Below are 57,671 nucleotides of genomic sequence, written 5' to 3'. Positions count from 1 at the left end.
TTCGGGATCATGAGCCGGCGATCGTCGGCACGCAGGAGACGCACGCCCATATGCTCGAAGAGCTGCAGCTGTCCGAGTACGCCTGGGTCGGCGAAGGACGCCGCGGGGGCAACGAGGACGAGCACTGCGCGATCCTGTACAAGAAGGATCAACTGACGCCGGTCGACCACGGCACCTTCTGGCTGTCGGAACAGCCCGAAGCGCCGGCCAGCATGAGCTGGGACACCTCGCTGCCGCGCATATGCACATGGGCGCACATGCGGCTTTCGGCGGACGGGACCGAGTTCATCCTATTCAATACGCATCTGGACCATAGGGGTCCGCTGGCGAGGGAAATGGGAATCAAGCTGATATGGAACCGCATCCGCGAGATGCGCGAACGGAAACGGCTGCCCGTCGTTCTCATGGGCGATCTTAACTCGACTCCGGACGAGATCGCGGTGCGCATCCTGCGCGGGGAAGTGCCTGCCGCCGACGGCTTCGTGGACATGCGGGATGCGTACGCGGCGATAGACGGTCCGGTAGGCGCGTCCGCCAATATGAATTTTACCGGAGGTCCGGACGGCGAAACGATCGATTATATTTTCGTTACGCCGGATATCGCCGTGCTCTCCGCCGAGATCGACCGGCGACGAATCGACGGCAAGTTTCCATCGGATCATTATCCGGTGACGGCGCGGCTGCGGTTCCTTGCCGGCGGTACGGATTAAGGAGGAACGTCCGACTCCGGCCGTTGTTGCCGGAAGGGAGTCGGAAGAGGTTCTTTCAAACAGAGACCCAAGTCCATGGGCGGACTTGGGTCTCTGTTTGTATGGGCTGTTTTATGGGAATCGAATCGTACGGACGCGGCGCGGCTTTATGGTTTTTGGGTCGAATTGCGAATGATCAGTTTGGTGGATAGCTGCATTTTTTTGTATACGCGGGGGTGATCTTTATGGATGTCGAACAGAAGCTTGGCGCCTTCGTAGCCTAATACGTCGAAATTTTGTTTGACGGTGCTTAGCGCGACTTTGGCGAATTTCGAGCTTTCGAAATCATCGAAGCCCATGACGGACAGTTGCTCCGGAATGTTGATGCCTTGCGACGTTAGCTGCTCGATCACCTCGAGGGCGCGTCTGTCGTTTACGCAAAAGAGGGCCGTGAGCGCTCCCTTTTTGATTTGGCCGATCAGCTTGGCGTAGTCCAACTCCTGCGCGAAGAACAAGATGTCGTCGCCCGGAACAAGGGACGCGTCCGTCAAGGCTTGACGGTAGCCGTCGTAGCGGTCGACCTCGGTGCTCAAGTGAAAGTCGTAGGCGGCGAATCCGATGTTCCGATGGCCTTGGTCAAGCATATAGGTTACCGCTTCGTAGGCGCCGTCATGGTTGTTGCACGTAATGCAGTCTACCGGATAGCCGGAAGGGATGCGATCGAGCATGACGAAAGGGATCGATTTCTTTCTGATTTCGCTCAGATACGCCTTGGCCGCATTGGGATCGGCGGAATAAATAAGCAGTCCGCGGGTCTCGGATTGAATCAGCTTCAATATGAGTTCGCGCTCCCGTTCAAAATCATTATCCACGAATTCGATAATGAGCTTGCACTCCCGTTGGCTTAGGAAGGACTGAACGCCTTTTATAATCTGCATGTATGAACTGTCGTAATTCTGATTGCCGGACATGATAAAGGTGACGTAACTGGACCCTTTATCGATGGCTGCATCGACGGGGGCGGTCCGATCGGAAACAAAGCTGCCTTTCCCCCTGACGCGATAAATGATTCCCTCGTTCACCAACTCCGTCAAAGCTTTGCGAACCGTAATGGAGCTGACGTCAAGCAATTTGGAAAACTCCGCTTCGCTCGGGATCCGGTCATGATCGCCGAGCTCGTTGTTCTCGATTTGCAGCAATACATAATCCTTGACCAGTTGGTACTTCGGCAACGTCGTGTTGTCTTTGCTCATCGATAGCCCACCTCTAATGTATATTTGCTTCATTATAGCTTAACTCGAATATGAAGTATACAAATCGATATTATATAGTATACTAACTTAACTCTGAAGTATAAGGATATTGAGAAGAAAAACAGTATTGACGCATGAAATAGTATGTGTTAATTTTACCATATCATAATAACTTTGGGAGTTGGTGTATAGCGAGCGAACAGTTCATACAGCGCGGCAGCGCGTAATCTCAGGTGCGGACCATTGGTCGGCTATATTTTTGGTCTGCAATGAAAGCGTTTTATTAGGGATTAAATGCAGGTGAAGGGGTGTTTTTCTTGCTATCGACCAGTAAAAGGCTGCTTCCGAAGATGTGGAAACAACGGTATCTCTATCTGATGGTGCTGCCCGGGTTTCTATCGGTTCTCATCTTTTGTTACTTTCCGATGTATGGGATTACGATTGCCTTCAAGGATTATAATGTGTCAAAAGGTATACTAGGTAGCCCGTGGGTAGGGCTCGAATACTTCGAAACCTTCTTTCATGACCCGATGGCCTTCAGGGTGCTGAAGAACACGCTGCTGCTCGGTCTCTACACGTTGATCTGGTCGTTCCCGGCCCCGATCATACTCGCTTTGCTGCTGAACGAGCTGAGAAGCAAGTCGTTCAAGAAGATCGTCCAGACCGTTTCGTACTTTCCCCACTTTATCTCGGTCGTCATTCTTGCCGGCATGCTGAAGGATTTCACCGCCCGGGACGGTCTCTTCAATAAGATCATCGGTTTCTTCGGCGGAAGCCCGAAAATGTTTTTGCTCGATCCCGATTATTTCCGGACGATCTTCATCTCGTCGGGGATCTGGCAGGGGGTCGGCTTCGGAACGATCATCTACCTGGCCGCGCTCAGCGGAATCGACCCTACGCTTTACGACGTTGCCGAGGTCGACGGCGCCAGCAGGTGGAAGAAGGTCCTGCATATCACGTGGCCCTCGCTGAGGCCGACGACCGTCATCCTGCTCATCTTCTCCTTGGGCGGCGTGCTCGGAACGGATTTTCAGAAAATCATCCTGCTGTACTCGCCCGAGACGTACGAAGTCGCCGACGTTATCGGTTCCTACGTATACCGGCAAGGGATATTGGGAGCGAGATACGAGTACACCACGGCAATCGGGTTGTTCATGTCGGTGATCTCCTTCATCATCCTGTACGTCTCGAACATGATCAGCCGCAAAGTTTCGGATACGAGTTTGTTCTAAGGGGGGGAGAAGCTTGATCAAAGTAAGCGCAGGTTCCAGAGTCTTCGATGCTTTCAATATCCTGATGATGGTCGTGATCCTCGTCGTCGTGCTCTATCCCATCTTGAACATCATCGCGGTTTCCATGAGCGGCGCCCGGTTCATTTCTTCCGGAAACGTGTCCGTTTGGCCGAAAGGGTTTACCTTGCAGGCGTACGCCAATGTATTTCAGGACCCGCTGATTTACAGGGGGTATGTGAATTCCGTCTTCTACGCGGTAGGTTCTACCGGCATCATGCTGGTCTTCACCTCCTTGATGGCCTACCCGCTCACCGTGCCTGGTTTTATCGGGAAAAAGTTTATTACGATCTTCCTCATGATTACGATGTTCTTCGGCGGGGGCTTGATTCCGACGTATCTGCTGATGCGCAGCCTGCATTTGCTGGACACGGCCTGGGTGATGATCCTTCCGGCCGCGATCGGCGCCTACAACGTGTTTCTGTTCAGAACGTTCTTCTTGAGCATTCCGGCCGAGCTGAAGGAATCCGCGGTGATCGACGGCGCGAACGACTTCGTGGTGCTGTACAGAATCGTGCTGCCGCTATCCAAAGCGCTGCTCGCGACCTTCGCCTTGTTCGGCTTGGTCGGAAGCTGGAACAGCTGGTTCGATGCGTTGATCTACCTGAGGGACCAGGATAAGTATCCGTTGCAAATGATCTTAAGAAACTATTTGTTCACGCTCGATACCAGCGCCATCCAAGGAAGAGTAGGGGCGGGCAACGTGGCGATCAATGCATCCGGCACCGCGCTCGATCCCAAGGCGATCCGAATGAGCGTCATCATCATCACGATGTTCCCGATCATGGCCATCTATCCGTTTTTCCAGAAGTATTTTACCAAGGGCGTCATGATCGGGGCGATCAAGGGCTGACCGATCGATTCATGCAACCATAATCAATGGGAGGGATTGAGATGAACAAAAAAGCAAGTATGCTCGGCCTGCTTGCGGTATCCATGTTCGCGTTCGCGGCATCGGGCTGCAATGACGATGCGAATCAGGCTTCCGGAAGCAACGCCAAGGACACCGCCGGCGGTACGCTGTCATTCTCCGTAACGCTGCCTACGAGCGGGGTGGACAACGAGAACAGCATGATCGGCAAAGAGTGGAAGAAACAGATGGAAGCGAAGATGGGCAAGAAAATCGACATTAAATATAATTACATCCCCTCGTCCGAGTACGACGAAAAGGTCAAACTCATGATCGCAAGCGACGATATGACGGATTTCTTCGTGACGCCGTTGTTCTACGACACGTCCGATATGGCGAATCAAGGCCAGATCCTCGAGCTGAGCCAATACGAGAAAGACATGCCCAACTACATGAACTACCTCGCCAAAGTGAAGAACGGCATGACGCGCGTCACGAACGCCGACGGCAAGATGTACTATTTCAAAGAAACGTCGACGCCGAGATTTCCGGAAGACAAAGGCATGCTGATTCAAAACGCGTCCGCTTACCGCTACGACGTCTTCAAGGCGAACAATATCAAAGTACCCCAGACGCTGGACGAATTCTACGACGCGGCCAAAAAGCTGAAGGAGCTCTACCCCGATAAATATCCCGTCGATACGCGATGGAACAGCTTGCGCTCGCTCTTCGCCGCCAATCACGTGAAGGACGATATCTACTGGGACGGCAGCAAATACGTATACGGCGTGTTGGGCGAAGGCTACAAAGACGCGCTGGAATTCGCCAACAAGCTGTACGCGGAGAAGCTGCTCGATCCCGAGTATACGATCGATACGGACGACACGCTTCAGAAGAAGGCGCTGAACGGCGATACCTTCATGTGGCTCACCCAGTGGTTCACGTCGCCTGGCGATTACACCCGCATCGCGAACGACGGTAAAATATTCGCGGTGTCCTTATATCCGGACAATTCCGACTACGGCAAGGCGTGGCAAGAGGTTGCCAACGGCAACACCCCGGATTTGGGCTGGGCGACCTTCTGCATCAACGCCAAAACCAAAAATCCCGAGGAGTTGGTCAAATTCGTCGATCTGCAATATTCGGACGAGATCACGCGGCTGCTGACGTGGGGAATCGAAGGGACCACCTATACGACCGGAGCGGACGGCAATCCCACTTTCGTGGAGGCCTTCAAGACGGCTTCGGATCCATGGGCGGAAGGCGACAAGTACGGCATCCGGGCAAGCAAGAAGTATTCGCCCGGCTTGCAGGTGTCCAACGACGCCAAAGCTTTCGTAGACTTTGCGGCCATGGACTATACGGTATTCAACGATAAGTACGAAGAAACGCCGATCGAGAAATCGCCGTACCTCAGAGGGTTGTCCATGCCGAGCAACGAGTACGTGCCGACCTGGTACAGCGAGCCGGCGATCCAATTCACGACGGACGAGAGCCAGCAAATCTCCGAGATCATGAACCCGATCAAGACGTTCGTCACCGAAGAGCAGGCCAAGTTCGTTTCCGGCAAAGCAACCTTCGAGGATTGGCCGAAATTCATCGATCAAGTCAAAAAGATGGGCGATGTCGATAAAGTAATTCAAATCTACAATGACGCCGCGGAGCGGGCGACAGCCAAGTAAGCGACGCCCTCATCGCATCTCGGAATCGACAGGGATATTGAAATCATGACGCATGGGAGGCTGTTTTCGGATGAAACTGCGTTTCTGGAAATTATCGTGCTTAACGGCGGTATTGTTGATGGCGATGGCCGTGCTGCCGGTCGTCTCTTCGGCTGAAGATCTTGGCGGCAAGGGGTATTCCAATCATCGCGAGCCGTTCATGATCAAGGTGGTGGATTCGCTGACGGGGCGCGGCATTCCGCTCGTGGAGCTGCGGACGACGAACAACATTTCCTATTATACGGACAGCGCCGGGGTGGTCGCTTTCGACGAGCCCGGGCTCATGGATCAAAGCGTGTTCTTTCATATGAAGAGCGACGGGTACGAAGTTCCCGCGGATTTCTTCGGCTATCACGGCCAAGCGGTAACGGTCTCGCCCGGAGGCAGCGCGACGCTGCAGATGAACCGGATCAATATCGCGGAACGGCTCTATCGCGAGACGGGGCAGGGCATCTACCGGGACAGCCTGCTGCTGGGCCTCGACACGCCGATCAAGGAGCCGGTCGCGAACGGGCTGGTCATGGGCCAGGATTCCGTGCAGACGATCAAGTACAAGAACAAGCTGTACTGGTTCTGGGGAGATACGGACAGGCCGGCTTATCCGCTCGGCAATTTCCGCACGACCGGCGCGACCTCGAAGCTGCCCGGGAACGGCGGGCTGGATCCCGACGTCGGCGTGGACCTGAAGTACTTCACCCAGCCGGACGGCTTCGTGAAGAGCATGGTGCCGCCGCTGCCGGACGGCGCGAACATGGCTTGGATCTTCGGCTTGATGACGGCGAAGGATGCCTTGGGCAAGGAACGCCTGCTCGCGGGCTACAGCACCTTGAACCCGGAGCTGGTCGCCCGCGGCATTCTGGTCTTTAACGATACGACGGAGCAATTCGAGCCGCTCGTGCAGTTCCCGTCCAAAGACGATTGGCGCCATCCGGGCGGGCAAGCGACCTATTACGAAGAAGAAGGCAAAGGCTACTGGCTGTTCACCGAGCATCGCATTCCGAATCTGCGCGTGGCCGCGGACTATAATGCCATCATCGATCCGAATCAATACGAGGCTTTCACCTGCCTGACGCCGGGAACGGCCTACGACGGCGCGAACAGCTCCCTGGAGCGGGATGCTAGCGGCAAGCCGGTATGGGGATGGAAGAAGAATACGCCGCCGGTCTCGCAGGATCAGGAGAAAGCGTTGATTCAGCTGGGATTGATTACGGCCGCCGATACGCATTATTTCCAGCTGAAGGGCGCGGACGACGGCGAAGAGGTCCAGCTCGCGCAGTCCTCCGTCGCGTGGAATCCGTACCGCCAGCGCTATGTCATGATCGGGCAGCAATTGTTCGGCAAGACGTCGGTGCTCGGCGAGATCTGGTACGCGGAAGCGCCGTCGCCGCAAGGACCTTGGACCACGGCGAAGAAGATCATCACGCATGACAACTACACGTTCTATAATCCGGCGCAGCATCCGCTCTTCAGCAAGGACGGCGGACGAATCATCTACTTCGAGGCCACCTACACCAACACGTATACGGATCATGTCGCGACGCCGCGCTATAACTATAACCAGGTCATGTATAAGCTGGATCTGGACGATCCGAAGCTCGGGTTGACGCCGGTACCTTCGACAGGAGCAACGAACGGTTAACGGTTGAGTCGCCGGGCGCATAAGCGAGCCGTCTGCCGTACGTTCAATTGCTATTGTCTACTAATTGCGGGAAGCCTTGCTCGGCAAGGCTTCTTTTCCCTTTTCGTCAACCGGACAGCGACGGAGACGAGGCTTTTGGCTTCCATAATCATGCCGAGCGTTTATAATAGGAGTAGCCGTATAAGAGAGGAAGTTGATCCGATATGAAGTTTGACGATTACCGTTACGAACGACCCGATGTCGATGCTTTCAAACTGGCATTTGCCGCGCAGTTGGGGAAATTGAATGACTCCGCGACGTTGGAGGAGCAGAAGGCGGCCGTCACCGCCATCAATAAGCTGCGCAGCGAATTCGATACGATGCAGACCCTGGTCAGCATCCGCCATTCCGTCGATACGACCGATGCGTTCTATAAAGCCGAACAGGATTTCATGGACGAGACCGGACCCGTCGTGCAGGAATACATAACGGATTTTTACAAAGCGCTCGTTCATTCCAAGTTCAGGTCCGAGTTCGAGCAGGAATGGGGTTCGCAGCTGCTTCGGCTTGCCGAGATCTCGCTTCGCACGTTCAGCCCGGAGATCATCGAGGATTTGCAACTGGAGAACAAGCTGTCTACGGAATATTCCCAGCTCATCGCTTCCGCCAAGATCCCGTTCGAAGGCGAAGAGCGCACCCTGCCGCAGCTTACGCCGTTCGAGCTGTCCACCGACCGCGGCATGCGCAAGCGCGCGTCCGAAGCCAGATATAACTTCATGTCCGGGCACGAGTCCGACTTCGACCGGATCTACGACGAGCTCGTCAAGGTTCGCGTCCGCATCGCGAAGACGCTGGGTTACGACAGCTTCGTCGAGCTCGGCTATGACCGCATGATGAGAACGGATTACAATGCCGGCATGGTGGCCAATTTCCGCAAGCAAGTGTTGGAGCATATCGTCCCCGCGGCGCAGAAGCTGAAGCAACGGCAAGCAAGCCGGCTCGGACTGGAACGCTTAAACTATTACGACGAGAACTTTAACTTCGAGTCCGGCAACGCGACGCCGAAAGGCGACCCGGATTGGATCGTCGCGAACGGCGCGAGGATGTACAAGGAGCTTTCGCCCGAATCGGACGCGTTTTTCGCGTTCATGCAGGATAACGGGCTCATGGACCTGGTCAGCAAGAAAGGCAAGCAAGGCGGCGGCTACTGCACCTTCATCAGCGATTACAAAGCGCCGTTTATTTTCTCGAATTTCAACGGAACCTCCGGCGATATCGACGTGCTGACCCATGAAGTGGGGCATGCCTTTCAGGTTTTCGAGAGCCGTAACCTGGACGTGCCGGAATACGCGTTCCCGACCTACGAGGCGTGCGAGATCCACTCGATGAGCATGGAGTTCATCTGCTGGCCGTGGATGGAGCTGTTCTTCGAGGAGGACGCGGCCAAGTACCGGTTCAACCATCTGGCGGACAGCCTGCAGTTCATTCCTTACGGCGTCGCGGTCGACGAATTCCAGCATTACGTCTACGACAACCCGGCGGCGACCCCGGCCGAGCGCAAGCAAGCATGGCGGGAGATCGAGCGCAAGTATTTGCCGCACCGCAGCTATGACGGCAACGCGTACCTGGAACAAGGGGGCTTCTGGCAAAAGCAATCGCATATCTTCCGTTCGCCGTTCTATTATATCGACTATACGTTGGCCCAGATCTGCGCCTTCCAGTTCTGGAAACGTTCGAACGAGGATTTCAAATCCGCGTGGAGCGATTACTTGCGGCTTTGCCAAGCGGGCGGAAGCATGTCCTTCCTGCAGCTGGTCGAGCTTGCCGGTCTGACCTCGCCGTTCGAGGACGGCTGCATCGGCTCCGTCATCGGAGAGATCGAAGACTGGCTGAACGGGATCGACGATAAAGCGCTGTAAGCAAGACGCGTCAAGCGTACGCCAAGGGGAACGCTGCCGCCCTTCAGGAGTTGACATCAATCGATGAACGTGGAGAATCACCTTATCATCTGGAACCATGCCGCGCTGAAAATCATCGACGTGCAGCGGATCAAGCTGGCGGTTGGCGAGCATGGGCATGCGGCGCGATTATCGTCGAGCACGCTGCTGTACGCGATACAAGGTCGTGCCCGGCTCTTGCTGGACGGGGCCGAGTATCGGGCGGAGCCCGGATTCGTCTGTCACGCCGGCAAAGGCGCCGAATTGGCCATCGCGGATATCGCCGAGCCCGTAGAGTATTACGCGATTCAATATAAAGCCTCGCTGCCGATGCCGTGCAGCCGGGAGCTGCTTCAATTGCTGGCCAGCACGGAGCCGTTCGAGGCCCGGTACGGGTTCGCGGCAAGTCAAGCTGCCCCCCTGCTCATGGCGTTGTCGCGCTTGGAGCAGGAATGGGGCCGGCCGGGCGCGATGGCGAAGCTGCAGGCGAAATCGCTGTTTTACCAGTTCGTCTGCGAGCTGATGGGACAGCTGCAGGAACGGCGATCGGCGCAGGCTTCGCCTGACGCGGTGCTGCAGGCCGCCAGCTATATGGATGAGCACTATGCCGAACCGATCACGGCGGACACGCTGGCGGCGTTGCTGAATTGCAGCCCCCGGACCTTGCAGCGCATGTTCAACAAACGGCTGGAGCTTGGTCCGATCGACTACCTGATGCAGATTCGCATCGACAAGGCGAAGGAGCTGCTATGCCGTACGAACGCGGGACTCAAGGATATCGCGGAAGCGGTCGGTTATGCGGACAGCTATTATTTCAGCCGCTTATTCAAGCGGTACACGGGCGTTTCTCCGAGCATGTTCCGGGAATCGATGCAACATGCCAGGGGAGGCGAACGGGAGCCGAAGGCTGCAGCCGCGCATAATCCCGATACCTCCGGCGACAAGACGGCGTCGTCAGATCCATTGGATGCCGCAAACCGCCGTTCGTCGCGGTCGATCATTCACCTGCGAGGCGAGCTGCTGCTCCGGCGGCCGCCCGAGCGAATCGCCGTGCTGGACCCGCAGTTTATGGACCATATGCTGGCGCTGGGCGAGCAGCCGGCCGGCAGCGTCACGGTAACCGGGGATTACGGCTTCTTTCCCGAGAATCTGATCGGCAGGCCCCGAAGGGTTCAACCGCTCGGAACGTTGGATGAACCCGATCTTGCAGCACTGCGCGCTTTAGCGCCCGATCTGATCGTTTGCACCGAATTCCAGCTAGACCTGTACGGAAGCCTTGCGCAAATCGCGCCGACCGTCATGCTCGAGCGGAACCGCGATTGGCGAGAGACGTTGCGTATCTTCGGACGGATGATGGGCAAGAAGCCGGAGGCGGAACGGGTTATCCGGGCGTACAAGCACAAGACCATCGGGCTGAAATCGGCATTGGCAGCCAAGCTGCAGGGGCAGTCGGTAACGATGATCCGGCCGCGCGACAATATCATTCGCCTGCATACGTGCGCGCATCGGACGGCCGCGATTCTGTACCGCGATCTGGGGCTGCATCCGCCGAAACTGGCTGTGGACCGCAAAAGGAGCAGCGCCAGCCTCTCGTTGGAAGGGCTGCCGGAGTTGGACGCGGACCATTGCTTCTTATTGACCGATCCCGAATGCAAAGCCTGGTCGGACGAGATCCAGACTACGGCGACATGGCAAAGCCTGCGCGCCGTGCAGCAGCAGCAGGTTTACCATGCCCAAGCGAGCATATGGATTGCTTATTACGGCCCGATCGCGATGAATTCGGTGGTCGATCAAGTGGCCGAGGTTTTCTTGGACGCGAGATGACCTGATCTATCGCGGCGTGCCGAGAATGACCGGCGCTCCGATGCTTCGCTAGCGTGTTATCCTTAAAACCGTTGTTTCCGGGTTCACCGACCCGGGCAACGGTTTTTTTTTGGTGTCGCCATTATCCATGAAGATTGGCGCAGGTATCCATTGAAGATCGCGGAGGGAGTCGTTATAGTAATGTAAGTGACAATGAGATTCATTCTCAATAAAGAAAGCGGAGGGATTTTACATATGTATCCGAAAGTCAGATTCGTTTGGACCTTTAGCCTGCTAGTGTGCGTAGTCATGTTGCTCGGGGCATGCGCGGCCAACTCGAACAAGGTCGGGACGAACAACGCCGGGGCGGGAACGGCGAATGAAACGCAAGCCGCAAACGAAACGTCCGCCAACGAAGCGTCCGCCAACGGCACTACCGCAACCGCGGCGGATCCCGCGCAAGAAGCGGAACCGGTCACCGTCAAGCATCTAAAGGGCGAGATGACGCTCGATCGCGTACCGGAGAAAATCGTCGTGCTGGACGTGCAGTACGCGGATCAAATGCTGGCGCTGGGCGTTCAGCCGGCGGGCAGCGTAATCGCCGAGACCGACAACGGGCTTCCTCCGTATTTGGGCGATAAGATGGGCAATATCCCCTTGCTCGGCACGTACGTCGAACCGAATCTGGAAGGCATTCTCGCCGTTAAGCCGGATCTCATCGTCGCGACGGAATTCCATAGCGAGATCTACGATGAATTGCTCAAGATCGCGCCGACGATCATGCTGGAGCGCAACGAGGACTGGCGGACCGTATTGGTGAAGTTCGGGCAAATCCTGCATAAGCCGCAAGAGGCGCGGCAGCTGGTAGACGGGTATAAGCAAAAAGTCGGCGATCTAAAAGCGGCCTTGGCCGACAAAATGAAGGGGCAGTCGGTCGCGTTGGTCCGGCCGCGGGACGAAATGATTCGTCTCCAAACGACCTCCCATCGAACCTCGCGGATTCTGTACGACGATCTGGGTCTGACTCCGCCCAAGCTGGCCGTCAACGACAAGGACACGAGCACGATGATCTCGCTTGAAGCGATGCCGGAGCTGGGGGCCGATCATCTGTTTCTGCTCCAGGACGATACGAATTTGAAGCTGACGGCGGAGTTGCAGAACACTGCGATCTGGAAAAATCTGAACGCGGTCAAGGCCAGTCGCGTGTATGCGGAAAACACGGCGCAGTGGATCGGCTATTACGGTCCGGTCGCGATCAATTTGATCGTCGACCAAATCGCCGGCGCGCTCCAATGAACCCGTTCGAGCGGCGGGACTTAGGGAGAGGAGAGGGGCAATGAACAAGCAGTCAGGGCTTGCGCAGGAGGAATGGGGATACTTGAACCGGCATTTCGGCCTGCGGGAGTATGCTTCGCCCCGCCCGGTACCTCCCATGAGCGCCTCGGACTTGCTCGATGCGGAGACATGCGCGAATTATCTGGACAGGCTGACCGTGCTTCTGCAGTCCCCTTCGAGGATGACCACGGCTTCCCAGTTCGTGAAAAGGTATGCCTTCGTAGCCGTGGTTCCGCTGCTGTACGCCATGACCGCGTACGACAAAGGACTGGATTCATCGGCCGGTAACTGTTTTCTCGAAGCTTCGGCGGATCACGCTTGGCTGGGGCATGTCAGTCTAGCCGACAGCAATGCCGCAGTTCCCGAAGCGAGCGACAGGGGGGCATGGCGCGATACCGTGCTGTCGGCGCTATTTGCCGGGCATGCGGGGAAGTTAATCGCGGTCATGTCCGGCGTGGCCGGCGTGCCCAAAGCGATCTTATGGGAAAACGTCGCGGTTCGCGTGTTCTCGCTGTACGAGAAACGAATCGGGATAACGGGCGAAGAGCCGGTGCCATCCCGCGGCCGGGCGGACCTTCAGTATCTGACTCGGGAGGCGCCCGGCGCGTTGTTCGGCGAGAAACACAATCCGTTCAGCCGCTTCTACGGCGAGCCGGATTGCTCCTCCAATACGCCAGCCAGGATGCGCAAAACCTGCTGCTTCTATTACGAGGTTTCGAGCGTGGAAGAGTATTGCGCCAATTGCCCGAAGGCAAGAACCCGAGGCGTTCGCGAATGATTATCCGATAACCGCATAAGACAGGTAAACCAGCGCCGTCCGGCTTCCGGGCGGCGCTTTGCAAGCTGCGGGATTTTGAAAATAGCCATTCAGATCGGACTGCGTGCAACAAACCGGCCTATGATTCGTCTAATTGTTGGAAGGACAGGTAACTACAGGAGGGTGCCCGATGAATCGGACCGGACACTCCCCGATAAAGGCATGCCCTCGATAGACACTAGACCGGACGACGAATTAAAAGGAGGCCGTTAGGATGAAGAAGCTGACCTGCGCGTTCGCCCTGCTCGGGACGATCGCGTTCGGATCGACCGCCGCCGCCGCGGGGAATATCGGCATTACGTGGATGGGAAAGCCCGTCCAGACGGATGCCCCGCCGATTGCCGACAAGGGCCGGGTGCTTGTCCCGCTGCGCGCCGTATCGGAGGCGCTCGGCGCCGACGTCGACTGGAACCAACAGACCCGCACCGTCACCGTCGACAAGTGGACGGAGCATGTGACGCTGACGCTGGGACAGCAAGTCGCCGTCATCGAATACGAGGGGGGATCCAAGGAAACGGTTCGGCTGGACGTGCCGGTCAAAGCCGTCCATAATCGGATCTACGTGCCGCTGCGATTCGTGTCCGAGCGCTTCGGCTATCGGATCGAATGGTCCGACGGGACGGTGTCCATCAAATCGCCGATGAGCGATAAGGAGCGCAAGGCGCTCTATGCCGGGGACCTTGCGACAGCCCGAAAGATCGCGCTCAAGACGAGGTCTGCCGGCGCTCGTTACGAGAAACCGCCGCTGCCGGAAGACCATCCGACGCAAAACTACAACAACGAGTTCATCTTTCCCGAAGGCGAGGCGCTGCGATTCATCTATGTTTCCGGCGGCGAAACGGCCACCTTGTTCGAATTCAAGGATGATTTCCCCGTGGCGACGTGGCAAGCGCGTCTCGACCCGTACGCCGGGGACTCGTTCGCTCAGCTGCTGAACGGCCGGTTCACGGACGCGACGGGCCCGATGCCCGATATCGGCGACTCTTTCTACTACTACGATACCGGCTTCTCGGGTCCTACGAGCTGGGAAGACAGCGGCCGCGTCGAAGCGGACGGCAAAATAGCGGTAACGGCAAGCATCCAGAAGGATGCCGCGGATGTCATCCATACGACCGGCACGATTGCGTACGCGCTGCCGAAGGAAGTCCGCCAGGAAACCGTGGAAGTGCCGCGGCTTTGAGGAATTGATCCCAGTCGAAGTCGAACATTACTTTTGAAAAGCCGCATCGATAGCAGCCAACGGTATACGCCCGGACAAGACCCGATTATAATAAGAATGACATGTTCGGCAGGACTATCGCTTGGAAATGGGGTTACGGGCGTGCATACCATATTAATTGTCGATGACGAACCGATTGAACGAAACGGAATAAAATCGCTTATTAAAAGATTTCAATTTGCTTTGACGATCATAGAGGCAGACAATGGCGAACGCGCGCTGGATATTATCAAGCGCAGCCCGATCGATATTTTATTTACGGATATTAAAATGCCTTTCATGGGCGGTCTGGAACTGGCTGAACAAGCAAAGATAGCCAATCCGGCCTTGGAAGTCGTGATTTACAGCGCTTATGGCGAATTTGATTATGCTCGCAAAGCCATAGAGCTAAGAGCGGTCAATTATTTGTTGAAGCCGATCGTTATCGATCACTTCAGCAGTACGATGTCCGATATCATCGAGCTGCTTGCTTGCAGAAAAGCAGAGCAGGAACAGATGGAAAAGATGCTGGAAGGGTACAAAATCGGGGTAGCGCATGTGAAGGAACAGATGCTCCTTGATCTTCTTAGCGGTTCATTCCGGGAGCAGCATACGGACAACGGTAAACAGACAATGATAGACGAGAGCTACACTAACAAATCTTTTTTACTCTTTTTGGTGGATTATAAACGAAAGTTTTTTGATGCCTCTTACGATAAGTTCGTGGATACGCTCGGGCAAACCGGCATCGGTGAATTTGATTGCATGAATCTAAATGAATTTCAGAGCGGGATCCTCATACGCTATGATTCGTCGTCGGATATTCCGCAGCCGGAGGAGATTGCCCAGAAACTATTGGAGCTGTTATGGGAGCGCTTCCAGGAGCAAGTCATCATTGTTCACAGCGGGATTATCGAGGATGTTAAGCATATACCCGCTGCCTATAACCAGATGGAACAAATGCTGGATTATAAGTTTTTTATCGATACCAATGCCGTGTTATCCGCCATGAATCAGGCTCCCGGGCTTGCGCACAACGGAAATCAGGTGCAGCCTATTCTCGATACGCTGTACAAGCAAATCGAAATGGGCGATTATTACGGAATAGAACGGGTGCTTCCCATGCTGTGGAGCCATCTGGAAAACAACCAAAGTCTGTCCGTCCTTTATTGCAAATATATTGGCTCTGAAATCGTGAAGAAGATGTTTGCGAATTCGGATTCGCCAGAACATTTCAGTCCCATGATCGAACCCGTGTTCAGCTCCGGCGATTTGCAAGATCTGAAGGATTTGATCGATACGGTAGTAGGGAGGTTCAAAGATAAGCAGGACGACAGAGAACGCTCAGGGGACACTCACAGGGTCATCCGCTCCATCATGGAGATTATCGAGTCCGAGTATATGCACGATATCAGTTTGGAATATATTGCCGAGAAAGTGTATTTAACGCCCAGCTATCTGAGTTATCTGATTAAGAAACAAACGGGTCAGAGCTTAATCAAGCAACTGACGTTATTCAGATTGGAGAAAGCAAAGCAGCTGCTTAAACAAACGAACATGAAAATCGTGGCCATCGCGCAGGCTGTCGGATACAGCAACTCTTCCTACTTTTGCATTACCTTTAAAAACTACCTGGGGACAACTCCCGTAAAATACAGAGAGAGCAGTGAAATATAGGATCGACTGCCCGTGAAGTCAAACCCTGATAAATTGAACGTAAAGCTGAAGCTGGTACCGGACTTAACCGGTATCGGCTTTTTCATTTCATCCGTTTTATTATCAGAGCGGTTCCTGGTTTCATCGGATGCAAGGTTGTGAAAGGTATCCAAAAATAATAAAACGGATCGAAAGAATGAGATATTTCTTCTTCAACCGCGTGAGATTACCATTGGAGTGTGGATGACAATTAAAGGAATAAGGGAGGATTTATGAGAAAAAGACCGGCATTTTTGTTGGCGCTTACATTGCTTATGGTTCCATGCTGGACAGGAGGTACCGCTTATGGAAAGGAAAAGGATTCAATTGAAATAACAGCCATCAAACAAACCCCGTGGACGATTAAGGATCAGGGCACGCTGAAATCGGAAACGCAGCTGACGATCAGTAACGCCGGAGACGAAACCCCTGCCTGGGTTAGAATCATCGTCCCCGGCAGCAAGCCGTACGTGCAGGCTTTGGGAAAGCTGGCCGCAGGAACCAATCAAATCATTGTCGATGTTGCGGAGCTGCACAAGGACGGGGATAAGGTGACCTTTACCGTTTACGATAATGCCCAAGGAAAGGGGAAGCCGCTTGGCGCCATAACGAAGGAGCAGGAGAAGATTCGCCATTGGAAGATTTTCGTCGCCCATGACCTCCATACGGATATCGGTTATACCGATACGCAGGAACAGCTGAGCGGGGAAATTTTCCCGGGGTATTTGGATGAGGCGATGCAGAAGGTAAAGGAGACAGAAGGGTTAGATAAGAAGGATCGATTCCGTTATCCTGTCGAGGCGTCCTATATGCTGAACGATGCAGCTTGGAAATCCAGAAATGCCGATTGGATCGAACAATTGAAGCAACAGTTAAGTAATGGCAGCTTGACGTATCCGAGCAGCTATCTGAACGAAGTATATCCGGGCCTCGGCGCGGAAGAGCTGGCGCGGATGGCCTATTATTCGGAGCGTTTCTTGAATGATAAGCTCGGTGTGCCCTCCAATAAACTGTTGTATATGTCCGATGATCCCTCCTTTTCGTGGGCTGCCGTCGATACCATGGTTGAATCGGGGATCAAATACTTAATGATGAGGCAGAATCCGGATCCGCTGTTTGATTATCCGAAGCTGTTCTATTATCAAGGTCAGGATCCCCGCCATAAAGTGCTCGCCTATAACTACGGGCATTACAGCACGGACGAGTTTGATTTCAGAAATGCCGACAGTCACGCAACGGCCGCAAATATAACGGATAAGGTGATGAATTACCATACGGACGACTATCCTTATGATGCGATTATTACGGACTTTACCACACCCTACGACAATAAACCTGTTACGGCGGCCGTTCAGAAAAATATACAAGCGCTTCATGCAAGAAAGGATGCCAGCGGGCGGGATTATATCTATCCGGAGGTTATCGGCTCCACGGTAAATGATTATTTCGAATATATCGAGGATCACTACGAGAAAGAAATTCCAACCTACAAAGGCAACATCGAGGACTGGTGGAATTACGGCGTATCTTCCGCCTCCTATGAAACGGGAAAGAATAAAGAGAACCACGAGAAGGTTCCGACGGCGGAATGGTTCGCTACGGTGGCCAGCAGCGCGGTGAAGGGGAAGAAATATCCCTATGAGCAATTATCATCCGCCTATAACAATATGATTCTTTTCGATGAGCATTCCTGGGGCAATGAGATTCCCCAAGCGGACGAACAGTGGATATGGAAGCGGAACACGGCGCTTGCGGCGGGCAGGGAGGCCGATCGGCTGATTGATGATTCTCTTGGTTCGATCAGTTCATTAATCCCCGCGGATGCAGGAACGATAGCGGTATACAACTCGTTGTCCTGGGAGAGGTCCGATCTTGTGACCGTGGATGCGACTAAGCTGCCTGAGCATTTTACGCTGATCAATGTGGAGAATAATGAGTCTGTGCCGTATCAAAGAATGGATGACGGAGCGGTAACTTTTGTGGCAAAGGGCGTTCCGGGCTTGGGCTACAGGACGTTCAAAGCGGTACCGGCAACGGAGGAGCCACAGTTTGCTTCGAACGTTCGCGTCTCCGATTCTTCCATGGAGAACGAATATTTTAAAGTGACATTTAACGAGACAGGTGCCATCGCAAGCATTGTGGATAAACAAAATGGCGGCAAAGAAATGGTGGACGCCTCCGCGCCTTATCGGATGAATGAATTCGTCTATCACACGACAAAGCTGATGAGCCCTGAAGCGTATTCGACCTTTACCGTGAAACGATCGCAGCTGAAGGGGACGGCCGGACCCGTCATGGCCGCAATGACTGCCGACGGAATGACAGCCGGCATAAACAGCATGAAAAGAAAGGTTATTCTCTATGACGGCATTCCGAGAATCGATATTGTGAACGAGGTGGATAAAACGGATGCCCCCTCGTACAGCACGCAGGATGAGGAAGGATTTTTCGTCTTTCCGTTAAATGTGCCGAACTTTGAATTAAGGCATGAAATGCCAAGCGGAGCTGTGAAGCCGTTTCTGAATTCCGACATCGAAGACCCCGACAATGAGCAATTTTATGGCTCCAGTACGGCTTATTATACGGTGAACCGTTGGATCGACGCATCCGATAAGCAGAATTACGGTATTACGTTATCGCCGCTGTCGAATCCGATCGTCCAATATGGAGAGCGAAGATCGGCGATGGGAGACAAGGATTACAATACGGCGAAGCCTTGGATCTATAGTTTTGTATTCAACAATAAATGGCATACGAATTTCCAGAAAACGCAGCCCGGACCGGTAACGTTCAAATACGCCCTGACTTCGCATGCCGGCGAGAATTGGAAGGACGGACGCGCGGACCAATTCGGGATGAATGCTTCGAACGCGCTGCAGGCAACCGTTATTTCCGCTAAACAAGCCGGCGGACGCTTGGCCGCGGCTAAAGGGCAATTCATTAGCGTGAATAAAGACAATGTGGTGTTAACCACTGCCAAATTGGCTGAAGCCAACGGCGAAGGGACGATCCTGCGCTTTAACGAAACGTTAGGTCAAGACACGAAGGTCAAGGTTGACGTAAACTTTTTTCATCCGGGCGCGGTCATGGAGACGGATCTGGTCGAGAATGACCGCTCCCCGTTGTCGCTGAATAAGGGGATCGTGTCCTTTACGATCAAAGGACATGGCTGGGTAACCTTGCGGCTTACCGGCGGAGAAGCGCCCGGTGACGTGAAGAACGTTCAAGGCGTAACCGATCAGTACGGTACGCAGTTGACATGGGATCCCTCTCCGGATTCTGGTATCGCCTATTACGAAGTATACCGGGGAACGCAAAGGGATTTCGAGCCGGGAGCCGGTCATTATCTGGCATCGGTCAACGACAATCACTATCTTGACCGTCAAGTCGTCCCGGGCTTAACGAATCATTATTATTACAAAGTCCGTGCTGTTAATGCCGGACGAAAGGGGAAGTACTCGAATACGGCGGAACCGACAGCCGGCCAAATCGGCGACGCGAGGGGACCGTCTGCGCCGACCGGATTGGAAGGCCATGCCCGGAGTGCAAGCAGGGTCTCATTAACATGGGAACCTTCCTCAGACGACGTGTCCGTTAAAGGTTATAAGATCTACCGGAACAACGAGGAAATCAAATCGGTGAGCAGCAGTTACCAAAGCTATTTGGACACCGATGCGGATGGCCACGCATCGTACACGTATTCGATCAAGGCTTATGATGATGCGGGGAATTTGTCCGATTTCAGTCATCCCATTACTGTGGAGACACCCGAGATCATCCTGCAGGGAGGCAATATCGCGCCAATCGCCAAGGTGACCGTCTCCTCGGCCTATAACGCGGATTATGGCGGTGCCAGAGCGGTAGACGGCATCTCGAATGTGCATGGCAGCGGGGAGTGGGCTTCAGCGGGAGAAGTCAATCCGTGGATAGAGCTGAAGTGGGAGGAAGCGAAGCAGGTCAATAAAGTCTCCTTGTATGACCGGATCAATCTTGACGATAACGCTTTAACCGGAATACTGAGGTTTAGTGACGGAAGCGTTATCCAGGTGGACGGCATAGCTGCCGATGGCGCGGTTAAGGATATCGTTTTTGACGAGAAGACGATCACCTGGGTGAAATTCGAAGTAACCGGGGGAGCAGGCTCCAACGTAGGCTTGTCGGAAATGAAAGTATTTGAACCGGCGAACTTGGCCGGAGAAGCGATTCTGTCAGCCTCTTCCTGGTTCGATGAGGGCAGTGCGCCATCCCAAGCAGCTGACGGCATTATCGGCGTGGATGGAAGCGGGGAGTGGTCGTCTGGCGGAGAACAGCATCCTTGGCTCAGCATGGAATGGGTTGAAAGCAAGATGATCAATAAAATCATCCTATTCGACCGCGTTAATACGACCGACAATGCAATCAGCGGCAAATTAACCTTCAGCGACGGCAGCAGCGTCGATGTGCAGGATATACCTGCGAATGGTTCCGCCAAAGAGTTGTCCTTCCCGAGCAGAGCGGTGACCTGGGTTAAATTCGAGGTGACGGAGGGTCAGGGCAGTCATGTGGGCTTGTCTGAAATTCAGGTCTTCGCGGCGGAGAATGCTGCGGGTAAGGCCGAGGCGACAGCCTCATCCGAATACAGCAGCGATTACAGCGCCGCCAAAGTAAGCGATGGCATCATTGCGGTTCAAGGGGCTGGCGAGTGGGCTTCGCAAGGGGAAGCGGAGCCTTGGATTCGACTGGACTGGACGGAAGAACGAACGATCAGCCTGATCATCCTCCATGACCGGATGAATTTGGCGGATGATGCCAGAGGCGGTACGCTGACGTTCAGCGACGGCTCCACGCTTGAAGTGGCGGATATTCCCGCTAACGGGGATGGGAAAGCGATTTCATTCCCTGACAAGCGGGTAACCTGGGTCAAATTCGACATTCACGGGGCCGGGAGCAACGTGGGCTTGTCCGAAATGCGAGTCTATTAACCCGATCCGTAAAATAATGAAATGAATCGAAAATATTTAAGATTTCGTGTCATCCGGCTATTTAATAAGATGAACATGTACCAAATAACAATGAAGCGGGGGAGCATCTGGTGAAAGGGAAATGGGTCCAACTAGGATTGGCGGCGGTGTTGACCATTGGATTGTCGGCATGCAGCCAAAATGGAAACGCGGAGAATGATGGCAACAAGCAGGATAACGCCTCGGAAGGAACAACAGATACGCAGAACAAACCGGAAAACAATGCTGCAACGGAGAGCGCGGATCCGTTCGCACCGTATGCGGACACGGTAACGTTCACTTTGGGCCGTCAAGGCGTGGCGGGCAATAATCTGCCTGCGGGAGATACGCTGGAAAGCAATCAGCTGCTGAAGTACGTGGAGGATAAATTAAATATCAAAGTCAAATACGATTTCTCCGTCGAAGACGGCGAAGCGTATACGCAAAAAATCAATTTGGCCATCGCCAGCTCCAACATTCCGGATGTCATGATCGTTGACGAAAGCCAATTTAAGCGTTTGGCGGAATCGGATTTGCTGGCGGACTTGACCGAAGCCTATGACAAATTCGCTTCTCCATTAATTAAAGATTATTACGGTTCGTATAACGGGCGGGTACTGGATGCGGTTAAAAAAGACGGCAAGATGCTTGCTTTGCCGGATACGAACATCGCAGGGAATAACCAGCTGCTATGGGTTCGCGAAGATTGGTTGAAGACGTTGAAGCTGAACGCGCCTACCAACCTCGACGAGCTTGCAGCAGTCGCTAAAGCATTCAAGGAACAAGATCCGGATCAGAATGGCGCAGCCGACACCGTCGGTTTGCTGGGAGATCCGAATCTGGCAACGGACGGGGCATTCTTCACCTTTGATCCGATATTCGCTGCCTATGGCGCTTATCCGGGCTATTGGATGAAAGACGGTTCCGGAACCATAATGAACGGTTCCACGGCTCCGGAGATGAAACTGGCTCTGGGCAAACTGCGCGAGATGTACGCGGCAGGTCTTATCGATAAAGAATTCGTTACCCGCAAGTGGAATGACAACGCGGCGGAGGTGGCAAGCGGTAAAGCCGGTATTCTGTTTGCCCCTTGGTTTGCGGGATGGATGCTCTCGGACTCGGTCAAAAATGACGCCAAAGCAGACTGGATTGCATTAACCGCGCCTTTGGACGCGAACGGCAAACGCAACTTGGCGGTTTCGAAGCCATCGGGGCAATACCTGGTCGTACGCAAAGGATACGAACATCCGGATGCCGTCGTCAAAGCGTTAAGCGTGGAGTACGAGGGATTGCGGCTGAAGGATCCTGCGGCTGCCGAAATTTACAAAGGGCTTGGCGTCAGTTGGTTGAATTGGCCGCTAAACCTGCAATTAAACAATGAAAATACCGTATACGAAAATTATCAGCGCCTTAAAAGCGCAGTCGAAGCGAAGGATGGCGCAAGTCTTCCTGCGGATCAAATTCCGAACTATGAGTCCATTATGAAAAACCTGGAAAAGCCGAAAGCGGATATCGCAGCCTACGCCAATTACCTTGCCTACTATGTCGGAGGCAGCGAGGTAGGTTCGGATAAGCTGAATAAGGTGATGCCGGTCTTCTACGGACAGACGGAGACCATGGCGAAGAAAGGCACCAATCTGACGAAGCTCGAAAATGAAGCCTTCTTGAAAATTATCACGGGAAACGCGCCGCTAGACAGCTTTGACGATTTTGTCGAGCAGTGGAAGAAGCAAGGCGGAGATGAAATTACCAAAGAAGTGCAGCAGGAAGCTAACCCATAACCGTACGGAACATATTTCGTAATTAGGTATCAGGATCACGCTGAGCTTGATGCCTAATTGTCCTATCCCGACAAAGAAAGGGGGATGCCAGTTGAGAAACCGAAGCTTTATGATGAACTATCACCTTATGATGGTTCCCGGCATAGTCCTTCTTATCATTTTTAGTATCGTGCCGATGTTTGGCGTCGCCATTGCATTCCAGGATTATATACCGGCCAAAGGCATCTTGAATTCGAAATGGGTTGGCTGGGAAAACTTCGGCTACATGTTCTCGCTTCCCGACAGCAAGCAGATTTTTGTGAATACGATTACGATCGCGTTAATGAAAATCGCGGCGGGACTTATCGTGCCTTTTGTTTTTGCGCTCCTCTTGAATGAAGCCAGGATCGTATTGTTCAAGAGAACCATCCAGACGATCGTGTACTTGCCCCACTTTATGTCCTGGGTCATATTATCAGGCATACTCCTTAATATGCTGACGTTAGACGGGCTCGTGAATCAAATCTTAAGCTGGTTCGGCCAGGAACCGATTATGTTTCTTTCCAGCAATACGTGGTTTCAACCGATTCTCGTCATCAGCGACGTGTGGAAAGAATTTGGCTTCAGCACGATTATTTATTTAGCCGCGCTCACATCCATCAATATGTCTTTGTACGAAGCGGCTTCCATCGACGGAGCCAGCCGAATCCAGCAGCTGCGGTACATCACGATCCCTGCCTTGCTTCCGACCGTTATCCTGCTGGCGACGTTAAGCTTGGGCAACGTGCTGAATGCCGGGTTTGAACAAATTCTTAATTTATACAATCCGCTCGTTTATGACTCGGGGGATATTATTGATACTTATGTGTACCGAACCGGCTTGCAGGAAATGCAATTCGGCCTGGCAACCGCGGTCGGCCTGCTGAAATCGGTCGTGAGCTTCATCTTGATCCTGGTCTCCTACGGGTTGGCCAGCCGATATGCCAATTACAGAATCTTCTAAGCGAGCGTGAGTGGAATGGTGAAAGAAACCAACAAAATAGCAGATATCAGCATCTATATGATTTTGGCGCTATCTGCACTATTGTGTTTGGCGCCCATCCTGTATGCGATAGCCCTGTCTTTTAGCGATAAGGCGGCTGCGAACGCCGGAATGGTTTATTTTTGGCCGGTCGATATGACATTGTCATCTTATAAAGCGGTGCTGTCAGACCGATTCTTCTTTATCTCTTTCGGGGTGTCCGTTCAAAGGGTTGTATTGGGAGGAATCATTAATTTTCTCATTACGGTGTTAATGGCGTACCCGCTATCCAAGTCGGAGCGGTTATTTCCGGGAAGAAACGCGTACATGTGGTTTATGGTCTTTACCATGTTATTCAGCGGGGGGCTTATTCCTTGGTATATGACAATCAGCTCTTTAGGGCTGCTTGATCATATTTGGGCGCTTGTCCTGCCTTCGGCGGTGCCGGTGTTCAGCGTGATTTTGCTGATGAATTTCTTCCGCGGCATTCCCAAAGAACTGGATGAGGCAGCAAACATGGACGGAGCGGGACCTTGGAAGACGCTATTCCATATTTATTTGCCGACGTCGGTGCCGTCGCTGGCTACGATCACGTTGTTTTCTATCGTTGGACACTGGAATTCTTTCTTCGACGGTATGATCCTGATGAATCATAAGGAGAACTGGCCGCTGCAGACCTACATCCAGCAATTGGTTCTTTCATTGGGCTCCATCATGAATACAACCGATCCTGAAGAATTAAAGCGGCTTTCGGCGATATCAAACAGGACGCTCGGCGCGGCGAAGGTCGTCTTGTCCATGCTGCCGATTCTGTGTATATATCCGTTCTTGCAAAGATATTTTGTCAGCGGTATCGTGCTTGGCGCAGTCAAAGAATAACGAGCCGGATCCCATTCAAGTCTTTCTTTTAACAGGTGAAGCGTTCTGGTATTGTCAAAGGTACCAGAAACCGTACAGCACGGGAATAGAAAGAGGACGGAATGTGAACAAGGTGAAGCCATTGCTCGATTTCATTACGAATTTGCGGTTTAAGCAGAAACTGATTCTGTCTTATCTGCTGGTCGTCATTATCCCGATGTCGGTGCTCGGTATTTACACCTATAATCAATCCAAATCGCTGTTAATCAAACAAGCGAAAGCCGGCATTGAAAGCAGCGGCAGGAAAATGGCGGATAGTTTGGATTACAAGATGAAAATGTACAACGCAGCGATAGAGTCGATCAGCTACAATTCCAATTTCGTGAATGTTTTTCATAATGAATACAGCGATTATTACACGATGTACAAGGATCTGAACGAGAAAGTGGATCCGTTGTTCAATACCATCCTTTTTCTAAATAGCGATATTCGCCAGCTTACCGTATTTACGGACAACCATATAACGGAAAGAAGAAACTCCATTTTGGCCATCGGCCATATCGAACAGACGGCGTGGTTCAAAGCAGCCATGTCCAATGTCCAAACGAATTGGTTCAGCGAGGAAGGGAAGCTGTTCGCCGCTCACCGGTTCGTCGGTGCATACAATTTGGACATCCGGAACTTGCTGTACGTGGAGCTCGATCCTAAGAAAGTATTCGCGGAACTTGCGATCGCCACGGATCAAGATTACGGGATCATCATTACCGATCAGCGGCAAGATATCATTTATTCTAAGACCCAGCTTGAAGATAAGCGCGAAGAAGCAGAGATTCAGCAATGGGTTAGTGAAGGAAACAAAGTGTCGGACTGGCCGGGGCTTATTGCCATCAGCCATGAAATTGCTGAAACGGGGTGGAGTATTGTCTACTTCATTCCCAGCAGCTCCGTATCGGTTAACGCTGGAATTATTCTGAAAGCGACGATTACCATCGAAGGCATCTGTTTGCTGCTGGTTATCATCCTTATTTGGGCGCTCTCCTATTCCTTCGTCAAACGGATTCATCAACTGAACCGGAATATGAACATGGCTGCGATCGGCAATTTGGAGATCGAAGTCCAAAGCGACTCCAAAGACGAAATCGGCGAGCTGACGAACAGGTTCGGCAATATGCTCAAAAGCCTTAAATCCAAGATCGATGAAGTCTACCAGAGCAAAATCATCCAGCAGGAAGCGGAAATGAAGGCGCTGCAATCGCAGATTAATCCTCATTTTCTCTACAATTCGCTTTCCTTGATTAACTGGAAAGCAATCGATATCCATGCCGATGAGATCAGCCGCATCACGACTACGCTTGCGCTTTTTTACCGAACGACCTTAAATCGGGGCAACGACATTATTTCTGTTCAAGACGAGCTCGCCAACACGAGAGCTTATATCGATATTCAGCTCGTTATGCACGAGTATCGATTCGATGCGGTCTATAATATCCAGGAATCTCTGTACGCGTATGATCTGATTAAGTTGATTTTGCAGCCTATCGTGGAAAATGCCATTGAACATGGCATTGACAAAAAACGCGGCGGCCGGGGACTTCTCACATTAATCGGAGAAGAAGCAGGAGAGAGGATCGTTTTAATCATCGAAGATAACGGTCCGGGAATGAACGAGAAGCAGATAGAAGAAGTATTCGTGAAGAAATCGCATGGCTATGGCCTATATAATGTACAGCAACGCATTCAAATCTTTTTCGGCGCAAATTATGGCATATCCATTCATTCCAAGCCGGATCAAGGAACCCGGATTACCATTGAGCTGCCTAAGTATAACCAATACAATCGATGATCGCTGGAGGTTTACAAGACTATGAAACAGCCATTAAAGAAAAAGTGGAAAATCTATACGATCCATCATTCCCATACCGATATCGGCTACACTGAACGGCAGGAAAAAATCGAACAATTTCATGTCGATTTTATCCGTCAGGCTGTGGAAACGGTGAAATCCATTCAATCGGGGGAGCACCCGGAGTGGACCGGGTTTAAGTGGATGTGCGAGACATTTTGGGCCGTGGAGCGTTTTTTGGAGCAGGCTACGGATGAAACGAGAGCGGATTTCGAGGCGGCCGTAAGAAAAGGCGATATCGAGTTATCAGGCACTTATTTGAACATGACGGAGCTGATAGACGGAGAGCTGTTAACCAATATGATGGGTAGAGCCAAAGCTTACGCGAGTCAAATCGGCATCCAGGTAAATTCGGCCATGACGGCGGATATTAACGGCTACAGCTGGGGCTACGCTCAATCATTGGTAGATTCGGGAATTGATCATCTGCTGACCAGCATTCACACGCATCACGGCATGTTTGCTCTTGGGCGCAAGCAATATCCATTTTATTGGGAAACTCCGAAGGGAGACCGGCTGCTCGTATGGAACGGGGAGCATTATATGATGGGTAACGATCTGGGCCTGAATCCGGGTTCGATGCTTTCCTACTCGATTCAAGACGAGTTTGCGATATGGGGCGTAGCGGATAATCATTGGGAGGTCGCGGAAACGCGGATCAACCGCTATCTGCAGCAGTTGGAAGCAGAAGAGTATCCCTATGACTTCGTGCTAGTGAACGTAATGGGACTGCTTCGGGACAATGCCGCCCCAAATGGCGGAATTATGGAATTTATCCATGCTTGGAATGAGAAATACGGTTCGGCCGTCGAGATTGAAATGACCACGCTGTCCACATTTTTTGATCATGTGAAGAAACAGCCTGCAGACATCGATGTGTTCCGCGGGGATTGGCCGGATTGGTGGTCGGACGGGGTAGCCTCCACGGCCATGCATACCCAAATATTCAGAGAAGCGCAGCGAACGCTCAGAACGGTAAAAAAGCTGGATCCTCGCAGTCAAATTACGGGGAGCGAATTGATCCAGGAAGCGGAGCAGCAATTGATTATGTATGCTGAGCATACTTGGGGGTATCACTCTTCTGTACGCGAACCTTGGCATCCATTGGTTCAGGAGCTCGAGGTGCGCAAACAAGCCTATGCGGCGAATGCCAGCCGCAGTGTCTGGACGGCGTTGGACAAGGTGACGTACAGCAGGGGCGAAGCGTTGCTGGCCGCGGGGCGTCCGTTTACGTACAAAGTGATTAATCCGTCGGAGCGCAGTGTTCAGGAGCTAGCTTATTTCTACATTGAAGGCGGATGGGAGTCGGATTTGTTCCGCAGCGGCCTTGAAGTCGTGGATGACAAGTCCGGCAAGGTCCTGGTTCACCAGAAAGAATCGGTAAGCAAAGGAAATCAGATTGCGGTGCTGATCTCGCTGGAGCCCGGAGAAGAGCGCATCTATTCGCTGCGCCCTGCAGCGGATGTCCGCGCGCATACCACCAAAAGCTCAAGGCTCAAAGGAAACGACGGCATCTACGATATAAATGATTTGATCCCGCTGCAGGATGCTTTTGCGAAAAAAGGATTAACGATCAGCGAATCTGCTATTGAATCACCGTATACAAAGATCGAATGGAAGATTGGAGAAGGAATCCTTTCGTGGACGGATAAGCCGTCAGGGGAGCAATTGCTTCGGTCAGACGCAAAGCATGCCGCTTTTACGCCTGTTTATGAAGTAACGCCAGCCGGCAGCATCAAGGATATGGCTGAAGTTCGGAGGAAAATGGGGCGCAATCGCAAAGGTATGGATGTACAGCGATATGCGGGGCGATTGACCGGTGCAAGGGAAATTACGAACGGACCGTTGTACGGAATCGTAGAGCTGCTCTATCAAGTGGAAGGATCCAGCTATTATTCTTTGTTCCTGAAAGTATACGCAGGAAAGGCCCGGGTTGACGTGTCGGTGCGAATGCACAAGGATAGTACATGGGATCCGGAAAACGTCTATATTTCGCTGCCGTTCCGCTCCGGAAGTCAAGAAGAGCAGTTGTGGATGGAGAAGGCGGGAGCATTGGTTCGTCCTGGGATTGACCAGCTGCCGGGAACGATGCTGGATTATTATTGTCTGCAGGAAGGTCTTGCCTACATCGCGGATACGAAGGGGCTTGTTATTGCGGCGAAGGATACCCCGTTATTTCAATTGGGCTCGCTTGAATACGAGACGAGGAAAGTTCATGGACAACAAGAAGAAGACGAGTTTCATGACTTGTATGCGTGGGTGCTGACGAACTATTGGGAGACCAATTTCAAAGGCACGCTCGGCGGTTTCTATGAGTTCCGTTATACGATTCAATGGGGAGCAGAGTTGAATTCAGCGGAGGAAGCGGTTGCGCAGGCGCACAGCATCAACGGCGGCTTGGTTAGTTTCAGAGCCCGAACGTAGAATGGTTGAACCTTAAACCCGGCAATCTTTGGGGCTATCCCAAGTTTGTCCGGGTTTTTGGCACTTGCCCTGTCGGCTACGTCGCTGGACGGATACCGCGATCAACCCGGAGACGCTTACTGTCCGGAGAGGAATTTTTTATACTAATTGTGAGTGAATTCCATTGGTGACAGGGGGGCAGCCGGGATGAGCCGAACGGCGTACGAAGCTAGAGGCATCAGTCAGGTGTACAAGAAAGGAAAGCAGCGGGTCAAGGCAAACGACGACATCTCGTTTACGGTCGGGGAGGGCGAGATATTAGGCGTGCTCGGTCCGAACGGCGCGGGCAAATCGACGCTGATCAAGCAGCTAGTCGGTCAGCTGAAACCGACCGGGGGCGAGGTGCTTTTCTTTGGCCGCGACGTGCTGCAGCAGACGCGTACGGTTGCGGGGTTCGTTGCTTATTTCTCGCAGGAACCGCATGTGCTGTCAGTGCTGCGCGCGCATGAAGCGCTGGCGTTTACCGGACGGCTGCGCGGGATGGATGCCCGGGAGGCGTCCCGTCAGGCGCATGAGCTGCTGGAGCGATTCGGCATGGCGGACATGGAGAAGAAGTTTCTCAAGCAGTTGTCCGGCGGGCAGAAGCGGCTCGTCGGCATCGGAACGGCGCTGATCGGGAACTCCCCGGTGCTCATTCTCGACGAACCGACGAATGAGCTGGATCCGAAAAACCGCCGATTGGTGTGGCAGATGATCCAGGAACATAACCGGGCCGGCGCGACGGTCATATTGGTCACCCACAATGTGCTGGAGGCCGAGCAGGTGGTCGACCGCGTCGCGGTCATCAACCATGGACGCCTGCTGGCGATCGATTCGGTGGCTAAGCTGAAGCGGCAGGTCGATCAGCGGTTGAAATTCATGGTCACCGTCGAGGTCGGCAGGCGGGAAGAGACGGAGACGGCGCTTCGGCCGTGGGGGATCGTGCAGGAAGCGGGCGAGAACCGGCTTCGGGTGCTGGTCGATAAACGAAATGCGGGCGAACTGCTCGACTTCATCATCCGGCATACGGAACTGCCGATCGAAGAATATGCGGTCACCCCGCCCAGCCTGGAGGATGTTTATTTCCACATCGACGAAGCATCGGCGATCCGGGAGGCGATGAACGCATGAAGACGGCAAACGGATTGGCCGGATTGCCGGATGCGGTGCATACGCGCGTTCGGGACGGCGGACTGCGTCGGTGGCGGACGGAGCTGTCCATTCTGTTCCGCATTCAATTCGCGATCATCCGCGACAGCTGGGTGTGGGTCGTGCTTATGGCGACGCTGCTTCCGCTGGCCATGATTCTGTTCATGAATTTCTTCATGGAAAACCCGACGCCGGAGATGATGGTACGGATATTGGCGGGCAATTTAATCTTCGGCGTGATCGTCATGGGCCTTAACAGCATGGGACAAGAAATTTCATGGCAAAAGCATCAGGGGCATTTCACGTTCTATGCGTCGCTGCCGATCTCCAAAATCAATTTCGTGATCGCGAACATGCTCCGGGGATTGATGAGCACCCTTCCGTCTTTCATCATCTTAGGCGTGATCGGCCAGTATGTATTGGGCGTGGAGATTCACTATTCATGGGGGCTGCCGATCGTCGTCTTGCTGTCGATGTCGAGCGTCGTCGGCGCCGGCGTCGCCCTCGGCTTCTGGTCGCCGAGCCATCAGCTGACGAACGTGCTGGCGCAGTCGCTGATGATGGTCGTGTCGTTCCTCTCGCCGGTGATGGTGGAGATGAGCAGTTTGCCGACGTTCGTGCAATGGATATCTTATTTGTTGCCGACGACGTACGCCGCCGATGCGATGAGAGCGACGCTGCTGGGCGGCTGGAATACGGGCGTGCTCGTCGATTGTTTGATCATGTTGGGCTTTACCGCCGCAGCGGTGGTGCTGATCAATCGGCTGGTCAGTTGGCGGGTGAAAGCTTAAATCCTAACGCGGCAGCGTTGCGCCGATGGTACGCGACGGATAGCACGCGTCGTCATCCGCTGCTGACGACAATTTGAGCGCTCAACGTCAGGCGCATGCCGCAACAATGCTTGCTTTAATTTCTCCCCATCGCCGCCAAGAAAGCCCGCAGCTTGATCCTCAGCAAGAAGAATGGAAGAGGCTTGGGCTTCTTCCCGGCAACTTGCATCCACTTCCAGGCGTTTTGATCGAATTCCTTGAGTTCCCGATTTTTCAGCCTCATCTGTTCTTCATAGAAGTAGGGATGATTCATCATCGGCTTCACGCTCCTTTCGTCTATATAGTGTAAAAAAAGAAGTATGACAGCATCCTGTCATACTTCTTCATAGCGCACTAACATGGTTTCGATTTTCTTTTTCATCCGGCGCCTCAGCGAAGGGGGTTCGAGTACGACCGCCTCCTCGCCGAAGCAGAGCAGTTTTTCGATGAGCCAGTCGGTATCGATCGCATTGCGGACGGTCAGCGTCAGCGAGCCGTCTTCGTGGAACGTTTTCTCGTCCAAATAAAATTCGTCCAGTACCCTGGCGAGCGAACCGCCCGTAAAACGAACGACGGCATGCTCGACCTGCTCCTGACTGTTGCTGCTGCCGGATAAAACCTCTTCGGTATGTACGTTGCGATGGCGCTCGAATAATTCCGGCAGGACGGCAAGCTCCGAGATTCTCGTCAGTTTGAATACCCGATAGTCGCAGCGCGAGCGACAGTAGCCATATAAATACCAGGCGTCGAACTTGAGCACCAGGCTGACGGGCTCGACGGTCCGCGCTTGCCGTTCGCCCTTGGCATTCACATAGCGAAAGCAAACGAGCTGGCCGGCGTTAATGGCCGCGTGGAGAGTGCGGAGATGCGAGATGTAGGCTCTCCAACTCCCAAGATCCAGCGTAAGGCTGGGGGGCCGGCCGATGTCGCGCTGAACGGTCTTCAGCCGATCTATCGTCTGATGGGTCCGTTCATCCTGAAACACGGTTGTCGTGCTGCTCAGCAAGGTGATCAGGGACGCGATATCGTCGGAGCTGAGCAAGCTTTTGTCCATCTTGTATTCGTTCATGATCCCGTATCCGCCGTTCGCGCCTTGATGGGAGACGACCGGAATGCCCGCCGCGCAGATCGCTTCGATGTCCCGGTAGATGGTCCTTTGCGAAACGCCGAATCTCTCCGCCAATTCGGATGCGGACACGACTTCTTTATTCAGCAGCATATAGGTAATGGACAGTAATCTCTCCAGCTTCACGTTCGAACCACCGCCTCCGGCCGATTTTAAGAATTGCATCTAGTAGATCTTAGTCTAGTCGATTGCGATCGGCAAGTCTTTGTTATCCAGTTCCTCGGTCCGCTTGCGTCTGTTTCTTGATATCATCACAAAACAAATCATCCGCTTTCGCGGATGACTTGTTTTTTATAGCTAACCTGCAATAAGAGATAGGAATTATTCAAATGGGCAGTTAAGTAAAATCCGTCGATGTACCGAGCGTTTCCCATTCGGCCAATTCTTTTTGAACGCGGGCGATTTTATTGTTAGCCACGTCGTAGGCATCCCGTCCAAGGAAAAGATGCACGGGCGGGTCCGCGGCCTCAGTTACGTTGATCAATATCTCCATCGCTTTTTCCGGATCGCCCGGTTGGTTCTTGTCAAAATCCTTCAGAAAGGCTTCCTGTTCGTCCCGCATGGCCTTATAGTCGTCAAAGAGGCCGGTTGCGGTCCCGCGAATAGAGCCCTCGGATAAGAAGTTCGTGCGAAAATACCCCGGCTTGACGGCAGTGACATGGATTCCGAACGGCAGAACTTCTTGCGACAGCGCCTCGCTGAGCCCATCTACGGCAAATTTAGTTGCTCCATAAATGCCGCCTCCCGCAAAACCGTAAAAACCGCCCACGGAAGAGAAATTTATGATATGCCCGGATCTTTGCTTTCGCAATTGCGGAAGTGCTTGCCGCACGACGTTAAGCGTACCGAATACGTTGGCATCGAAGTTTTTGCGGGCTAAATCATCCGAAACCTCTTCAATGAATCCGATTTGACCGTAACCGGCGTTATTGACGACGACATCAAGTCCGCCAAAATGCGCAATGGTTGCAGCAATGGCATGATGGACGTCTTGTTCAACGGTTAGGTCCAATTCGATCGCAAGAAAGTTATCATCGCTTCCGACCGCTTTCTCCAAGTCGGCTTTGTTTCTTGAGGTTGCCGCTACTCGATAGCCTTGCGTTAATAGTTTCCTAACCAGCGTCAATCCCATTCCCTTGGAAGCGCCGGTTACAAACCAAATCTTTTGCCTGCTCATATTCTTTCCATCCCTTCCTGATCCTTTGTTGGAGGTTCTATTTCATGATAGCCGTTGAAGTATTGTCGAAGTCAAATAAGCCGAGGTTATTGAGTTATCGGCATTATTAACGTACAATTGATTAAAGTAACTCTAACTTTTTGGAGGGTGATACATAATGGCCTATACTGTCAAGGACATCTCGAAAAGGACCGGGGTAACGGCGCACACGCTGCGTTTCTATGAAAAACAGGGCGTCCTGCCTTATGCGGAACGAACCGAAAATGGAATCCGGATGTACGACGAGTCAAGCGTGGAGTGGATCGAAACGATTTTGGCGCTGCGTTCGACCGGCATACCATTGGCAGAATTGAAAGCCTACGTGGATTTGTATAAAGAAGGCGACCGTACGCTGCAAAAGCGAAAAGAGATCATGAACCATCACAAAGAGAAAGTCGAGGAACAAATGCTTCAATTGATGAAAACCCTGGGAAGAATCAACTATAAGATGGCCTTGTATGACGTGCAATTGGAGCAATTGGAAAGGTCATCTTGCACGTTATGACGAAGCAGAAAGAAAATCATCCCTCTTGCATTTACGGGCATATGAGACTAAAATCGGTTTAGCAATCGGTTTCATTGCGCACAATGAGACGAAGATACGGGAGGTGAAACAACAATGACCCCGGATATCGATATCACGGCGATATGCAATTGCACGAAGATAAGGCGTGCCCAACGACTGATTACGCGTCTCTACGATACTTGCCTTGCGGAAACGGGTTCGGGACTGCGCGCGACCCAGTTCTCCATCTTGGGTTATCTCAAGAGCAGGGGACAGAAAACGATGCTGGAGCTCGCCGAGCTGATGACCATGGATCGCGCTACGATCGGACATAATCTTCGTCCGCTGGAGCGCGAAGGGTTGGTGCGCATTCAGGTGAGCGAATCCGATCGCCGCGCCCGCATCGTCTCGCTTACCGATGAAGGCCTTAGACGGTTCAAGATCGCAAGACCCGGATGGGAGCGCGCGCAAGTCGAATTCGACAAGCAGTTCGGCGCGGAGCGTTCACGGTCGATGAGGGATACGTTGGACGAAGTCGCGGGCCTTTCCTTTCACCTGTCATGAAGAGCTGATCTGGCCATCGACGGTGAGTCGTCATCGTCGATTTGTTTCCAGCATCTATAGCATGAATTAAGGTCTCGCCTAATAGGGGCATATGAGACTAATTAGCAGATGTTTCATCGTTCAATCAGGACATACTAAAGCAATCATCGCGCATATGGCGTCGATACATGTTCGGAGATTGCATGCAGGAAACAATGTTCGGGCGGAAGCCGGGAATTTTCTAAGTATAGGAAGGAGAACAAGCATGGGAAGAATGTTGTTGGTTGTGCTTATCATGTCCTGCGGGGCGACGTATGTTTCTTCGTTGTTTCCTGTGTACGGAGAGCATTATAAGATCAGCAGTTTGGAAATTACGATTTTGTTTGCCGTGTATGCCGCGATCTTGCTGCCGACCTTGCTGGTCGTGGGCGCCCGGGGAAGCTACTGGGGATTGAAGAAGGTGCTTCGTTACAGCATCTGGATCTCCATCGCCTCGACGCTGCTCTTCATCCTCAGCACCAACGTTTGGATGCTCTTCGCTTCAAGAATACTGGAAGGCATCGCTTACGGCGCTTTCACGGGCGTGGCAAGCGCCTTCCTGCTGAAGCAAACCGTTCCCGGCAAGATCGGCACCGCGCTCAAATTGTCCGGGGTAACGGTCAACATCGGGTTTGGTTTGGGACCGGCCATCTCGGGTTTAATCGTGCAATATTTGCACGTGCAACCGCTTCGTCTGCCGTTTTGGTTCCTGCTCGGCATGTTATGGATTGCTTTGGCGGTGTTGGAGCTGCTGCCCAAGCATGAGGATCCGAACGCGCGGAAGCTTAAGATATCGCTGGGCATTCCACGAGAGATCAGCATGCCGTTTTGGTCGTTTATCGGACTTCCGATTTTCACCGTGTTTACCCTGGGCGGCATCGTGCTATCGCTTATTCCGTCCTTCGTGAAGAACGTCCTTCATTCCGGCAATCTTTCGATATCCGGCCTGTTGATATTGCTGCTGTTGGGCGGAGGGGCATTGATGCAGTTCTTCCCATGGCCACGCCACCCCGTCACGCGGATGCGAATCGGCATACTGGCGCTTGCCGTCGGTTCATGGCTCATCGTTTTTTCCGGGGAGACCTCGAGCTTGGCACTGCTTTGGGCCGGTTTTTTCATTCAAGGCATCGGAGCCGGCTGGACGTTTCAAGTCGCCTTGCGGTTTGCCGGCCAACTGCCGAAGCCGGAAGGAAGACCGCGCGTCATCTCCGCGTTCTATATGTGCGCTTATGCCGGATTTATCGTGCCCCCGGTTGCCGTAGGCGTGCTGACGCAGTTCTTGAATTTGAACGCATCGCTGGTCATTCTCAATTTGTTTGCCGCCTTGATCGTCGTCTACGTGTTGATCTATTCTGTCTCGTTCCAACGTTATTATGCGAAATTCGCAGCGCAGCAATGAGCTTTGCCGGCGTTCCGTATAGAAACCGGCAAGATGCCGCATGGAGGAAATAACATCTGAGGAGACCGATAAAATGAGAAAAGAGTTCGTATTTCACCTGTATAACGTGGAGCATGATAACTTTATGAAACTGCTCGACAAATGCCCGGCGGACAAGCGCATGACCGTCCCCGAAGGATTCAACACGAGCCTGTATTGGCATCTGGGTCATGTCCTGCGGATCACGGAAGTTCACGTGTACGGATTGTCGCAGCAATCGATGACGCTCCCCGAATATTATAGGGAGCTTTTCCACTACGGGACGACCGCGAAGGGCTGGACGGATGAACAACTGGCGCAGCTGCCGGCTTGGGATACCATGATCGCGCAGCTGAAGGCGCAGCGCGAACGCATCCACGACACGTTGAAGGACCGTTTGGAGGAGGCCGTGCCAGAGAATTTCAAGAAAGCCGAAAACTTCGGAGAGCTGATTCTGACGACGGGCGCGCATTTGTCCAATCATAACGGCGCCGTAGCCGCCATGCTGCAGGTGCTGCAAAAATAATCAGCCGGACAAGGCGGCGTCCCAGGTGAATTAGGTACAGCATCCCGGGACGGAGGTCGAGGTCATCCGGGCGCGGCTGCCTTTTTCGTGCGGATAGACAGATCAACGGGCTTACCCGATCGGCCACTACTCCTCCTGCGCAAACTGCCGCAGGCCGCCATGGATGATCGTTCGGATATCCTGCAACGGCGAGCGGGCGAACAGCCTTTTATATTCCCGGCTGAACTGCGTCGCGCTCTGATAACCGACGCGCAGCGCCGCATCCGTCACGTTCGCCCCGTCAAGCAGCAGCCTGCGCGCCTCTTGAAGCCGCAGGCGCTTCTGATACTGCAGCGGAGCCATGGCGGTGACGGCTTTGAATTTGGCGTGCAAATTCGAAGCGCTCATGTTTCCCAGCTCGGCCAGTTCCTCGATCGTGAAGGGGCTGTCGAAGTGGGCTTTGATCCAGTCGATCACTTTGCCGATGCCGGAAGCTTCCTGGTGCAATAACATGTTCTTGTAGAAACGCGGCCCGTCTTCGCCGTCCAATAAACGGTAAATGATTTCCCGCTTTACGGCAGGCGCGAGGTACTTGGCCGCCCTTGCGTCGGACGATAGCCGGAGGAGGCGCTCGAAACCTTCCAGCACGTCCGCGCCGGGCTTTCCGACGAAGATGCCCGCCTGCAATCCCGATTCCGGACGCGGAACCAAGCCGGCTTCCAACGCCACGTCGGCAACTTCTCCCGGCGTCAGCTCGATCCGCAATGCCAGATACGGCGAATCGGCCGCAGCTTCCGTCACCTGCCCGTTGACCGGCATCTCGATGCTTGCGGCCAGATAATCCCCGGTTTCGTATTCGATCGTCCGCGGACCGATCTGCAGCCGTTTCTTTCCCTGCAACACGATGCATAAGGACGGCTTGAGTACGCCGTGCGCCAATAAGGTCGGGCCGGTTTCCTTCAATACCGTCAGAAACGGGATCGTCGTCTGCGATACCCTCGCGCTGCCGGGAAGCTGCATGCCTCTGATCAGCAGCCGGTCAAGGATCTCGTTCGCTGCTGTCTGCTCGCTGTGCATGACGCTGTTCGCTCCTCCTACGTTTGTATGCTTAGGCATTATTTAATCACTTTACAAACGGGAAATCAATTACAGCAGGAGGATTAGGCAGAAACTCCGTACGAATGAACTATCGTTCCGGACGAAACTGTTCCTATAATAGCTTATGTCGGGATGACGCATTCGCAGATGGCCGTTGCCCCGGCGACGAACGCTACGCTTTATAATCGAGGAGGCTATCGTATGATGCAATATCAACAGCTTGGCAACACGGGTTTACTCGTCTCGCGTCTCGCGCTTGGCGCCATGACGTTCAGCAGCGGTCAGGGCAGTCATAAGATCGTCGGTTCGGTCGGGCAGGACGAAGCCGATCAGATGGTGAGAAAGAGCGTGGACATCGGCATCAACCTTTTTGATACGGCCGATGTTTACGGGGACGGCGAGAGCGAGGTCACGCTGGGCCGGTCGTTTCGCAATCTGGGGATCGCCCGGAAGGACGTCGTCGTGGCCTCGAAAGCCGGCATGCGGGTCGGGCAAGGCCGCAATGACATCGGCGCCTCGAGAGGCCATATCATGGATGCCGTCGATGCCAGCCTGAAGCGGCTGCAGATGGACTATATCGACCTTTACCAAATTCACCTCGACGATTCTTTGACTCCCGTGGAAGAGACCCTGCGGGCGCTGGACGATTTGGTCAAGCAAGGAAAAGTCCGGTACGTCGGGGTATCCAATTGGCAGGCGTGGAAGATCGCGGATGCGCTGGGGATCTCGAATCAGAAGAACCTGGCCCGTTTCGAAACGCTTCAGGCGTATTATTCCCTCGCCGGACGCGATCTGGAGCGCGAGCTGGCGCCGATGCTGGAAGCGAAGAAAATGGGCTTGCTGGTCTGGAGTCCGCTCGCCGGCGGTCTGCTGTCGGGCCGCTACGACCGTCACAACCAACTGGCGGAGGATTCGCGCCGGACGGCATTCGATTTCCCGATCGTGGACAAGGAACGCGCCTGGAACATTATCGACGTCCTGAAGCCGATTGCGCAAGCGCACGGGTCAAGCCCGGCGAGCATCGCTTTGGCGTGGCTGTTGACGAGGCCGGTCGTCACCTCCGTGCTCGTCGGCGCGAAGCGGCTGGATCAGCTCGAAGCCAACGTGGCCGCCGCCGATCTGGAGCTGACCACGGAGGAAATCCGGCTTCTCGACGAAGCGAGCGCGCTTCCGCCGGAATATCCGGGCTGGATGGTCGATTACCAAAAAATCGGCCGGCAGGAACCCGCGGAGAATCGTCTGGAGGCACACCAACGTTAAACGGACCGCCAGGTCAAACAATGATGCCAGCCGGGCTAAGATAAATACGAGATGCCCGTCAACGATTCCGAGACCTCCCACAACCGGCTCATTAGCAGCGGGTCGTACAACGGCAGCACGGATCCGTCGACCTTGGGATATCCTTTGTTGCCGCCTTTCCCGTCCGGACCGACGTACTCGCCGCCCTCGAGCGCCGGGTGCGTCGCCGCGTACAACGTCGGCAGGGCGCCCATCTCGGCCGATTGGGTACGCAGGAGCTTCACCACGATTTTCATGAGCGGACCGACTTGCTGCTTGCCCGATCCGAGCGAGTACAGATTGGTGTTCGCCCTGCCCGGGTGGCTGCCCAAGCTGACGGTCTTCGCGCCGCTTGCCTGCAACCGCGCATTCAGCTCGCGGGCGAACAATAAATTGGCGAGCTTGCTCTGACCGTAGAATTTGATTTTTTTGTAGCCTTTGCCGCCGTCCAGATTGTCGAAATCGATCGCGGCTCCTTTAATGGCGGTGCTGCTCAGCGTCACGACGCGGGAGGAGGGGACGTCGGCCATCAGGGGCAGCATAAGTCCCGTAAGCGCAAAATGCCCGAGATGATTGCTGCCGAACTGAAGCTCGAATCCGTCCTTGGTCTGCTGATACGGCGGGGTCATAACGCCGGCGTTGTTGATCAGGAGCGTGAGCGAATCGTACGTTTGCCGATATTCCTCGGCAAATCGGCGGATGCCGGCAAGATCGCTTAGATCCAGCTTCATCAGTTTCAACGCCGCGCGGGGATACTCGTTCTTCAGCTGTCTGGCGACCGATTCGCCTTTCTCCATGTTCCGGATGGCCAGCACCACCTCGGCGTTTTTGGCGGCAAACGCCCTTGCGGTTTCGTAACCGATCCCGCTGCTTGCGCCCGTAATGACGACTCTCGTTCCGCGTTGATCGGCCATGCGGTCCTTTGTCCAACCGGTTTTCATGATATACCGGACCTCCTTGAGGATTGAATATTCCGATTTGCCTTCTGCATCAGCTGTCGGTTGATGTTCATTATAGAATGATCATCGGTTTATTCAATCGCTAATGCGGGCGTTTCTGTCCCATATCCGACATTCGCCTCGGAAGTGTTGAACAAGAACCCGCAGGCAGCAAAAAAAACGGCAGAAATGCCGTTTTTTTTGTTGTCGTCTGCGGTTACGGCTCGTTCTGCATGGCCGACGAGCGAAGAGGAGCATCCGAAACAACGCGGATGGTCCGGCGAGACGCAGCGCATCTTCGTTATTGCACCGGTCTTCCATCCCCGGACGGAGGCGAATCGGCTCACGTATACTTCAAGGGCGACATTCGTTTCCGCCTTCGGAGCCAGGTGAGCACGAATAACAGTGGAATGAAGAGATACAGGAACCACAAGCCCGCCTGATTATATAGCGTTCGAATCGGCTGGATGTCGTTCAAGTCTTTGAATACCCCCTGCAAGACCGCGAACAGAAGCAGGCATACAACGAGAACGATCCGGGGCTTTGCCCGGAAGGCCAGCTTGGCGCTGTGGCACACCGCCCACAAGCCGAGTGAAATATTGGCCAGGATCTTGATGAGCCATATCGAGAGAATCAAGTATTCCAGTCGCTGCATAAGCGGAATCTCCAAGACGGAAATCATATTCAGCGTTGGCCAGATCGTATGCAGGATTTGGCCGCGGCTGAAATACATGAACGCGGCGAGGAGCAGCCAGAGAAACATGCAGGTCGACAACAATACCCCGGCATGCGCCCACTTTCGAGATGAAGCCGGGTGCTGCAGCAAGGGATAAGCGACGAGCAGCACCTCGAAGCCGATGTATTGAAAGGCCATTTGCTTGGATGAGCGCATGATCTCGACGAGAGAATGATCGAAAGCGGGCATCAGGTTGACAGGGTGCAAATAGGGAATGAGCATCATCGAGAAGGGGGCAACGAACAGGAGGGAGCTCAAGAGTCCCCAGAAGCAAATGCCGGCAACGGCCTGAAGGCCTCCGTTGACGGTGTAATAGAGCAGCACGAGGAAAAGCAGGCTGAACGGCCAGAAATTCATGGCCGGAAATATCCAGATCTTGCACATTTCCAAATAAGACCGATAAGTCAGGAACGCGCCGAGCAAGGCGAACGCCATGAACGCCGCGTTCAAGACGCTCCCCAGCGCTTGGCCGAAACAGATGTTGTTGATCGCCACGATCGTGGCGCTGGACGGTTCATAGCGGGAAACGATGCTGAATATGAGCCGCAGCAGGAGATGCACGCTGAGGCCCACCAAGAGAACGGACATCCACGCATCGTAGCCCGCGTCGTTCACGACCTCACGCTGGAAGCCCATCAGGCTGACATCGACGATGCTTACGTACATGACGCACAATAAATGGATGGAAGAAATGGTGTACCTCTCGCGTCTAGCGCCGTCCGCCAATGCGTTCACCTCGTCATGAAATTGCCTAACTTGCCAACGCCGGTCTGCGTAATTCGCAGATCGACCTTCACGTCCGTGCGCAGCGAAGGGTAAGCGGCATAAAATTGTTTTTCCTTCCAGCCCCTCGTCCTGCTTCGAACAAAATCGCCCAAGCCGGCGGGGTCCACCCCAAGCTTGACGCAGCGGGCGACAAAGGCATCAATCCTGTCCTTCAGCTCTTGCTCCAGCCCGGACTCCAGGCGCGCCAAGTCGCGATCGGTAGCCACGCGCAGCGACCGGGGGATGTCCTTGAGCATCACGTTCAGCTTCACGACGAGCTCGACGGCTGGCGTCGGCGATTTCCGCAGGAGACGCAGGCTCGTCTTCGATGAGATGCAGCGAACCACCAAGAAGTCTTCGGCTGGCGCATTCGGAATGGGCATCGTATAGCTGCCGTCCCGGGCATTTTCCACTAACAGCTTCAAGATAAACGCTTCATTGATTCCGATCCGGTCCCGGTAGGCTTCGCCTTTGAACAAAGCGATGCCGTCGATGTTCAATTCTCCCCGGTCCAAGGTGAAGTATGGCAAATAAAAGTCCCGGCCTTCGCCGAAATAATCGAATAGCGTGTCTTGAAACGCCCGTCGGGGCAAGTTGCCGTACCGCATGTTGTCCGCAATGAGATTCATCGCATACAACGGATCGTTGGATTTGAGCGTGGCCGCAAGCAGCTTGGACGCCTCCCCTTCGGCGACGGCCAATTGCAGCTTGCTCGATACCTTGGAATCCCGGAAAAAATTTTCCAGTATGGAACCGATGCCTTGCTCGGCAAAGGACCGGCCGAACATAATCATGCGCAATTGCCCGTATTGAATGGTTTTGTGCGATTTGGCATGCAGCTTGGGAATCATGTCGAAGGCGGTCCTGGATTCGGTATCGAGCAGGACGATTTTGGTTTCCCCTTTTTTGAAATATTCCCCGATCACGACCGCCGTTTTGACCCGATCCCCGGCCAAGTCGTAGCTGCCGGTTTGGGCGAGGTTGATTTTGTTGATGATCTGTTGGTTGCTGCAGGCGTTTAGCGTCGCGACAGCGATCATGATTCCTATGGCGCGAATCCAAGGTACGCGTGCAGCCAAGATCGTCACTCCTTGTCTAGTATGCTTTCGCGTTTGACCGGCTTCGGTTTGTAGCGTATCCGGGATTTGGGCTTCAAGTACCCCGGTCGTTCATTCAGAGCCTGGTACGGGGAACGAACGAGACTGTCCTTGAGTTCCTTCCACCCAAGCGGGTAGAACGGCGCCGTATACGGGGACCCCAACGATCTCAGCCGGGTGATGTGAACCAGCAGGAAGCCGCAGCCCAGCAGCATGCCGAGACCGCCCCACAGCGCCGCCAGCAGGATGATCGGAAATCGGATGAAGCGAATGGTATTGGACATTTTGTAGATCGGGGTGACGAAGGATGCGAGCGCCGACAGGGACACGACAATGATGAGGATGTTGCTCGTCAGCGCGGCTTCGACCGCGGCTTGGCCCAATATGATGCCGCCTACGACGCCGATGGTTTGACCGATTCGCTTCGGCAGCCGCGCGCCCGCTTCGCGCAGCAGCTCGACCGTAATCTCCAGAAACAGCACTTCCATGATCGGCGAGATCGGGATGTTGTTCCGGGAGAAGATCAACGGATTCAGCAAATCCTTCGGCACGACTTCGTAGTGGTAGGTCGTGATCGCGACGTACAAGGCCGAGGCGAACACCGAGTACACGACGCCTACGACCCGAATAATCCGAAAGAACGATGCCAGCGTCCAGGGAAGCAGATAGTCTTCCGAGGACAAGAAGAAATCGAACAAAGTCGAAGGTCCGACCAGAAAATACGCGGAGCCTTCGCTGGCGACCGCCACCTGGCCCATCAATAAAGCGAAAATAACGCGATCCCTGCGTTCCGTCGTGGTGAACAAGGGAAAAGGCGACATGGAATTATCGGAGATGATCTGATCGAGCTGCGAGGTATCGAACAAGACATCGAAATCCACGCCCTCGAGCCGGTGCAGCATATTGGAGACATGATCCTCGTTGGCGACGTTGTCCAAGTAGAGGACGGCCACTCTCGACCGCGACATGCTGCCGATGGCGACTTCCTTCACGACGAGATTAGGGACGTTCAGTTGGCTCCGGATCAAGTGGATGTTGGTTTCCAGATCCTCGATGAAGCCGACGTTCGTTCCGACGACGCTGAATTCGCTCTCCGTGATATTGCTTTGCCGGACGCCCTGTCGACTGTCCAGGGGAATGAGCGCGCAGGCGTCGCCCCGTTGGTTCGAGCGCAGCAGGACATGGCCCTTGAACAGCTTCGTTTGGATGGTATGAATGTCGGCGGTAATCTCGATTCCGTCGATAGGCAGCAAGCGCACGATAGCCTTCAAATCGGAGGATGCCGGCTCTGTCGCTCTGGTCTGGAGCGGGTCGAGCAAATGCTCCCGCAGCAGCTTGTTGTCGATCAGCGTTTTGAAGTACGAGATCGACAGCGGCGTATCCGAGAAGGCGAGCTCGCTCGTCACGAAATCGCTCGACCGCTTCGCCAATCCGATCAGCGCCGCCAGATCATTCGCTTCCGTGTGGACCATTTAGATACGCCTCCCCGATCAGGCTGCTCCCGCGCAGCGGGTGATGATAAAGCGTCCATTATTATCTGGCATAACGTCCTAACTTATGCAATTCGCGCACTATTTTCCTGCATAGGGCATCCGCCGAATGTTCGGCCGGTTTCGAAACCAATGCGGCTTTCAAACGTAGAGAAGAGTCAATACGTGAAGGAGGCGATCCCGTTGAATTGTCCGATTTGCAACGATTCCCGCATGCGGGAGGTGGAGAAGGACGGCATTCTGATCGATGTCTGCCCGAGCTGCAAAGGCGTGTGGCTGGACCGGGGCGAGCTGGATAAGCTGATGAACGATGTCCGCGAGGTGCGGGACGAATACAATCAATGGCATAACCGCGACCGGGACGATGACGACGACCGCGACGACGACCGCTACCGGATGAATCCGAACCAGCGCGGCGGCTACCCGCCCAACAACCAGCAAGGCTACGACAACCGCAACCCGAATTACGGACAAGGGTACGACAACCGCCAAGGCTCCTACGGACCTCCCCATAAGAAGAAAAAGAAATCCGTCTTGGACGTGTTCGGCGACTTGTTCGAATAGCGACGCGATGAAGCGGGAACGAAAAACCGGTCCGGGCGCAAAGCCCGAGACCGGTTTTCGCATATGGCGCGATCTGCAGGAACGGAAGCGTGCCGGTCGGCATGAACGAGTTTACCGCTTCCGCGGCCATTCATGCCGGCGGGCTGCACGGCTTCATGCGGCTTTATTCGTTTTGTGGTACGATGTTTGCAAAAAACGCACCGCGATGGGGCGAGGAGGTGTCTTCCGTGACGCTGCAGCAATTAAAATACATTATCGAGGTGGCGAACCGCGGATCGATCAACGAAGCGGCCAAGCGCTTGTTCATCTCGCAGCCCAGCCTGTCCAACGCGATCCGGGAATTGGAAGAGGAGATGGGGATCTCGATCTTCGAGCGCTCGAACAAGGGCATCGCATTATCCAAGGAAGGGGCCGAATTCCTCGGCTACGCCCGGCAGGTGATCGAGCAGGCCGAGCTGCTGGAGAGCCGCTACCTGAACGCCAAGCCTTCGCCGCAGCATTTCTCGGTATCGACGCAACATTACGCGTTCGCGGTGAACGCCTTCGTCAGCCTCGTGCAGGAACACGGCCAGGACGAATACGAGCTCGCGCTGCGCGAGACGAAGACGTACGAGATCATCGAGGACGTGAAGAGCATGCGCTCGGAGATCGGCATTCTGTATTTGAACGAGTTCAACGGTCAAGTGATCCGGAAACTCCTTCATGCCGCGGGCTTGCAGTTCACGAGCCTATTCACGGCCGAACCGCATGTGTTCATCAGCGTCCACAATCCGCTCGCCAAGCAGTCGATCGTCACCATCGAGCAGCTGCAGCAATATCCGTACCTATCGTTCGATCAGGGGGAGTACAACTCCTTTCACTTCGCGGAGGAGATCCTGAGCACGCTGGCGCACAAGAAGAGCATCCGCGTCCACGACCGGGCCACGCTGTTCAATTTGCTGATCGGCCTGAACGGCTACACGATCTCGACGGGCGTGCTCAGCTCCGATCTGAACGGCAACGAGATCATCCCGGTTCCGCTGGATTGCGAGGAGACGATCAACGTGGGCTGGATCAGTCCGCGCAATATGACGCTGTCGAAGCTCGGGGCGGCGTATATCGAGGCGCTTCACCGGGCAATCGCTGCCGTTTGAGGGATTCGGTATAGCTTTTGGCTATGGCTGGCAATAGATTATCGGAGTTACGCTATATCCGAGCAGGCATGATATCTTTCTTGTAACGAAGCTGCGACGGGATTTTGGCCCGGGACGCACGCAAAAGGAGAGATCATGATGGTGAAGAGCAGCGTACTGGGTTACCCTCGGATTGGAGCGGACCGGGAATGGAAGAAGGCGCTGGAGGCATATTGGTCCGGGCGAATCGGGGAGGCGGAGCTGCACGAGGCGCTGCGCGGCATTCGGCTGGCGCATTGGCGCAAGCAGCGCGATGCGGGCATCGATCTGATCCCCGTGAACGACTTCAGCTACTACGACCAGGTGCTGGATCATGCCGCGATGTTCGGGATCGTTCCGGAGCGGTTCGGGTATACCGCGCATGAAGGCGAATCGGTACCGCTGTCGGTGTACTATGGCATGGCCCGCGGCACGGCCGAGGCGACCGCTTCCGAGATGACCAAATGGTTCAATACGAACTACCATTATATCGTGCCGGAGCTTGGCGACAGCGTGCCCGTACTGACGGAGAACCGGCCGCTGGCCGCATACCGCGAGGCGAAGGAAACGCTGGGGATCGAAGGCAAGCCCGTCATCATCGGCCCGCTCACCTTCCTGAGACTGTCGAAGGGGTATGCCCCGCAGGAGGCCGACCTGTGGTTGAACAAGCTGCTGCCGCTCTACTTGCAGCTGCTGCGCGAGCTCGAACGCGAAGGGGTACGGTGGGTGCAGGTCGACGAGCCGATCGCGGTCACCGGTCTCAATGAAGACGAGCTGCGGCGGCTTCGCGCGGTCTATGAAGCCTTCGCCGCCGCGGCGCCGAAGCTGAACATCCTGCTGCAAACGTATTTCGAATCCGCCGAGCATTACGCCGTGCTGAAGGAGCTGCCCGTGCAGGGCATCGGCCTGGATTTCGTGCATGGCCGGGCCGCCAACGTCCAGGCGATTCGCGACCACGGCTTCCCGCAGGAAAAGGTGCTGGGCGCCGGTATCATCGACGGCCGGGGCATCTGGCGGGCGGCGCTCGGCGAGAAGCTGGCGCTGCTGGAAGAGCTGACGGCGTACGTTCCGCAGGAGAGACTCATCGTGCAAACCTCCTGCAGCCTGCTGCATGTGCCGGTGACGGCCAGCCGGGAGACCGAGCTGGCTCCGGTCCTGAAGGATGCGCTGGCCTTCGCGGACGAGAAGCTGGCAGAGCTCGTGCAGCTCACGTACGGCTTGAGCGGCCGCGCCGAAGCGTTCGCCCCCGAGTTTGCCGAGAGCGACCGGGCGATCCAAGCGCTGCGCGACTCCGCGGAGCGCAACCGCCTCGACGTGCTGCAGGCGGCGCGGCGGATCGCCGCCGAGCCGGCGGCGCGCTCGCTGCCATTCTCGGAGCGCCATCCGCTGCAGCAGCGGCATTGGCGGCTGCCGATCCTCCCGACGACGACGATCGGAAGCTTCCCGCAGTCGCCGGAGGTGCGCAAGGCGCGTCAATCGTGGCGCCGGGGAGAATGGAACCAGGCGGCCTACGAATCCTTCATCGACGCCGAGATCGATCGCTGGATCGCGCTGCAGGAGGAGATCGGCCTGGACGTGCTGGTTCACGGCGAATTCGAGCGGACCGACATGGTCGAGTTCTTCGGCGAGAAGCTGGCCGGGTTTGCGTTTACCGGGCATGGATGGGTGCAGTCCTACGGTTCCCGGTGCGTGAAGCCGCCCGTCATCTACGGCGACGTTGCTTATCTTGAACCGATGACGGTCCGCGAATCCCGCTATGCGCAGTCGAAGACGGCCAAGCCGGTGAAAGGGATGCTGACGGGACCGATCACGATCTTGAACTGGTCGTTCGCAAGGGAGGATCTGACGCGCGAGCAGATCGCCTATCAGATCGCTTACGCGCTCCGTCAGGAGGTGGAGGCGCTCGAGTCGGCGGGCATCGGCATGATTCAAGTGGACGAGCCGGCCGTTCGCGAGGGGCTGCCGCTCAAGCCGGCCGAACAGGCGGATTATCTTGCTTGGGCGGTCAAGGCGTTCCGGGCGGCGACAAGCACGGTCGCGGATACGACCCAGATCCACACGCATATGTGCTATTGCGAGTTCCACGACATGATTCCGTCCATCGAAGCGATGGATGCCGACGTCATCTCGATCGAGACCTCGCGCAGCCACGGCGAGCTGATCGAAAGCTTCGAGCATCACACGTATCCGCTCGGGATCGGGCTCGGCGTGTACGATATTCACAGTCCCCGCGTTCCGTCCGCGGCGGAGATGACGGCGATGATCGAGCGGGCGCTCCGCGTGCTGGATCCGCAGCTGTTCTGGATCAATCCCGACTGCGGCCTCAAGACGCGCGGCCTGCCGGAGACCGAGGCTTCGCTGCGCAACATGGTGGAAGCGACGGAACTTGCGCGCGCGAAGCATGCGGCGATCGTGCCCGCCGGCTGAGTAACGGGCGCCGCGAGTTAACTCGACCGATCGATATGGAAGACTTATGGATGGAGAGCGTACCGCGGCGGCGGCGCGCTCTTTTTTTGTAATTCTGCTCCCGCGATTTCCGCGCGATTCCCGTCCGCGAGTTCTTCGCGGCGCTTCCTGTCGGAGACCTCCCGATGTGCGGTCCCCTCGCCCGCCAGAAATGATAGATTGACATCTTTCGAATATAGGTAATAATATATACATATTATAAAAAACATATATCGAAAGCAGGTGCCCATCATCAGCACGCTTCGTCCCCCAGCCGTTCCCTTGGTAACCGTAGACCCTTATTTCAGCGTTTGGTCGACAGCCGACCGTCTCACGGACGATTTCACCCGTCATTGGACGGGACAGCGGCACGCCATGACCGGCTTGCTGCGCATCGACGGCGCCGTATGGCGATTTGCCGGGAAAGCGCAAGCCAAAGCCGAGCGTTATTACACCGAGCCGCCGGCCATGGAACAGACGAGCCTGACCGTGACGCCGCTCAGCACGATCTACGTGTTCGAAGCGGCCGGAACGGCCTTGACGGTTCGTTTCACCAGCCCGTTGCTGCTTGACGACCTCGACGTCTTGTCGAGGCCGGCGTCCTACGTCTCGTTCGCGCTTCAAAGCCTGGACGGCCGGCATCATGACGTTCAGCTGTATTTCGACGTCACCGGCGAGTGGTGCGTGGATCATCCCGGGCAGTCCGTCGTTCGCGCGCGGGAAGAAGCCGGGGAATGGTTTGCGCTCGGCCTGTCGCATGACCGGCAGGATTACCTGAACCGTTCCGGGGACGATCACCGCATCGACTGGGGGACGTTCTATTTGGCGGCCGCCAAGTCCGACCGGACCAGGGCGTTCGAGGGATCGGCCGAGCTGCGCAAGCATTTCGTCCGCAATGAGGAACTGAAGGAGCAAGCGTCGCCGCTCGGTACGCCCGCGATCGTCGCGGACGAGCAGCCGGTGATGGCGTTGGTGCACGATTTCGGCCGCGTAGCGGAGTCCCCTTCGGCGACGACGTTCGTTCTGGCTTACGACGACGTCTATGCCGTCGAATACTTCGGCGACAAGCTCCAGGCGTATTGGAAGCGAAACGGGCAAAGCGCCTCCGGGATGCTGGCCGTCGCTTTCTCCGAATACGAAGCGTTGACGGCGCGTTGCGCGGCATTCGACCGCCAGCTGCTCGAAGATGCAACCGCTTCCGGCGGGGCGAAATACGCGGATCTGCTCGCGCTGTCGTACCGGCAGGCGATCGCCGCCCACAAGCTGGTGACGGATAAGCAGGGCGAGCTGCTGTTCCTGTCCAAGGAATGCTACAGCAACGGCTGCATGGCTACGGTGGACGTCAGTTATCCTTCCGTGCCGTTGTTTCTCCTGTATCGGCCCGCGCTCGTCGAAGCGATGCTCCGGCCGATCCTGCGCTATGCGCAGAGCGACTTATGGCCGTTCGAATTCGCGCCGCACGACATCGGCCAATACCCGCTCGGCAACGGCCAAGTCTACAGCGACAACGCGATCGAAGGGCAAATGCCCGTCGAGGAATGCGGCAATATGCTCATCATGGCGGCTGCCGTTTGCTTGACAGGAGGCAAGTCTGCCTATCTGCTCGGACATATGGAACTGTTGAAGCAGTGGGCGGATTACTTGGCGGAGCATGGCTTGGATCCCGAAAACCAGCTGTGCACCGACGATTTCGCCGGGCATCTGGCGCGCAATGCGAACTTGTCCGTCAAGGCGGTCATGGGCGTGGCGAGCTACTCGATTCTCGCCGGACTGCAAGGCGACCCGGATGAGGAAGCCGCGTACAGCAAGCTCGCGCAGGAGATGGCGGCGCAATGGGAGAAGCTGGCGGACGACGGCGAGCACACGAAGCTCGCGTTCGGACACGAGGGAAGCTGGAGCTTGAAATACAATCTGATCTGGGACGTCTTGTTCGGAACGAAGCTGTTCGGGGCAGAGACGCTGCGCCAGGAGACGGCGTGGTACCTGAAGCGCGGCAACGTATACGGCACGCCGTTGGACAGCAGGGCGACCTATACGAAATCCGATTGGGTGATATGGTCGGCCGCGCTTGCGGAGGAACGGAGCGATTTCATCGCGCTCATGGAGCCGATTTGGACCATGCTGAACGAAACGCCGGACCGCGTGCCGTTCTCGGATTGGACGGATACCCTCACGGCCCGGCAGCTCAACTTCCAGCATCGAAGCGTCGTCGGGGGGATATTCATGAAGCTGCTGCGAGACAAGGAGATACTGCTCCGCTCTTGATCGGAGAGAATGCCCCGCGAGGCGCGGCGGCGCATGATGGCCGTCAACCTCATCCGATACTCGCGAACCTCCGACGCTTCGCCTATCGTTAGAGCGCTGCCAAAATATGCTATAGTGAATCTAGCAGATTTGCGGTTCATGACGCGCTGACGCCAACGAGAAGGGAAGAGGTAGAGTGGGAAAATTCAATTTCGGCATCATCGGCCATGGCTGGAGGGCGGATTTCTATCTCCGCATCGCGCGGGAGCTGCCCGAGCTGTTCGGCGTCAGCCGGATGCTCGTTCGTCGCGAGGAGACGGCCGCGGCACTTCGCGCGGCTTGGGGCGTGGAGACCTTTCACGACCTGGATTCGTTTCTCGCGGACGCGGAGCTGGCGTTCGTCGTCGTCTCCGTGCCCTGGGAGACCTGTCCGGTCTATATCCGCGAGCTGTCCGCGCGAGGCGTTCCGGTCTTGGCGGAAACGCCGCCCGCGCCGGATCTGGCGGGATTGACCGAACTGTACGAGGCGGTAGGAAGCGGGGCGAAGGTCCAAGTGGCCGAGCAGCTCCTGTTCCAGCCCATGCATGCGGCGCGGATCGCGCTGTCGCGGTCGGGCAGGCTCGGCGACGTGACGCAGGCGCAAGTATCGGCCGCGCACGGCTATCATGGCATCAGCCTGATCCGTCAGCTGATGAACGTGCGCTTCGAGGAAGCCGTCGTGACGGGGCAGCGCTTCGTCTCCCCGATCGTGCAGGGACCGGGCAGGGAAGGCCCGCCGAAGGAAGAGCTCCTGAAGGATTCCGCGCAGGATATCGTCACGCTCCGTTTCGGCGACAAGCTGGGCTTGCTCGACTTCACGGGCGATCAATATTTCTCGTGGATCCGCCGCGAACGGATGCTCGTCCGGGGATCGCGGGGCGAGATTCAAGGCGACGAGGCCGCCTGGCTGGAGGATTTCCGTACGCCGGTCGTCACGAAGCTGCGGCGCATCGACAACGGGTTCGACGGCAATATCCTCGGCTTTAATTACAGCGGCATCCTGCTCGGCTCGGAGTGGCTGTACCGCAATCCGTTCGTGCCCGGCCGCTTGACGGACGACGAGATCGCGATCGCGACGTCCCTGGTCAAGATGGGCGAGTACGTCGCGGGCGGACCGTCCTTCTACAGCTTGGCGGAAGCTTCGCAGGACCATTATTTGAGCATGCTGATGGATCGGTCCATCGCGGAAGGCAGAACGATCGTCTCCGAACGGCAGGTCTGGCATTCCTGACCGGCTTCGCGGTTGCGAGGCAAGATGATCTGCAAGATCGCAAAATCACGCAAAAAAAGCCCCCGACGTTTTAGTCGGGGGCTTTTCGCGCTGCTTTCCAACTCGAGACGATTCGGCGCGCTCGGAGGCGGAGTTCATCCTGTGGATGGATTCCGCTACGGCGTTGACGCCTACTCGAAACGTACGCCCGAGTAGTTCTTTTTGCCGCGTCGGAGGATCAGGTACTTGCCGTGGAGCCGCTGGTCTTGGCCGATCACGGTGTCGATGCCCGATTGCTTGACGCCGTTCACGTAGACCGCGCCGCTTTCGATATCCTGACGGGCCTGCCGTTTGGACGGGGCCAGGTTCGCCGCGACGAGCAGGTCGATCAGCAGGGCGCCGTCTTCCTCCTTCACGACGGCGCTGGCCATATCCTGCATGGCCTCGAGCAGCTCGTCTTCGCCGAGCGCGGACACGTCGCCGGAGAAGAGCGATTGCGTGATCTTCTCCACGCTCTCCACGGCTTCCGGGCCATGCACGATGCGGGTCACTTCGCGCGCGAGCGTCTTCTGGGCGATGCGTTTCTCGGGGCTGGCCTGCAGCTCGGCTTCCAGCGCCGCGATCTCATCCCGGGAGAGGAAGGTGAAGTATTTGAGGAAGCGCACGACGTCGGCATCGTCCGTATTGAGCCAGAACTGATAGAACTGGTAGGCGGTCGTCTTGTTCCGGTCGAGCCAGACGGCGCCGGATTCCGACTTGCCGAATTTCTTGCCGTCGCTCTTGGTCACCAGGGGCATCGTCATCCCGAAGGCTTCGCCGCCGCCCATCTTGCCGATCAGGTCGAGCCCCGCCGTGATGTTGCCCCATTGGTCGCTGCCGCCGATCTGCAGCGAGCAGCCGTATTCCTCGTGCAGCTTGTGGAAGTCGTACGATTGCAGGATCATGTAGCTGAACTCCGTGAACGAAATGCCGTTCGCGAGGCGCGAGTCGACCGAATCCTTCGCCAGCATGTAGTTGACCGTGAAGTGCTTGCCGACATCGCGCAGGAACGAGATGACGTCGAGCGGCGCGATCCAGTCGTAATTGCTGATCAGCCGGGCCGGGTTCTCCGGCGCTTCGAAGTCGAGGAACCGGGAAAGCTGGCGTTTCAGGCTGTCCGTCCAGGCGGCGACGGTCTCCGGACCGTTCAGGGAACGTTCGCTCGAGCGGCCGCTCGGATCGCCGATCAGGCCCGTTCCCCCGCCGACGAGCGCGATGGAGCGGTGTCCGGCTTGCTGGAAGCGGACGAGGGTCAAGATGGGAAGCAAGCTTCCGATATGCAGGCTGTCGGCGGTCGGATCGAATCCGCAATAAAGCACGACCCGCTCCGAAGCCAGCTTCTCGCTTAATTTCTCGCGGTTCGTCACTTGATGCAGAAGGCCGCGGTATTCCAGTTCATCCAGCACGTCCAGCCCGGCATTGCCGCCGGCCGTCGTCGTTGTCATCACAGCTCACCTCTATCGTAGATTCCGACACAATAACAAAAGAGACCCGACCCTGTCTACAGACAGGGACGAGTCATCGTGGTACCACCCTAGTTGAGCTTGGCGCATCCCGAAAGGGACGGACCGTGCTCCGCTCGAACCAGATAACGGCTGGTTACCGTCCCGCCCTTCCGCGCGGCATGACCGCCGGGTTCGGACGAAGACGCTCCGGGACGTAATTCGCGTTCGATCGCATGCCGGCTCGCACCAACCGCCGGTTCTCTGCAATGCATTATCGCACGCTACTGGATTCCCATCATCGCAATTCCATGTGTCGATTCAGGTTATAACATTTTTGCGGACAAGTGTCAATTCCCCAAAGGAAAATCGATATGGGCAGCGGTCCCCGTTTGGTTCGGATTCCCCGGCTAGCCGCCGGCAACGGTTGGTCAGGAGGCCCGGGCGGCGGGCTCGGCGTTGCGGCCAGGCTTCGGCTTTCCCGGTTTGACGCCCCAGACGGCCAAGACCGCGCAGAGCAAGGCGCAGCCCGAGAACAGGTAAAACAAAATCGTCTCGCTCTTCGTCAGCACCGAACCGACCAGCGGTCCGGCCGCGACGCCGATGAACCGCGCGCTGCTGTACAACGAGGTGATCGTGCCCCGCTCCTCCTTCTCGATGCCTTCGGTGATGAGGGCATCCAGACTGGGCAGTACCAGTCCGATGCCGACGCCGCTGACGAACATCGAAGAGAGGAGAAACCAAAGCGCCTTCGTGTTCACCAGTCCGCACAAGATCATGGCCGCCGTCAGCAGGAGCAGTCCGACGACGCTGAATATCTTCATCCGCCGTTTGTTTTCGCCGACGATTTTACCCGTAACGAACGAAGCAATGCAAATCGCGCTGAGCGGGATGGCCAGGAGGAGCCCTTTGACGATGCCGTCAATGCCGTAGTGATCCTCCAGCACGGAGGACAAGTAATACAGGAAGCCGAACGTGATGAACATCGCGATTCCGCCGATGGCGAAAATCGCGTACAGCCAGCGCTTCCGGGCAAGCAGAGACTTCAGGCTGACGGCAAAAGCCCGGATGCTTCGATCGCTTTGATCGGTTTTTTCCGGTTTCTTCTTCTTCGGAGTTTTTACCAGAAAGGCGACCGAAAGGACGGAAACCGCCGAGATGACGGGGATGACGGCGAACGGCATGTACCAAATGATCAAGGCCAGCGCCGAACCCAGCACGGGACTGAGCACCTTGCCGAACGTATTGGCGGTCTCGATCATGCCAAGTCCGCTGCTGACCTCCTCCTCGCGCTTGAACATATCCCCGATCAACGGAAGCACGATGGGGAACGCCCCGGCGGCCCCGATGCCTTGGACGAAGCGGCCCGCCAGGATCAGCCAATAGCCGCCCGGTCCCATCAGCCAAACGGCCAGGCTTGAGATGACGCCCCCGATCGCCGCGATGGAGAGGCCGATCAGAATCACGAGCTTGCGGCCGAAACGGTCGGAGAGATAGCCGGCGATCGGAATGCAGACGATGGATACGCCCGCATAGACCGTAATGATGAGGCTTGTCTGCATGGCGCTTATTTTCAACTTTCGCTGCATCAAGGGCAGGATCGGAATCAGCATGGAGTTGGCCAGCGTCATCACGAGCGGAATGGAAGATAATGCGGCTAAATCCCATTTCTTTTTCTCTGTCACCACAGAATCTCCTTTTGGGCCTGAATCGAGGATCCGGCTGAAGCTAGACTTGAATAATGATCGGCAGGATCATCGGTCTTCGTTTGGTGTAGGTATACAGGAATTTGCCCACGTCGTCCTTGATGGCCTGCTTGTAGGCGCCCCATTGGTTGGTCTTCGGCTGCTGCAGCTGCGTGACGGCATTTAAAGCGATCCGCTGCACTTCTTCGAGCAGGCCTTCCGACTCCCGGACGTAGACGAAGCCCCGCGAGATCACGTCGGGTCCGGACGTCACCTTGCCGTCCGATTTGGCGATGGACAGCACGAGGATCAGGATGCCGTCCTCGGACAGAACCTTGCGGTCCCGCAGGACGACGTTGCCGACATCGCCGATGCCGAGGCCGTCGACGAGGGTATTCCCGTTCGCGACCTTGCGCTCCTGGCGGGCTTCGCCGTCCGTGAAATCGACGACGTCCCCGTTGTTGACGATGAATGTATGGCCGGGTTCCACGCCGACGGCCTCGGCCAATAACCGGTGCTGGTGCAGCATGCGGAACTCGCCGTGAATGGGAATGAAATACTTCGGCTTCATCAGCGTAAGCATAAGCTTCAGCTCTTCCTGGCTTGCATGCCCGGAGACGTGCATGCCCGTGACCGTACCGGGGCCGTAGATCACGTTCGCCCGCCGTTCGAACAGATTGTCCACGATGCGCGCGACGTTCCGCTCGTTGCCGGGGATGGGCGAAGCGGCAAGGATGACCGTGTCGCCCGGCGAGACGCCGATCTGACGGTGGCTGCCGCTCGCCAATCGGGCCAGCGCCGCCAGCGGCTCGCCCTGGCTGCCCGTGCAGAGCACGGCGATCTGCCGCGGCGAGAGCCGGTTCACGTCCGAGGGCTCCACGAGCATGCCGTCCGGCAGACGCAGATAGCCGAGCGAAGACGCGATGGTCACGACGTTGACCATGCTTCTGCCCAGCAGGCAGATCTTGCGGCCGACCTTGTCCGCGGCATCGATGACCTGCTGCACGCGGTGAACGTTGGAGGCGAACGTAGCCAGGAAGATTTTCCCCTCGGCCTTGACGAACTCCTCCTCGATGTGCGCGCCGACGAGACGCTCCGAGGGGGTAAAGCCAGGCCGTTCGGCGTTCGTGCTCTCGGAGAGGAGGGCGAGCACGCCGTTCTTCCCGATGTCGGCCATCTTATGGATGTCGGCATGCTGCCCGTTAACGGGCGTCAGATCGAATTTGAAGTCCCCCGTGTGGACGACCGTTCCCTGCGGGGTGTGAAAGGCGACGCCGAGACAATCCGGGATGCTGTGATTCGTGCCGAAGAAGCGAACCTGCACGTCGCCGAAGATCAGCTCGCTGCCCGAGTCGATCTGATGCAGCCGGGTGGAGCCGAGCAGCCCGTATTCCCTGAGCTTGCCCTGAATGAGCCCCAAGGTCAACCGCGTCGCGTAGATCGGCAGGTTCAGCTGCTTGATGATGAAGGGAATGCCGCCGATGTGGTCCTCATGGCCGTGGGTGACGATCAGCGCTTTGACGCGGTCCCGATTCTCGAGCAAGAAAGCGATGTCGGGGATGATGACGTCGATGCCCAATAAGCTTTCGTCGGGAAATTTGGAACCGCAGTCGATGACGAGAATGTCGTCGTTGTATTGCAGGACGTACATGTTTTTGCCGATTTCGTTCACGCCGCCGAGGGCGACGATCGAAAGCCTGTCCGCTGTCCGCTTCATTTCTTGAAACTCCTTTCGCCGGAAGGGCTTGCCGGGTCCGTTCATGCCGTGGAAATCTTGAATAATGTTTCTCGGGAGAGAGAAAATTATCCATCGCCGCGGTCGAATCGCGCAAATTTTGGTATAATTAGATAACGCTTTCAAACGCATGCGCGCCAATGGAACCGCAGCCGCAATCGCGGCAATCCAGATTTCCGAAGGGAGCTTGACCGGATGTCAGAAATGATTCATGCCGTGCAAACCGCAAGCAAAGCCATCGCCGTCACGTTCGACGACGGCCCGAACACGGAATACACGCGGAAGACCGCGGATATGTTCAACGCCGTGGCGGGCAAAGCCACGTTCTTCATGATCGGAGAGAAGATCGAAGCCCACCCGGAGTTCGTGCGGGACATTCACGGCGAAGGGCACGAGATCGGCAACCATTCGTATTCGCATCCGTTCCTCACCCGAATCGGCGGCGATGAAGCGTTCGCCGAATTGGCGCGGACGGACAAGCTGATCGAACAGGCCACGGGCAGCCGAACGGCCGTGTTCCGCGCGCCGTACCTGGACAGCAACGAGGAGACGCTCGCCATCGCCGACCGGTTCGGATACAGTTCGATCGGCGCGCTGAACCTCGATACGCGCGATTGGGAGATGCCCGGCACGGATTACATCCTGGAGCGCACGCGGGATCATATCCGCGACGGCGCTATCCTGTTGTTCCACGACGGCTCGGGCGACCGTTCCCAGACGATGGAAGCGATTCGCATTCTGCTGGACAAGCTGACGTCGGAGGGCTACGAGCTGGTCACGGTCAGCGAGCTGCTGGCGCGGCGCAGCCGCTAGATTCCAATCGAAGGACGCAATCGCGGAGGCGGCAACCGACTTCGCGGGAGCGGGCTGCTTCGGCTCGCGCTTAGTCCGAACCGGCGTAAGCAAGGCCGAATACCGGAATCGCGCAAGCAAGACAAGACCTCTTGCCTTCTCATGAAGGGAGGGGTCTTGTCTCGTTTTCTTTTCTGATTATCGGTGTATTGACGAGGCCCGAACGGGCGCCGTAGCAGGATTCGCCGCGGAACGCTGCCAAAGATTAGTAATTTTTCATAGTTCGAACCTCTCATTTCGCCGAACGGCTGCGAATTTTATAATAGAATTATCGTTCAGTATGAGAGGAGTCGATATGAAAAAATTTACGATCGCGTTCGCGGCGGCGATTGCGCTTGCCGCATTGCCCGGCGTGGATGCCGATGCCTTGACGTCGGAATTCAAAG

42 protein-coding genes, 1 pseudogene and 1 other annotated feature (2 of these 44 running past the window's edge) are annotated in these 57,671 nt (G+C 55.4%); of the genes and pseudogenes, 31 read left to right on the top strand and 12 right to left on the bottom strand.

All coding sequences use genetic code 11. The features are described 5' to 3' along the window. A protein-coding gene (locus tag AC50YL_RS23725; protein WP_494835177.1) for an endonuclease/exonuclease/phosphatase family protein crosses the window boundary here: on the top strand, positions 1 to 710 show its 3' portion. It extends 142 nt beyond the left edge of the window; only the last 710 of its 852 coding nucleotides appear in the window; its start codon lies off the left edge, out of view; its stop codon occupies positions 708 to 710. Positions 711 to 856: 146 nt separating this feature from the next. Here AC50YL_RS23725 and AC50YL_RS23720 read toward each other — a convergent pair whose 3' ends face one another. Continuing rightward, a complete protein-coding gene (locus AC50YL_RS23720; protein WP_494835175.1) occupies positions 857 to 1,942 on the bottom strand; it encodes a GntR family transcriptional regulator in 1,086 nt (361 codons plus the stop codon). Positions 1,943 to 2,292: 350 nt separating this feature from the next. Between AC50YL_RS23720 and AC50YL_RS23715 the strand changes: the two genes are divergently transcribed. From AC50YL_RS23715 to AC50YL_RS23630, 18 genes and pseudogenes are all read left to right on the top strand, one after another. After that, entirely contained in the window at positions 2,293 to 3,174 is an 882-nt protein-coding gene (locus tag AC50YL_RS23715) for an ABC transporter permease (RefSeq protein ID WP_494835174.1), read from the top strand. Positions 3,175 to 3,187: 13 nt separating this feature from the next. Next, complete coding sequence (locus AC50YL_RS23710; protein ID WP_494835171.1) at positions 3,188 to 4,084, top strand: carbohydrate ABC transporter permease; 897 nt, start codon at positions 3,188 to 3,190, stop codon at positions 4,082 to 4,084. Between the two features lie 41 nt (positions 4,085 to 4,125). Continuing rightward, positions 4,126 to 5,763: an extracellular solute-binding protein gene (locus tag AC50YL_RS23705; RefSeq protein ID WP_494835170.1), complete on the top strand. Its 1,638-nt coding sequence runs from the start codon at positions 4,126 to 4,128 to the stop codon at positions 5,761 to 5,763. A gap of 70 nt (positions 5,764 to 5,833) precedes the next feature. Continuing rightward, positions 5,834 to 7,441 (top strand): hypothetical protein, encoded by a 1,608-nt coding sequence (locus AC50YL_RS23700; RefSeq protein ID WP_494835168.1) that lies wholly within the window; start codon positions 5,834 to 5,836, stop codon positions 7,439 to 7,441. 203 nt (positions 7,442 to 7,644) lie between these two features. Beyond that, on the top strand, positions 7,645 to 9,339 hold the full coding sequence (locus AC50YL_RS23695; RefSeq protein WP_494835166.1) for a M3 family oligoendopeptidase: 1,695 nt from the start codon (positions 7,645 to 7,647) through the stop codon (positions 9,337 to 9,339). Between the two features lie 63 nt (positions 9,340 to 9,402). Then, complete coding sequence (locus tag AC50YL_RS23690; protein ID WP_494835165.1) at positions 9,403 to 11,181, top strand: helix-turn-helix domain-containing protein; 1,779 nt, start codon at positions 9,403 to 9,405, stop codon at positions 11,179 to 11,181. 234 nt (positions 11,182 to 11,415) lie between these two features. Further along, positions 11,416 to 12,456: an ABC transporter substrate-binding protein gene (locus AC50YL_RS23685; protein WP_494835163.1), complete on the top strand. Its 1,041-nt coding sequence runs from the start codon at positions 11,416 to 11,418 to the stop codon at positions 12,454 to 12,456. Positions 12,457 to 12,496: 40 nt separating this feature from the next. Then, positions 12,497 to 13,273: an IucA/IucC family C-terminal-domain containing protein gene (locus AC50YL_RS23680; RefSeq protein ID WP_494835162.1), complete on the top strand. Its 777-nt coding sequence runs from the start codon at positions 12,497 to 12,499 to the stop codon at positions 13,271 to 13,273. A gap of 253 nt (positions 13,274 to 13,526) precedes the next feature. Next, positions 13,527 to 14,492: a copper amine oxidase N-terminal domain-containing protein gene (locus tag AC50YL_RS23675; RefSeq protein ID WP_494835161.1), complete on the top strand. Its 966-nt coding sequence runs from the start codon at positions 13,527 to 13,529 to the stop codon at positions 14,490 to 14,492. Between the two features lie 141 nt (positions 14,493 to 14,633). Continuing rightward, positions 14,634 to 16,187, top strand: coding sequence for a response regulator transcription factor (locus AC50YL_RS23670; RefSeq protein WP_494835160.1), 1,554 nt, complete (start codon positions 14,634 to 14,636; stop codon positions 16,185 to 16,187). Positions 16,188 to 16,438: 251 nt separating this feature from the next. Beyond that, a complete protein-coding gene (locus tag AC50YL_RS23665; protein ID WP_494835159.1) occupies positions 16,439 to 21,166 on the top strand; it encodes a DUF7402 domain-containing protein in 4,728 nt (1,575 codons plus the stop codon). Between the two features lie 473 nt (positions 21,167 to 21,639). Next, positions 21,640 to 22,965 (top strand): type 2 periplasmic-binding domain-containing protein, encoded by a 1,326-nt coding sequence (locus tag AC50YL_RS23660; RefSeq protein ID WP_494835158.1) that lies wholly within the window; start codon positions 21,640 to 21,642, stop codon positions 22,963 to 22,965. Positions 22,966 to 23,056: 91 nt separating this feature from the next. Further along, a complete protein-coding gene (locus AC50YL_RS23655) occupies positions 23,057 to 23,947 on the top strand; it encodes an ABC transporter permease (protein WP_494835157.1) in 891 nt (296 codons plus the stop codon). 15 nt (positions 23,948 to 23,962) lie between these two features. Next, positions 23,963 to 24,844, top strand: a complete 882-nt coding sequence (locus tag AC50YL_RS23650) for a carbohydrate ABC transporter permease (RefSeq protein WP_494835155.1) — start codon at positions 23,963 to 23,965, stop codon at positions 24,842 to 24,844. After that, the gene (locus AC50YL_RS23645) at positions 24,825 to 26,666 is read left to right on the top strand and encodes a sensor histidine kinase (protein ID WP_494835153.1); all 1,842 of its coding nucleotides are present in this window, start codon (positions 24,825 to 24,827) and stop codon (positions 26,664 to 26,666) included. Before AC50YL_RS23650 ends, AC50YL_RS23645 begins: the two co-directional genes overlap by 20 nt. A gap of 21 nt (positions 26,667 to 26,687) precedes the next feature. Then, on the top strand, positions 26,688 to 29,150 hold the full coding sequence (locus AC50YL_RS23640) for a glycoside hydrolase family 38 N-terminal domain-containing protein (protein WP_494835152.1): 2,463 nt from the start codon (positions 26,688 to 26,690) through the stop codon (positions 29,148 to 29,150). A gap of 270 nt (positions 29,151 to 29,420) precedes the next feature. Continuing rightward, a pseudogene (locus AC50YL_RS23635) lies at positions 29,421 to 30,299 on the top strand (ABC transporter ATP-binding protein); the annotation flags it as partial. After that, positions 30,296 to 31,108 (top strand): ABC transporter permease, encoded by an 813-nt coding sequence (locus AC50YL_RS23630; RefSeq protein ID WP_494835150.1) that lies wholly within the window; start codon positions 30,296 to 30,298, stop codon positions 31,106 to 31,108. The pseudogene AC50YL_RS23635 and the gene AC50YL_RS23630, both read left to right, overlap by 4 nt. Before the next feature lie 115 nt (positions 31,109 to 31,223). Here AC50YL_RS23630 and AC50YL_RS23625 read toward each other — a convergent pair whose 3' ends face one another. The 3 genes from AC50YL_RS23625 to AC50YL_RS23615 form a co-directional block, all read right to left on the bottom strand. Further along, entirely contained in the window at positions 31,224 to 31,403 is a 180-nt protein-coding gene (locus AC50YL_RS23625; protein WP_494835149.1) for a hypothetical protein, read from the bottom strand. A 57-nt stretch (positions 31,404 to 31,460) separates the two neighbouring features. Next, entirely contained in the window at positions 31,461 to 32,378 is a 918-nt protein-coding gene (locus AC50YL_RS23620; protein WP_494835148.1) for a helix-turn-helix transcriptional regulator, read from the bottom strand. A 211-nt stretch (positions 32,379 to 32,589) separates the two neighbouring features. Continuing rightward, positions 32,590 to 33,429 carry an oxidoreductase gene (locus AC50YL_RS23615; protein WP_494835147.1) on the bottom strand — a complete coding sequence of 280 codons (840 nt, stop codon included), beginning with the start codon at positions 33,427 to 33,429 and terminating at the stop codon, positions 32,590 to 32,592. Between the two features lie 157 nt (positions 33,430 to 33,586). On the opposite strand from AC50YL_RS23615, the gene AC50YL_RS23610 reads away from it, so the two are divergent. The 4 genes from AC50YL_RS23610 to AC50YL_RS23595 all read left to right on the top strand — a co-directional run bounded on the left by AC50YL_RS23610 (position 33,587) and on the right by AC50YL_RS23595 (position 36,498). Next, positions 33,587 to 33,973, top strand: a complete 387-nt coding sequence (locus tag AC50YL_RS23610) for a MerR family transcriptional regulator (RefSeq protein ID WP_494835146.1) — start codon at positions 33,587 to 33,589, stop codon at positions 33,971 to 33,973. Positions 33,974 to 34,087: 114 nt separating this feature from the next. After that, entirely contained in the window at positions 34,088 to 34,537 is a 450-nt protein-coding gene (locus AC50YL_RS23605) for a MarR family winged helix-turn-helix transcriptional regulator (RefSeq protein WP_494835145.1), read from the top strand. A 244-nt stretch (positions 34,538 to 34,781) separates the two neighbouring features. Continuing rightward, positions 34,782 to 35,954: an MFS transporter gene (locus AC50YL_RS23600; protein ID WP_494835144.1), complete on the top strand. Its 1,173-nt coding sequence runs from the start codon at positions 34,782 to 34,784 to the stop codon at positions 35,952 to 35,954. A 73-nt stretch (positions 35,955 to 36,027) separates the two neighbouring features. Continuing rightward, complete coding sequence (locus AC50YL_RS23595; protein WP_494835142.1) at positions 36,028 to 36,498, top strand: DinB family protein; 471 nt, start codon at positions 36,028 to 36,030, stop codon at positions 36,496 to 36,498. A gap of 126 nt (positions 36,499 to 36,624) precedes the next feature. Here the strand turns inward: AC50YL_RS23595 and AC50YL_RS23590 are convergent, their stop codons facing one another. Then, positions 36,625 to 37,593, bottom strand: coding sequence for an AraC family transcriptional regulator (locus AC50YL_RS23590; protein ID WP_494835140.1), 969 nt, complete (start codon positions 37,591 to 37,593; stop codon positions 36,625 to 36,627). A gap of 183 nt (positions 37,594 to 37,776) precedes the next feature. On the opposite strand from AC50YL_RS23590, the gene AC50YL_RS23585 reads away from it, so the two are divergent. Continuing rightward, positions 37,777 to 38,835, top strand: a complete 1,059-nt coding sequence (locus tag AC50YL_RS23585) for an aldo/keto reductase (RefSeq protein WP_494835139.1) — start codon at positions 37,777 to 37,779, stop codon at positions 38,833 to 38,835. Between the two features lie 35 nt (positions 38,836 to 38,870). Here the strand turns inward: AC50YL_RS23585 and AC50YL_RS23580 are convergent, their stop codons facing one another. The 4 genes from AC50YL_RS23580 to AC50YL_RS23565 all read right to left on the bottom strand — a co-directional run bounded on the left by AC50YL_RS23580 (position 38,871) and on the right by AC50YL_RS23565 (position 43,861). Continuing rightward, positions 38,871 to 39,794, bottom strand: a complete 924-nt coding sequence (locus AC50YL_RS23580; protein WP_494835138.1) for an oxidoreductase — start codon at positions 39,792 to 39,794, stop codon at positions 38,871 to 38,873. Positions 39,795 to 40,134: 340 nt separating this feature from the next. Then, the gene (locus AC50YL_RS23575) at positions 40,135 to 41,253 is read right to left on the bottom strand and encodes a GerAB/ArcD/ProY family transporter (protein ID WP_494835137.1); all 1,119 of its coding nucleotides are present in this window, start codon (positions 41,251 to 41,253) and stop codon (positions 40,135 to 40,137) included. A gap of 5 nt (positions 41,254 to 41,258) precedes the next feature. Beyond that, positions 41,259 to 42,371 carry a Ger(x)C family spore germination protein gene (locus AC50YL_RS23570; RefSeq protein WP_494835135.1) on the bottom strand — a complete coding sequence of 371 codons (1,113 nt, stop codon included), beginning with the start codon at positions 42,369 to 42,371 and terminating at the stop codon, positions 41,259 to 41,261. Between the two features lie 5 nt (positions 42,372 to 42,376). Then, complete coding sequence (locus AC50YL_RS23565; protein WP_494835134.1) at positions 42,377 to 43,861, bottom strand: spore germination protein; 1,485 nt, start codon at positions 43,859 to 43,861, stop codon at positions 42,377 to 42,379. 201 nt (positions 43,862 to 44,062) lie between these two features. On the opposite strand from AC50YL_RS23565, the gene AC50YL_RS23560 reads away from it, so the two are divergent. From AC50YL_RS23560 to AC50YL_RS23540, 5 genes are all read left to right on the top strand, one after another. Continuing rightward, complete coding sequence (locus tag AC50YL_RS23560; RefSeq protein ID WP_494835132.1) at positions 44,063 to 44,443, top strand: TFIIB-type zinc ribbon-containing protein; 381 nt, start codon at positions 44,063 to 44,065, stop codon at positions 44,441 to 44,443. 227 nt (positions 44,444 to 44,670) lie between these two features. Then, positions 44,671 to 45,576 (top strand): LysR family transcriptional regulator, encoded by a 906-nt coding sequence (locus tag AC50YL_RS23555; RefSeq protein WP_494835130.1) that lies wholly within the window; start codon positions 44,671 to 44,673, stop codon positions 45,574 to 45,576. A 138-nt stretch (positions 45,577 to 45,714) separates the two neighbouring features. Further along, complete coding sequence (gene metE, locus AC50YL_RS23550; RefSeq protein WP_494835300.1) at positions 45,715 to 48,021, top strand: 5-methyltetrahydropteroyltriglutamate--homocysteine S-methyltransferase; 2,307 nt, start codon at positions 45,715 to 45,717, stop codon at positions 48,019 to 48,021. A 267-nt stretch (positions 48,022 to 48,288) separates the two neighbouring features. After that, positions 48,289 to 50,304, top strand: coding sequence for a glutaminase family protein (locus AC50YL_RS23545; protein ID WP_494835299.1), 2,016 nt, complete (start codon positions 48,289 to 48,291; stop codon positions 50,302 to 50,304). Between the two features lie 175 nt (positions 50,305 to 50,479). After that, positions 50,480 to 51,553, top strand: coding sequence for a Gfo/Idh/MocA family protein (locus AC50YL_RS23540; RefSeq protein ID WP_494835129.1), 1,074 nt, complete (start codon positions 50,480 to 50,482; stop codon positions 51,551 to 51,553). Positions 51,554 to 51,723: 170 nt separating this feature from the next. Here AC50YL_RS23540 and tyrS read toward each other — a convergent pair whose 3' ends face one another. The 3 genes from tyrS to AC50YL_RS23525 form a co-directional block, all read right to left on the bottom strand. Then, positions 51,724 to 52,983 (bottom strand): tyrosine--tRNA ligase, encoded by a 1,260-nt coding sequence (gene tyrS, locus AC50YL_RS23535; protein WP_494835298.1) that lies wholly within the window; start codon positions 52,981 to 52,983, stop codon positions 51,724 to 51,726. A 94-nt stretch (positions 52,984 to 53,077) separates the two neighbouring features. Further along, positions 53,078 to 53,324, bottom strand: a binding site (T-box leader). Between the two features lie 120 nt (positions 53,325 to 53,444). Next, positions 53,445 to 54,698, bottom strand: a complete 1,254-nt coding sequence (locus AC50YL_RS23530) for an MFS transporter (RefSeq protein WP_494835128.1) — start codon at positions 54,696 to 54,698, stop codon at positions 53,445 to 53,447. Between the two features lie 43 nt (positions 54,699 to 54,741). After that, positions 54,742 to 56,415, bottom strand: coding sequence for a ribonuclease J (locus AC50YL_RS23525; protein WP_494835126.1), 1,674 nt, complete (start codon positions 56,413 to 56,415; stop codon positions 54,742 to 54,744). Between the two features lie 213 nt (positions 56,416 to 56,628). On the opposite strand from AC50YL_RS23525, the gene AC50YL_RS23520 reads away from it, so the two are divergent. Together AC50YL_RS23520 and AC50YL_RS23515 are read left to right on the top strand one after the other, a co-directional pair. Beyond that, positions 56,629 to 57,246 (top strand): polysaccharide deacetylase family protein, encoded by a 618-nt coding sequence (locus AC50YL_RS23520; RefSeq protein WP_494835124.1) that lies wholly within the window; start codon positions 56,629 to 56,631, stop codon positions 57,244 to 57,246. A 334-nt stretch (positions 57,247 to 57,580) separates the two neighbouring features. Further along, positions 57,581 to 57,671, top strand: the 5' end (the start) of a protein-coding gene (locus tag AC50YL_RS23515; RefSeq protein WP_494835123.1) for an S-layer homology domain-containing protein. The gene runs 3,026 nt beyond the window's last position; the window shows 91 of its 3,117 coding nt (coding positions 1-91); it begins with the start codon at positions 57,581 to 57,583; the stop codon falls past the right edge of the window.

The organism is Paenibacillus sp. J22P277 (assembly GCF_059383675.1).
The sequence above is the reverse complement of the archived record's forward strand: the minus strand, read 5'-3'. Positions and strand labels throughout refer to the sequence as shown.

What these genes read in the sequence shown, in the direction of transcription:
- AC50YL_RS23520 (WP_494835124.1), top strand. Translation starts at nt 56,629, where the DNA reads ATGTCAGAAATGATTCATGCCGTGCAAACCGCAAGCAAAGCCATCGCC.
- AC50YL_RS23610 (WP_494835146.1), top strand. Translation starts at nt 33,587, where the DNA reads ATGGCCTATACTGTCAAGGACATCTCGAAAAGGACCGGGGTAACGGCG.
- AC50YL_RS23585 (WP_494835139.1), top strand. Translation starts at nt 37,777, where the DNA reads ATGATGCAATATCAACAGCTTGGCAACACGGGTTTACTCGTCTCGCGT.
- AC50YL_RS23690 (WP_494835165.1), top strand. Translation starts at nt 9,403, where the DNA reads ATGAACGTGGAGAATCACCTTATCATCTGGAACCATGCCGCGCTGAAA.
- AC50YL_RS23600 (WP_494835144.1), top strand. Translation starts at nt 34,782, where the DNA reads ATGGGAAGAATGTTGTTGGTTGTGCTTATCATGTCCTGCGGGGCGACG.
- AC50YL_RS23665 (WP_494835159.1), top strand. Translation starts at nt 16,439, where the DNA reads ATGAGAAAAAGACCGGCATTTTTGTTGGCGCTTACATTGCTTATGGTT.
- AC50YL_RS23705 (WP_494835170.1), top strand. Translation starts at nt 4,126, where the DNA reads ATGAACAAAAAAGCAAGTATGCTCGGCCTGCTTGCGGTATCCATGTTC.
- AC50YL_RS23625 (WP_494835149.1), bottom strand. Translation starts at nt 31,403, where the DNA reads ATGATGAATCATCCCTACTTCTATGAAGAACAGATGAGGCTGAAAAAT.
- AC50YL_RS23715 (WP_494835174.1), top strand. Translation starts at nt 2,293, where the DNA reads ATGTGGAAACAACGGTATCTCTATCTGATGGTGCTGCCCGGGTTTCTA.
- AC50YL_RS23590 (WP_494835140.1), bottom strand. Translation starts at nt 37,593, where the DNA reads ATGCCTAAGCATACAAACGTAGGAGGAGCGAACAGCGTCATGCACAGC.
- AC50YL_RS23630 (WP_494835150.1), top strand. Translation starts at nt 30,296, where the DNA reads ATGAAGACGGCAAACGGATTGGCCGGATTGCCGGATGCGGTGCATACG.
- AC50YL_RS23525 (WP_494835126.1), bottom strand. Translation starts at nt 56,415, where the DNA reads ATGAAGCGGACAGCGGACAGGCTTTCGATCGTCGCCCTCGGCGGCGTG.
- AC50YL_RS23720 (WP_494835175.1), bottom strand. Translation starts at nt 1,942, where the DNA reads ATGAGCAAAGACAACACGACGTTGCCGAAGTACCAACTGGTCAAGGAT.
- AC50YL_RS23680 (WP_494835162.1), top strand. Translation starts at nt 12,497, where the DNA reads ATGAACAAGCAGTCAGGGCTTGCGCAGGAGGAATGGGGATACTTGAAC.
- AC50YL_RS23695 (WP_494835166.1), top strand. Translation starts at nt 7,645, where the DNA reads ATGAAGTTTGACGATTACCGTTACGAACGACCCGATGTCGATGCTTTC.
- AC50YL_RS23685 (WP_494835163.1), top strand. Translation starts at nt 11,416, where the DNA reads ATGTATCCGAAAGTCAGATTCGTTTGGACCTTTAGCCTGCTAGTGTGC.
- AC50YL_RS23605 (WP_494835145.1), top strand. Translation starts at nt 34,088, where the DNA reads ATGACCCCGGATATCGATATCACGGCGATATGCAATTGCACGAAGATA.
- AC50YL_RS23580 (WP_494835138.1), bottom strand. Translation starts at nt 39,794, where the DNA reads ATGAAAACCGGTTGGACAAAGGACCGCATGGCCGATCAACGCGGAACG.
- AC50YL_RS23650 (WP_494835155.1), top strand. Translation starts at nt 23,963, where the DNA reads ATGGTGAAAGAAACCAACAAAATAGCAGATATCAGCATCTATATGATT.
- AC50YL_RS23675 (WP_494835161.1), top strand. Translation starts at nt 13,527, where the DNA reads ATGAAGAAGCTGACCTGCGCGTTCGCCCTGCTCGGGACGATCGCGTTC.
- AC50YL_RS23700 (WP_494835168.1), top strand. Translation starts at nt 5,834, where the DNA reads ATGAAACTGCGTTTCTGGAAATTATCGTGCTTAACGGCGGTATTGTTG.
- AC50YL_RS23565 (WP_494835134.1), bottom strand. Translation starts at nt 43,861, where the DNA reads ATGGTCCACACGGAAGCGAATGATCTGGCGGCGCTGATCGGATTGGCG.
- AC50YL_RS23615 (WP_494835147.1), bottom strand. Translation starts at nt 33,429, where the DNA reads ATGAGCAGGCAAAAGATTTGGTTTGTAACCGGCGCTTCCAAGGGAATG.
- AC50YL_RS23640 (WP_494835152.1), top strand. Translation starts at nt 26,688, where the DNA reads ATGAAACAGCCATTAAAGAAAAAGTGGAAAATCTATACGATCCATCAT.
- AC50YL_RS23595 (WP_494835142.1), top strand. Translation starts at nt 36,028, where the DNA reads ATGAGAAAAGAGTTCGTATTTCACCTGTATAACGTGGAGCATGATAAC.
- metE (WP_494835300.1), top strand. Translation starts at nt 45,715, where the DNA reads ATGGTGAAGAGCAGCGTACTGGGTTACCCTCGGATTGGAGCGGACCGG.